The organism is Variovorax sp. 10N432 (assembly GCF_056394465.1).
The window spans coordinates 275,828-331,912 of record NZ_JBFTHX010000004.1; the positions used below are offsets into that span (position 1 = coordinate 275,828).

General features: G+C 69.0%; 51 protein-coding genes (2 of these 51 only partly in view). 20 read left to right on the plus strand and 31 right to left on the minus strand.

The genetic code is table 11. The annotated features are described in order from the left end of the window. Positions 1–270: the 5' portion of a redoxin domain-containing protein gene (locus AC1DF3_RS07380; protein WP_286536126.1), read on the minus strand. It extends 408 nt beyond the left edge of the window; 270 of the gene's 678 nt are visible here — the first part of the coding sequence; its start codon is at positions 268–270; the stop codon falls past the left edge of the window. A gap of 79 nt (positions 271–349) precedes the next feature. Next, positions 350–868 (minus strand): Lrp/AsnC family transcriptional regulator, encoded by a 519-nt coding sequence (locus AC1DF3_RS07385; RefSeq protein WP_286536125.1) that lies wholly within the window; start codon positions 866–868, stop codon positions 350–352. A gap of 94 nt (positions 869–962) precedes the next feature. On the opposite strand from AC1DF3_RS07385, the gene AC1DF3_RS07390 reads away from it, so the two are divergent. After that, on the plus strand, positions 963–4,553 hold the full coding sequence (locus AC1DF3_RS07390) for an indolepyruvate ferredoxin oxidoreductase family protein (RefSeq protein ID WP_478139245.1): 3,591 nt from the start codon (positions 963–965) through the stop codon (positions 4,551–4,553). A 208-nt stretch (positions 4,554–4,761) separates the two neighbouring features. After that, positions 4,762–6,198, plus strand: coding sequence for a surface-behavior sensor histidine kinase ShkS (shkS, locus tag AC1DF3_RS07395; RefSeq protein ID WP_286536122.1), 1,437 nt, complete (start codon positions 4,762–4,764; stop codon positions 6,196–6,198). 245 nt (positions 6,199–6,443) lie between these two features. On the opposite strand, the gene AC1DF3_RS07400 is transcribed toward shkS, so the two are convergent. From AC1DF3_RS07400 to AC1DF3_RS07430, 7 genes are all read right to left on the minus strand, one after another. Next, positions 6,444–7,040 (minus strand): LuxR C-terminal-related transcriptional regulator, encoded by a 597-nt coding sequence (locus AC1DF3_RS07400; protein WP_286369234.1) that lies wholly within the window; start codon positions 7,038–7,040, stop codon positions 6,444–6,446. Between the two features lie 60 nt (positions 7,041–7,100). Continuing rightward, positions 7,101–8,426, minus strand: a complete 1,326-nt coding sequence (locus AC1DF3_RS07405) for a tryptophan--tRNA ligase (RefSeq protein ID WP_286536750.1) — start codon at positions 8,424–8,426, stop codon at positions 7,101–7,103. 7 nt (positions 8,427–8,433) lie between these two features. Beyond that, positions 8,434–9,105 (minus strand): site-2 protease family protein, encoded by a 672-nt coding sequence (locus AC1DF3_RS07410; protein WP_286523281.1) that lies wholly within the window; start codon positions 9,103–9,105, stop codon positions 8,434–8,436. Positions 9,106–9,146: 41 nt separating this feature from the next. Next, positions 9,147–9,782 carry an L-threonylcarbamoyladenylate synthase gene (locus AC1DF3_RS07415; protein WP_478139246.1) on the minus strand — a complete coding sequence of 212 codons (636 nt, stop codon included), beginning with the start codon at positions 9,780–9,782 and terminating at the stop codon, positions 9,147–9,149. A gap of 88 nt (positions 9,783–9,870) precedes the next feature. Continuing rightward, a complete protein-coding gene (locus AC1DF3_RS07420; RefSeq protein WP_286536748.1) occupies positions 9,871–10,806 on the minus strand; it encodes a DMT family transporter in 936 nt (311 codons plus the stop codon). Beyond that, a complete protein-coding gene (locus AC1DF3_RS07425) occupies positions 10,806–11,660 on the minus strand; it encodes a 3',5'-nucleoside bisphosphate phosphatase (RefSeq protein WP_478139247.1) in 855 nt (284 codons plus the stop codon). The genes AC1DF3_RS07420 and AC1DF3_RS07425 overlap by 1 nt, the downstream gene beginning before the upstream one ends. Before the next feature lie 46 nt (positions 11,661–11,706). Then, positions 11,707–12,720, minus strand: a complete 1,014-nt coding sequence (locus AC1DF3_RS07430) for a transporter (protein ID WP_478139248.1) — start codon at positions 12,718–12,720, stop codon at positions 11,707–11,709. Between the two features lie 152 nt (positions 12,721–12,872). Between AC1DF3_RS07430 and ppk2 the strand changes: the two genes are divergently transcribed. The 3 genes from ppk2 to AC1DF3_RS07445 are packed head-to-tail and all read left to right on the plus strand — an operon-like array spanning position 12,873 to position 15,767. Beyond that, positions 12,873–13,790, plus strand: coding sequence for a polyphosphate kinase 2 (ppk2, locus tag AC1DF3_RS07435; protein ID WP_286536745.1), 918 nt, complete (start codon positions 12,873–12,875; stop codon positions 13,788–13,790). 60 nt (positions 13,791–13,850) lie between these two features. Next, on the plus strand, positions 13,851–14,894 hold the full coding sequence (locus tag AC1DF3_RS07440) for an extracellular catalytic domain type 1 short-chain-length polyhydroxyalkanoate depolymerase (protein ID WP_478139249.1): 1,044 nt from the start codon (positions 13,851–13,853) through the stop codon (positions 14,892–14,894). A 24-nt stretch (positions 14,895–14,918) separates the two neighbouring features. Continuing rightward, on the plus strand, positions 14,919–15,767 hold the full coding sequence (locus AC1DF3_RS07445) for a lipase family protein (RefSeq protein ID WP_478139250.1): 849 nt from the start codon (positions 14,919–14,921) through the stop codon (positions 15,765–15,767). Between the two features lie 45 nt (positions 15,768–15,812). Here the strand turns inward: AC1DF3_RS07445 and AC1DF3_RS07450 are convergent, their stop codons facing one another. Further along, on the minus strand, positions 15,813–16,103 hold the full coding sequence (locus AC1DF3_RS07450; protein WP_286504978.1) for an addiction module antidote protein: 291 nt from the start codon (positions 16,101–16,103) through the stop codon (positions 15,813–15,815). Next, positions 16,103–16,204, minus strand: a complete 102-nt coding sequence (locus AC1DF3_RS07455) for an addiction module toxin RelE (protein ID WP_478139251.1) — start codon at positions 16,202–16,204, stop codon at positions 16,103–16,105. Before AC1DF3_RS07455 ends, AC1DF3_RS07450 begins: the two co-directional genes overlap by 1 nt. A 340-nt stretch (positions 16,205–16,544) precedes the next feature. Between AC1DF3_RS07455 and urtA the strand changes: the two genes are divergently transcribed. The 5 genes from urtA to urtE all read left to right on the plus strand — a co-directional run bounded on the left by urtA (position 16,545) and on the right by urtE (position 22,295). Beyond that, the gene (gene urtA / locus AC1DF3_RS07460; RefSeq protein WP_286504981.1) at positions 16,545–17,813 is read left to right on the plus strand and encodes an urea ABC transporter substrate-binding protein; all 1,269 of its coding nucleotides are present in this window, start codon (positions 16,545–16,547) and stop codon (positions 17,811–17,813) included. An 85-nt stretch (positions 17,814–17,898) separates the two neighbouring features. Continuing rightward, a complete protein-coding gene (gene urtB, locus AC1DF3_RS07465; protein ID WP_286536740.1) occupies positions 17,899–19,482 on the plus strand; it encodes an urea ABC transporter permease subunit UrtB in 1,584 nt (527 codons plus the stop codon). Beyond that, on the plus strand, positions 19,479–20,711 hold the full coding sequence (urtC, locus tag AC1DF3_RS07470; protein ID WP_478139252.1) for an urea ABC transporter permease subunit UrtC: 1,233 nt from the start codon (positions 19,479–19,481) through the stop codon (positions 20,709–20,711). Before urtB ends, urtC begins: the two co-directional genes overlap by 4 nt. Then, entirely contained in the window at positions 20,708–21,583 is an 876-nt protein-coding gene (urtD, locus tag AC1DF3_RS07475; protein WP_286523266.1) for an urea ABC transporter ATP-binding protein UrtD, read from the plus strand. The genes urtC and urtD overlap by 4 nt, the downstream gene beginning before the upstream one ends. A gap of 19 nt (positions 21,584–21,602) precedes the next feature. Then, the gene (gene urtE, locus AC1DF3_RS07480; RefSeq protein ID WP_286536738.1) at positions 21,603–22,295 is read left to right on the plus strand and encodes an urea ABC transporter ATP-binding subunit UrtE; all 693 of its coding nucleotides are present in this window, start codon (positions 21,603–21,605) and stop codon (positions 22,293–22,295) included. 9 nt (positions 22,296–22,304) lie between these two features. On the opposite strand, the gene AC1DF3_RS07485 is transcribed toward urtE, so the two are convergent. Continuing rightward, complete coding sequence (locus AC1DF3_RS07485) at positions 22,305–22,979, minus strand: anti-sigma factor family protein (RefSeq protein ID WP_286536737.1); 675 nt, start codon at positions 22,977–22,979, stop codon at positions 22,305–22,307. Next, entirely contained in the window at positions 22,966–23,520 is a 555-nt protein-coding gene (locus AC1DF3_RS07490) for a sigma-70 family RNA polymerase sigma factor (protein WP_286536736.1), read from the minus strand. The genes AC1DF3_RS07485 and AC1DF3_RS07490 overlap by 14 nt, the downstream gene beginning before the upstream one ends. Positions 23,521–23,649: 129 nt before the next feature. Between AC1DF3_RS07490 and AC1DF3_RS07495 the strand changes: the two genes are divergently transcribed. Next, positions 23,650–24,858 carry a YVTN family beta-propeller repeat protein gene (locus AC1DF3_RS07495; protein ID WP_478139253.1) on the plus strand — a complete coding sequence of 403 codons (1,209 nt, stop codon included), beginning with the start codon at positions 23,650–23,652 and terminating at the stop codon, positions 24,856–24,858. A 1-nt stretch (position 24,859) separates the two neighbouring features. Here AC1DF3_RS07495 and AC1DF3_RS07500 read toward each other — a convergent pair whose 3' ends face one another. Genes AC1DF3_RS07500 through AC1DF3_RS07510 form a run of 3 tightly spaced genes read right to left on the minus strand, consistent with a single transcriptional unit; the run spans position 24,860 to position 29,803 of the window. Further along, positions 24,860–25,594 carry an amino acid ABC transporter ATP-binding protein gene (locus AC1DF3_RS07500; RefSeq protein WP_286536734.1) on the minus strand — a complete coding sequence of 245 codons (735 nt, stop codon included), beginning with the start codon at positions 25,592–25,594 and terminating at the stop codon, positions 24,860–24,862. Beyond that, complete coding sequence (locus AC1DF3_RS07505; protein ID WP_478139254.1) at positions 25,591–26,853, minus strand: M20/M25/M40 family metallo-hydrolase; 1,263 nt, start codon at positions 26,851–26,853, stop codon at positions 25,591–25,593. The genes AC1DF3_RS07500 and AC1DF3_RS07505 overlap by 4 nt, the downstream gene beginning before the upstream one ends. 4 nt (positions 26,854–26,857) lie before the next feature. Continuing rightward, positions 26,858–29,803: an FAD-dependent oxidoreductase gene (locus tag AC1DF3_RS07510; protein ID WP_478139255.1), complete on the minus strand. Its 2,946-nt coding sequence runs from the start codon at positions 29,801–29,803 to the stop codon at positions 26,858–26,860. A gap of 104 nt (positions 29,804–29,907) precedes the next feature. Here AC1DF3_RS07510 and AC1DF3_RS07515 point away from each other — a divergent pair, with 104 nt between their 5' ends. The 5 genes from AC1DF3_RS07515 to AC1DF3_RS07535 all read left to right on the plus strand — a co-directional run bounded on the left by AC1DF3_RS07515 (position 29,908) and on the right by AC1DF3_RS07535 (position 34,686). Then, positions 29,908–30,804, plus strand: a complete 897-nt coding sequence (locus AC1DF3_RS07515; protein ID WP_478139256.1) for a dihydrodipicolinate synthase family protein — start codon at positions 29,908–29,910, stop codon at positions 30,802–30,804. Between the two features lie 58 nt (positions 30,805–30,862). Beyond that, positions 30,863–31,693 (plus strand): ABC transporter substrate-binding protein, encoded by an 831-nt coding sequence (locus AC1DF3_RS07520; protein ID WP_286536730.1) that lies wholly within the window; start codon positions 30,863–30,865, stop codon positions 31,691–31,693. Positions 31,694–31,734: 41 nt separating this feature from the next. Then, on the plus strand, positions 31,735–32,460 hold the full coding sequence (locus AC1DF3_RS07525; protein ID WP_478139257.1) for an amino acid ABC transporter permease: 726 nt from the start codon (positions 31,735–31,737) through the stop codon (positions 32,458–32,460). A gap of 13 nt (positions 32,461–32,473) precedes the next feature. Continuing rightward, positions 32,474–33,928, plus strand: coding sequence for a dihydropyrimidinase (gene hydA, locus AC1DF3_RS07530; RefSeq protein WP_286536728.1), 1,455 nt, complete (start codon positions 32,474–32,476; stop codon positions 33,926–33,928). A 71-nt stretch (positions 33,929–33,999) separates the two neighbouring features. After that, on the plus strand, positions 34,000–34,686 hold the full coding sequence (locus tag AC1DF3_RS07535) for a GntR family transcriptional regulator (protein ID WP_286536727.1): 687 nt from the start codon (positions 34,000–34,002) through the stop codon (positions 34,684–34,686). On the opposite strand, the gene AC1DF3_RS07540 is transcribed toward AC1DF3_RS07535, so the two are convergent. From AC1DF3_RS07540 to AC1DF3_RS07580, 9 genes are all read right to left on the minus strand, one after another. Next, positions 34,676–36,097 (minus strand): MFS transporter, encoded by a 1,422-nt coding sequence (locus tag AC1DF3_RS07540; protein WP_478139258.1) that lies wholly within the window; start codon positions 36,095–36,097, stop codon positions 34,676–34,678. The genes AC1DF3_RS07535 and AC1DF3_RS07540 overlap by 11 nt on opposite strands. Before the next feature lie 49 nt (positions 36,098–36,146). Beyond that, positions 36,147–36,977, minus strand: coding sequence for an urease accessory protein UreD (locus AC1DF3_RS07545; RefSeq protein ID WP_478139259.1), 831 nt, complete (start codon positions 36,975–36,977; stop codon positions 36,147–36,149). A gap of 31 nt (positions 36,978–37,008) precedes the next feature. Continuing rightward, complete coding sequence (locus AC1DF3_RS07550) at positions 37,009–39,744, minus strand: winged helix-turn-helix domain-containing protein (RefSeq protein ID WP_478139260.1); 2,736 nt, start codon at positions 39,742–39,744, stop codon at positions 37,009–37,011. Between the two features lie 38 nt (positions 39,745–39,782). Further along, positions 39,783–41,663, minus strand: coding sequence for an acyl-CoA synthetase (locus AC1DF3_RS07555; RefSeq protein WP_478139261.1), 1,881 nt, complete (start codon positions 41,661–41,663; stop codon positions 39,783–39,785). 14 nt (positions 41,664–41,677) lie between these two features. After that, a complete protein-coding gene (locus tag AC1DF3_RS07560) occupies positions 41,678–42,811 on the minus strand; it encodes a DUF5938 domain-containing protein (RefSeq protein WP_478139262.1) in 1,134 nt (377 codons plus the stop codon). A 31-nt stretch (positions 42,812–42,842) separates the two neighbouring features. After that, positions 42,843–43,610, minus strand: coding sequence for an SDR family NAD(P)-dependent oxidoreductase (locus tag AC1DF3_RS07565; protein ID WP_478139263.1), 768 nt, complete (start codon positions 43,608–43,610; stop codon positions 42,843–42,845). Continuing rightward, the gene (locus AC1DF3_RS07570; protein WP_286536720.1) at positions 43,607–44,368 is read right to left on the minus strand and encodes an SDR family NAD(P)-dependent oxidoreductase; all 762 of its coding nucleotides are present in this window, start codon (positions 44,366–44,368) and stop codon (positions 43,607–43,609) included. The genes AC1DF3_RS07565 and AC1DF3_RS07570 overlap by 4 nt, the downstream gene beginning before the upstream one ends. Before the next feature lie 337 nt (positions 44,369–44,705). Next, complete coding sequence (locus AC1DF3_RS07575; protein ID WP_286536719.1) at positions 44,706–45,227, minus strand: nucleoside deaminase; 522 nt, start codon at positions 45,225–45,227, stop codon at positions 44,706–44,708. Beyond that, complete coding sequence (locus AC1DF3_RS07580; RefSeq protein WP_478139264.1) at positions 45,224–46,252, minus strand: ABC transporter substrate-binding protein; 1,029 nt, start codon at positions 46,250–46,252, stop codon at positions 45,224–45,226. The genes AC1DF3_RS07575 and AC1DF3_RS07580 overlap by 4 nt, the downstream gene beginning before the upstream one ends. 271 nt (positions 46,253–46,523) lie before the next feature. Here AC1DF3_RS07580 and AC1DF3_RS07585 point away from each other — a divergent pair, with 271 nt between their 5' ends. Genes AC1DF3_RS07585 through AC1DF3_RS07600 form a run of 4 tightly spaced genes read left to right on the plus strand, consistent with a single transcriptional unit; the run spans position 46,524 to position 49,402 of the window. After that, positions 46,524–47,600: an aromatic ring-hydroxylating dioxygenase subunit alpha gene (locus AC1DF3_RS07585; RefSeq protein ID WP_286536717.1), complete on the plus strand. Its 1,077-nt coding sequence runs from the start codon at positions 46,524–46,526 to the stop codon at positions 47,598–47,600. Between the two features lie 38 nt (positions 47,601–47,638). Further along, entirely contained in the window at positions 47,639–48,247 is a 609-nt protein-coding gene (locus AC1DF3_RS07590; RefSeq protein ID WP_286536716.1) for a sulfite oxidase-like oxidoreductase, read from the plus strand. Beyond that, a complete protein-coding gene (locus AC1DF3_RS07595; RefSeq protein WP_286536715.1) occupies positions 48,244–48,981 on the plus strand; it encodes an FAD-binding oxidoreductase in 738 nt (245 codons plus the stop codon). Before AC1DF3_RS07590 ends, AC1DF3_RS07595 begins: the two co-directional genes overlap by 4 nt. A gap of 22 nt (positions 48,982–49,003) precedes the next feature. Further along, positions 49,004–49,402: an OsmC family protein gene (locus AC1DF3_RS07600; RefSeq protein WP_286536714.1), complete on the plus strand. Its 399-nt coding sequence runs from the start codon at positions 49,004–49,006 to the stop codon at positions 49,400–49,402. A 6-nt stretch (positions 49,403–49,408) separates the two neighbouring features. On the opposite strand, the gene AC1DF3_RS07605 is transcribed toward AC1DF3_RS07600, so the two are convergent. The 6 genes from AC1DF3_RS07605 to AC1DF3_RS07630 all read right to left on the minus strand — a co-directional run. Further along, entirely contained in the window at positions 49,409–49,723 is a 315-nt protein-coding gene (locus AC1DF3_RS07605; RefSeq protein ID WP_286369268.1) for an EthD family reductase, read from the minus strand. Between the two features lie 43 nt (positions 49,724–49,766). After that, complete coding sequence (locus AC1DF3_RS07610) at positions 49,767–50,537, minus strand: ABC transporter permease (protein ID WP_286369269.1); 771 nt, start codon at positions 50,535–50,537, stop codon at positions 49,767–49,769. A gap of 7 nt (positions 50,538–50,544) precedes the next feature. Continuing rightward, on the minus strand, positions 50,545–51,381 hold the full coding sequence (locus tag AC1DF3_RS07615) for an ABC transporter ATP-binding protein (RefSeq protein WP_286536713.1): 837 nt from the start codon (positions 51,379–51,381) through the stop codon (positions 50,545–50,547). Beyond that, the gene (locus AC1DF3_RS07620) at positions 51,381–52,409 is read right to left on the minus strand and encodes an ABC transporter substrate-binding protein (protein ID WP_286536712.1); all 1,029 of its coding nucleotides are present in this window, start codon (positions 52,407–52,409) and stop codon (positions 51,381–51,383) included. Before AC1DF3_RS07620 ends, AC1DF3_RS07615 begins: the two co-directional genes overlap by 1 nt. A gap of 193 nt (positions 52,410–52,602) precedes the next feature. After that, complete coding sequence (locus AC1DF3_RS07625; RefSeq protein ID WP_286536711.1) at positions 52,603–54,903, minus strand: NADP-dependent malic enzyme; 2,301 nt, start codon at positions 54,901–54,903, stop codon at positions 52,603–52,605. Positions 54,904–55,305: 402 nt separating this feature from the next. Continuing rightward, positions 55,306–56,085 carry the 3' portion of a 2-hydroxy-3-oxopropionate reductase gene (locus tag AC1DF3_RS07630; RefSeq protein ID WP_478139265.1) on the minus strand. 126 nt of this gene lie beyond the right edge of the window, so only the last 780 of its 906 coding nucleotides appear in the window; its start codon lies off the right edge, out of view; its stop codon occupies positions 55,306–55,308.

Sequence of the window (56,085 nt, forward strand, 5' to 3'; positions counted from 1 at the left end):
CGGCCGATAGCGGAAGTAGAGGCTGGCGCGCTCGACCGGCGTGTTGATCACGGCCACGGTGTCGATGCCGGCCGCGTGCAGCGCCGGCTGGACCTCGCCGAGCCGCAGCACCTGGCGCCGGCAGAACGGGCAGTGCAAGCCGCGAAAGAAGCCGATCAGGAACGGACGGCCGCGCAGGTCGGCGAGCGACACCCGGCCTTCGTGATTGGCCGCGGGAAGCGAGAACGCGGGCGCCGCTTCTCCCGGTTGCAGGGGGTGTTTCTGGTCCACGGGAATTCCTTTGCCTGAGCGTCAGCAGCAGACGGGAATCGGACCGTATCACTTGTCGCGGGCCGGCACAACGCGCCCCTCAGCGCCGCCGCCCGCGCGCCGGCGCGGCCGGCTGCACCGCCTGCTCGATCGGCAGCGCCATCTCCGACTTCACCTGCCGCAGCACGATGCTCGAGCGCACATGCGTCACGCCCGGCAGGCTGAACAGGGTCTCGTGCAGGAAGCGCTCGTAGTGCTTCATGTCCTGCACCAGCACCGTCAGGATGTAGTCCGCCGGACCGGTGGCCGACACGCAGCTGGTGATCTGCGGGCTGGCGGCGACCGCGTCCTCGAAGCTCTGCACCTGCGATTCGCTGTGGCGGTCGAGGTTGACTTCGGCCACCGCCGCCACGTGCAGGCCGACCTTCTCGCGGTCGATCAAGGCGGTGTAGCCGCGGATCACGCCGGCCGCCTCCATGTCCTTGATGCGCTTCCAGCACGGTGTCGGCGAGAGCCCGACGGCCTCCGAGATCTGCTGCACGGTCTGCCGCGCATCGCGCTGCAGCTCGAAAAGGATCTTCAGGCTGTGGGCGTCAAGAAGAATGGAATCGACATTCATGGCGTATTTGGAGTATTTCATCCTCCAATCAGGGGGATTCCATAGTGTATTGAAGAAGCACTTACTCGCCGCGCGATGGAACAATTTCGGCCATATGAAAAGCCTTCCCCACGATCCGAACGTCCTGCGCGCCGACTACAAGCTGAGCGACAGCCTGTGGGCGACATCGGGCGCCGTCTTCCTGACCGGCACCCAGGCGCTGATCCGCATCCTGCTGATGCAGCGCCAGCGCGACGCGGCCCGCGGCCTCGGCACCCAGGGCTTCATCAGCGGCTACCGCGGCTCGCCGCTGGGCATGGTCGACCAGGCGATCTGGAAGGCCGGCAAGGGCTTCGAGGAAGCCGGCATCCGCTTCGTGCCGGCGATCAACGAGGAACTGGCCGCCACCCAGGTGCTGGGCACCCAGCGGGTCGAATCCGACCCCGAGCGCACGGTCGAGGGCGTGTTCGCGATGTGGTACGGCAAGGGCCCGGGCGTCGACCGCGCCGGCGATGCGCTCAAGCACGGCAACGCCTACGGCTCGTCGCCGCACGGCGGGGTCCTGGTGGTGGCGGGCGACGACCACGGCTGCGTCTCGTCGTCGATGCCGCACCAGAGCGACCATGCCTTCGTGGCCTGGAGCATGCCGGTGCTGCAGCCGGCCTCGGTGGCCGAGTACCTCGAGTTCGGGCTCTACGGCTATGCGCTGTCTCGCTATTCGGGCGCCTGGGTCGGGATGGCGGCGCTGTCGGAGGTGGTCGAGAGCGGCAGCACGGTCGATCTCGACCTCGTCAACGCCCGCGCCGCCGCCTGGGCCGATGCCGACACGGTGCATGCCGCCACCGGCCACCGCGCGCCGGACGACGGCCTGCACTATCGCTGGCCCGACCTGCCGTCGCTGCGCATCGAATCGCGCCTGGCCGACAAGCTCGAGGCGGTGGCGGCCTTCGCGCGCGTCAACAGCATCGACCGCCACGTGATCGAGAGCCCGCAGGCCAAGGTCGGCATCGTGACCTGCGGCAAGGCGCACTACGACCTGATGGAGGTGCTGCGCCGCCTCGAGATCTCGCCGGATGTCCTGGCGCGCGCCGGCGTGCGGCTCTACAAGGTGGGGCTGAGCTTCCCGATCGAGCAGACGCGCATCAAGGACTTCGCGCAGGGCCTGGACGAGATCCTGATCGTCGAGGAGAAGGGCGCGATCGTCGAGACCCAGCTGCGCGACCTGTTCTATAACGCGCCGCCCGAGGCCCGCCCGGCCCTGATCGGCAAGCTGGACCGCGACGGCCGGCCGCTGGTGTCGGCGCTCGGCGAGCTGCGGCCTTCGCGGCTGATCGAGCTGGTGGCCCACTGGCTGGCGGTCCATTTCCCGGGCCACGCCGAATTCGGCGACCACCTGCAGCACGTGCGCGACTTCACGCCGCCCGAGCTGCTCAGCAACGACGGCGACTCGGTCAAGCGGGTGCCTTACTTCTGCGCCGGCTGCCCGCACAACACCAGCACCAAGGTGCCCGAGGGCTCGACCGCGCGCGCCGGCATCGGCTGCCACTTCATGGCCAACTGGATGGACCGCAGCACGGCCGGCCTGATCCAGATGGGCGGCGAGGGCGTCGACTGGGTTTCGCACTCGATGTTCACGCGCACGCCGCACGTGTTCCAGAACCTCGGCGACGGCACCTACTACCACTCGGGCTACCTGGCGATCCGCCAGGCGGTGGCGGCCAAGGCCACGCTGACCTACAAGATCCTCTTCAACGACGCGGTCGCGATGACCGGCGGCCAGCCGGTCGACGGCATCATCAGCGTCGACGCGATCGCGCGCCAGGTCGAGTCCGAAGGCGTCAAGCAGGTGGTGGTGGTCAGCGATGCGATCGAGAAGTACGACGCCATCAAGGGCAAGTTCCCGGCCGGCACCGAGTTCCACGACCGCGCCGAGCTCGACGCGGTGCAGCGCCGCCTGCGCGAAGTGCCGGGCGTCACGGTGCTGATCTACGAGCAGACCTGCGCCGCCGAGAAGCGCCGCCGCCGCAAGAAGGGCGAGCTGGCCGACCCGGACAAGCGCCTCTTCATCAACGAGGCGGTGTGCGAGGGCTGCGGCGACTGCACGGTGCAGAGCAACTGCGTGGCGGTGCTGCCGCACGAGACCGAACTCGGCCGCAAGCGCAAGATCGACCAGACCAGCTGCAACAAGGACTACTCCTGCGCCAAGGGCTTCTGCCCGAGCTTCGTCGGCGTCAGCGGCGGCAAGCTGCGCAAGAAGAGCGGCGCCCTGGCGGCCGGCAAGGACGCCTTCCTGCAGCACGTGGCGGCGCTGCCGCGGCCCGCGGCCCACGGCTGGAGCGCGCCCTACGACCTGCTGGTGACCGGCGTCGGCGGTACCGGCGTGGTCACGGTGGGCGCGGTGATCGCGATGGCCGCGCACCTCGAAGGCAAGTCGGCCAGCGTGCTGGACTTCATGGGCTTCGCCCAGAAGGGCGGCGCGGTGCTGAGCTTCGTGCGCCTGGCCGACACGCCCGAGCGGCTCAACCAGGTGCGCATCGACACCCAGCAGGCCGATGCGATCCTGGCCTGCGACGTGGTGGTCGGCGCCTCGGCCGATGCGCTGCAGACCGTGCGGCACGGCCGCACCCGCATCCTTGCGAACATGCACGAGATCCCGGTGGCCGAGTCGCTGCGGAACCCCGACGCCGACCTCAAGACCGCGCTGCTGCTCGAGAAGATGCGCTTCGTCGCCGGTCGCGACCAGGTCCAGACTTTCGACGCCCAGACCCTGGCCGAGGAGTTTCTCGGCGACACGCTGGCATCGAACATCCTGGCCGCCGGCTATGCCTGGCAATGCGGGCTGATCCCGCTGAGCCTGGAGGCGCTGACCCGCGCGATCGAACTCAACGGTGTCGCCGTGGCGTCGAACCTGATGGCCTTCTCGCTCGGCCGGCTGGCGGCCGGCGATCCGCGGGCGATCGATGCGCTCCGCGGCGCGCCCGCGGCGGTGCCCGAGAACGAATCGCTCGACACACTGGTGGCGCGCGGCATGCGGCATCTGGCGGGCTACCAGAACGAGGCCTGGGCCCGGCGCTTCGAGGCCCGGGTGCTGTCGCTGCGCGAGCGCGAAGCCGCCCTGGCCGGCGGCGACGCCTCGCTGCCGGTCACCCGCAATGCGGCGCGGAGCCTGCTCAAGCTGATGAGCTACAAGGACGAGTACGAGGTGGCCCGCCTGTACAGCGACGGCAACTTCCGCGAGAAGCTCGCCGAACAGTTCGAGGGCGACCTGAAGCTCGAATTCCACATGGCGCCGCCCTTCCTCGCGAAGCCCCGGGACGGCCAGCCGCCGGTCAAGATCCGGCTCGGCGGCTGGATGCTGCCGGCGATGAAGTGGCTGGCGCGCGGCAAGGCCCTGCGGGGCACGGCCTTCGACCTGTTCGGCCACACCGAGGAGCGCCGCCTGGAGCGCGAGCTGATCGCGCGCTTCGAGTCCCGGCTCGACGAGTTGGCGGCCGGGCTGTCGACCGCCAACCAGCGGCTGGCGGCGCAGATCGCGGCCGTGCCGCTGGCGATCCGCGGCTACGGCCACGTGAAGCTGGCCAACCTCGCCCTGGCGCGCGGCCGCGAGGCCGAACTGCTGCACCGCTTCGCGCCCGAGCGCTATCCGCGTCCGGCGGTCGAGGCGAAGGCGGGGCAGATCCGGGGCATCGCGGTGGTCGCCCAGTGAGCAATTTCATGGCGGGTGCGTTGTGCGAACGCGACGAACAAGGCCATGTTTTGGCCGGTGACACGCTGCCGGCCAATTAAGATCAAGCGCTAGCGCCTGGCGCACCCCGGGGTGTGTGGCACGAGGCGGCACGCTCCCATGTGCCGCATGCAGGGCCCCCTCGCGAGGGGCCTTTTTTTTTGGCCTGGATGACAAGGGCGTGATAGCCATGATCGGTAATTCGTCGTTCGCGGGGCTGGGCAACTCCTCGTTCGCCAGCCTCACACCGGCACCGGCTTCCGCCGACGAGGCGGAACCGTGGGTGCGCGGCGAATTGATCCGCAGCCTGATGCGGGCCTCGCGCGGCTCCTACCTGCTGGCGGCGGCGCTGATGCCGGCGATGGTGGGCCTGAGCTGGGGCCATGTGCCGGCCTGGCAACTGATCGTCTGGCTGGTCATCGGCATCGTCGCCACCGGCTGCCGGATCTGGGGCGAGCAGCTCTATGCCCGCCACTACGCCGACCGCGACTCGGCGGCGCAGCAGTATTTCGTCGAGCGCTACCGCTATCTCTGGAGCGCCAGCGGCTTCGCCTGGGGCCTGTCGATCCTGATCTTCTTCGAGCGCACGCCGCTGGTGAACCAGTTCATGAGCTGGCTGATCGTCGCCGGCGTCGCCACCTTCCCGCTCAACGGGCTGGCGCTGCACCCGCCGCTGCTCAGGCGCTACGTCAACACCCTGTTCTTCACGATGCTGGCGGCGATCATCCTGCGCATGATCGAGCTCAAGTTCGAGCGGCCGCATTTCCACTACGGCTTCCTGATGCTGCCGGTGCTGCACTGGTGGCTGCTGCTGCGGGCCGGCCGGCGCATCCACGAGACCGCGCGCAACAGCTTCGAGCTGCTGTTCCACAACCACATCCTGATCAATTCGCTGACTCAGCAGCGGCAGGCGGCGGTCTCGGCGGTGGCCATGAAGAATCGCTTCCTCGCCAGCGCCGCCCACGACATGCGGCAGCCCGTGCTGGCGCTGTCGCTGTACGCCGACTGGCTGCGCAACGAGCCCGAGCTGGTGGCCGACATCGCGCCCAAGATCGTGCGAGCGACGCACGCAGTGAATGCGCTGTTCGATTCGCTGTTCGACCTGGCGCGCATCGACTCGGGCCAGGTGCGGCTGCACATCGAGCGGGTCGACGTGGCCCAGCTGCTGCACGACCTGGAACTGCAGTACCGGCCGGTGGCCGAGGCCAAGGGCCTGACCTTCCGGATGCACGTGACGCCCGGCACAGTTCTGACCGATCCGATCCGCGTGCGCCGGATGATCGGCAACCTGCTGGCCAATGCCACCAAGTACACCGCCGAGGGCGGCATCCTGCTGGCGTCGAGGCAGACCCGCGACGGCCTGCGGGTGGAGGTGTGGGACACCGGCATCGGCATCGCGCGCGAGCACCTGCGCGATGTCTTCCTGGAGTTCTACAAGGTGGCCGACCATGCCGGCACCTCGGACGGCTTCGGCCTCGGGCTGGCGATCGTGGCGCGGCTGTCGCACGCGCTCGGCCATCCGGTCAGTGTGCGTTCGCGGCTGGGGCGCGGCAGCGTGTTCCGCGTCGCCCTGCATGACGCCGACGAGACCCAGGCCCAGACCCGGATCTCGGGCGCGGTGGGTTAGGCCGACGCCGGGCCGCCCCAAGGCGGCCCGCGCCCCTCGGGGGGCAGCGACACACGCAGTGAGGAGCGTGGGGGCTGGGTTAGGCCGACGCCGGGCCGCCCCAAGGCGGCCTGCGCCCCCTCGGGGGGCAGCGACACACGCAGTGAGGAGCGTGGGGGCTGGCTAGGCCGACGCCGGGCCGCCCCAAGGCGGCCTGCACCCCCTCGGGGGGCAGCGACACACGCAGTGAGGAGCGTGGGGGCTGGTTAACCCGACAGAAGCCCGTTGGTGCGGGCGTGGTGCAGCGCCTGCGTGCGGCTCTTCACGCCGAGGCGACGGAACAGGCGCCACAGGTGCACCTTCACCGTGTGCTCGCTGATGTCGAGCTCGGTGGCGATGTCGCGGTTGCTCATGCCCTGGTCGAGCATGGCGATCAGCTGGGTCTGGCGCTTCGACAGCTTGCTGTTGGCGGCGGCCACCGGCTCTTCGGCGTCGGTGTCGGCCATCAGCAGGCCGCGCAGCGCGGCGGTGAGTTCGGCCGAGCTGGCCGATTTCTCGATGTAGGTGTCGGCGCCGGCCTCGATGCAGGCTTCTTCCATGTCGGCCGAGGGCGAGGCGGAATAGACCGCGATCGGCACGTCCGGGTAGGCCAGCTTGACCGCCACGACGCCCGAGACGCCGGTGGTGTCCGGCAGCTTGAGGTCGAGGCAGAACAGGCCGGGTGCCCCGTGCTGCTTGACGGCCGCTGCCAGCTTGTCGAGGCGCTCGAGTTCGACGATGTTCTCGGCCGGCCGCAGGCGCCGCAGCACCATCACGATCGCGTCGCGCATCAGGGGGTGGTCGTCAATGACATAGATACTCATGATTTACTCGCAGTGTCCGCGGGTCGGGCGCTGCCCATCGCCGCGGGAAATTGACTCACTTCAACCCTCGCTCGCCGCATCGGCTGCAGCAAGCGCCTCCAGTGCGGCCGAAGCCGCACGCATACTCTCGTTGTCCAGTGGCTCGAGCTGCGCGGCGAGCTGCGCCAGGCCGTCCGCGCGCTGCTGGCGCAAGGTGCCGATGGCGCGGCCCGCCTCCTGCGGCGACGCGAACCCCCGGCTTTGTACCAGTTGGACCCCACTGGCGTCGAGCAACTTGAAATAGAAAAGGCCGTCACTGTCGCGGTATTGCTTGAAGCCAGGCCGCGCCACCTTGGCCGCCTTGCGGGCCACCGCCGGATCGTGGCTGGCCAGGTTGCGCAGGCCGACCGCGTGGCGCACGCCCTCCATGAAGGGCCGCGACAGCGCGCGCGCCTTCTCGGCGCCGGCGCGCAGGATTCGCTCGATCTGGGCCGGGTCGTTGAGCAGGGCGTCGTAGTGGGCCCGCATCGGCGCGACTTCGCGGTCGATGCGTTCGAACAGCCGCTGCTTGGCGTCGCCCCAGGCGATGCCGGCGGCGAAGGCCTGGCGCAGGCTCTCGGTCTCCTCGTCGTCGGCGAAGGCCTGGTAGATCTGGAACAGCGCCGAGCCCTCGGTGTCCTTGGGTTCGCCCGGCGCGCGCGAATCGGTCACGATGCCGTTGATCAGCTTCTGCAACTGGGCGCGCGGCGTGAAGAGCGGGATCGTGTTGTCGTAGCTCTTGCTCATCTTGCGGCCGTCGAGGCCGGGCAAGGTCGCCACCGAGTCGTCGATCTCGGCCCCGGGCAGCGTGAAGTGCTCGCCGTAGAGATGGTTGAAGTGCTGCGCCATGTCGCGCGCCATCTCGATGTGCTGGACCTGGTCGCGGCCCACCGGCACCTTGTGGGCGTTGAACATCAGGATGTCGGCGCCCATCAGCACCGGGTACATGAAGAGGCCGGCGCTGACGTCGGCGTCCGGGTCCTCGCCGCGGGCGGCGTTCTTGTCGACCTGCGCCTTGTAGGCATGGGCGCGGTTGAGCAGACCCTTGCCGGTGACGCAGGTCAGGAACCAGGTCAGCTCGGGGATTTCGGGAATGTCGGACTGGCGGTAGAAGGTGACGCGCTCCGGGTCCAGCCCGCAGGCCAGCCAGCTGGCGGCAATCTCGAGCGTCGAGCGCTGGATGCGTGCCGGCTCGTCGGTCTTGATCAGCGCGTGATAGTCGGCCAGGAAGTAGAAGCTCTGGACGTCGTCGCGCCGGCTGAAGCGCACCGAATGGCGAATCGAGCCGACGTAGTTGCCCAGGTGCGGCGTGCCGCTGGGGGTGATGCCGGTCAGGTAGCGGATAGGGGTGTCGGGAAGCAGGGCCATGGAAAGTTCAGCGGATGAGGGCGGTGAGCGGGCTCAGGAGCAGCGAGATGGCCTGGTAGCCGAAGGCCATCAGCGGGCTCAGCCACCAGGTGCTGACGACGCCGGCGATGACCAGGCCCATCACGATGAAAAAGCCGAAGGGCTCGATGCGGGCCAGGAACTCCTGGGGGCGGCCGCGCGGCAGCAGGCCGGCCAGCACGCGGCCGCCGTCGAGCGGCGGCAGCGGGAACAGGTTGAAGGCCCACATCACGAGATTGACCAGCACGCCGCCCTGGGCCATCTTGATGAAAAAGGTTTCATTGATGCCGGCGCCGACCAGGCCGACCAGGAACAGCGCCCAGAGAATCGCCTGGAAGAAGTTGGAGGCCGGCCCGGCCAGCGCGACCCAGACCATGTCTCGCTTGGGATGGCGCAGGCGGTTGAAATTGACCGGGACCGGCTTGGCGTAGCCGAACAGGAAGGCGCCCGAAGTGGCGAAATACAGCAGCAGCGGCATCAGGATGGTGCCGATGGGGTCGATGTGCTTGATCGGGTTGAGCGTGACCCGGCCCATCACGTAGGCCGTGTTGTCGCCGAAATACCTCGCCACGTAGCCATGGGCGGCTTCGTGGATGGTGATCGCGAAGACCACCGGCAAGGCGTAGATCAGGACGGTTTGGATGAGATTTGAAATATCCACCGCCGGATTGTCTCAGACGGTCCGGATGTCCCTTGCGGGACTCACAGGCCGATGGTGGCCAGCGGGCCGCGGCCCTGCCGCACCAGGAGCGGTTCGCCGCCCGCACCCATGGGCGTGAGGTCGACCACGGTGGTCGGCTCGGAAGGACAGGCGCCGGCGTCGATCACGCCGCCGATCTGTTTCTCGAAGCGCTCGCGGATCTGGGTCGGGTCGTTCATGGCCTCGGTCTCGCCGAGCGGGATCAGCGTGGTCGCCAGCAGCGGCTCGCCGTGCAAGGTCAGGAGTTCGAGCAGCACCCGATGGTCGGGCACCCGCAGGCCGATGGTCTTGCGCTGCGGATGGCTGACCCGGCGCGGCACCTCCTTGGTCGCCTCGAGCAGGAAGGTGTAGGGGCCTGGCGTGGCCGCCTTCAGCAGCCGGTACTGCTTGTTGTCGACCCGGGCGTAGTTGGACAGCTCGCTCAGGTCGCGGCAGATCAGCGTCAGGTGATGCTTGTCGTCGACCTGGCGGATCCGGCGCAGCTGGTCGACCGCGTCCTTGTCGTCGAGGTGGCAGGCCAGCGCGTAGCTGGAATCGGTGGGTACGGCGACGATCTCGCCGCGCGCCAGCAGGGCGGCGGCCTGCTTCAGCAGGCGCTGCTGGGGGTTGTCGGGGTGGACTTCGAAGAACTGGGCCATGGGGTCGATTCTGCCGCCTGGCGGCGGGGCACTGGTGAACCTTCGCGCAGCAGCACTTCGGTATTCGCCTTGGGAGCGGCCCGGCGGCTCATGATTCGGCGGGCTCGATGGGCACCCGGCGTTCGCGGACGGTGAGCCAGGCGCCGGCCGCCCCGCAGACTGCGATCAGGCCCATGCCGATCAGCGAAATGCGGTCCGGGACATAGGAGAACATGACCCAGCCGCCCAGCATCGCGAAGGCGATCTGGGCATAGAGGTAGGGTGTCAGGGTGGAGGCGGGGGCCCGCTGGTAGGCCAGGATCAGGATGAAATGGCCGACCGTGCCCATGAAGCCCATCAGGCACAGCAGGGCCCACCAGTGCCAGGAGGGCAGCGCGGTCCAGACGAAAGGCAGTGCGAACGACGCCAGCAGCGCGCCGACCCAGCCGGTATAGAAGTGCATCGTGAGCGGGTTCTCGGTCTGCGCCAGCTTGCTGGTCAGCACCTGGAACCAGGCGTTGGTCAGCACCAGCCCAATCGGCAGGAACATGGCCCAGCTGAAGGCGTCTCCGCCCGGGCGCAGGATCACCAGCGTGCCCGCGAAGCCGCCCGCGACCAGCGTCCAGCGCAGGGGCGACACGTGCTCCTTGAGCGTAGTGGCGGCGAGCAGCGTGATCACCAGCGGCGCAATCAGCACGATCGAGGTGAACTCGGCCAGCGGCATGTAGCGCAGGCTGAAGAAGGCCAGCGTGCTCGAGGCGAGCAGCAGGGCGCCGCGCAGCAGCTGGTAGCGCGGATGGCGGGTGCGCAGCAGCGCCGTGCCGTGGCGCGGCAGCAGCACCAGCGTGGTCGCCACCGCCTGGAACATGTAGCGGACCCAGACGCCCATCAGGATCGGCACCGCCGCGGTCGACAGCTTGGTGGCGGTGTCCAGCGTGGCGAAGCAGGCGACCGCGAGCAGCACCAGCCCGATGCCGGCCAGGATCCGCTCGGACTCCAGGTCGCGCGTGCTCCTGCCGGCGGTCGCCTCGCTCGCCGACGCCATCACTGGATGCGGTGGGCCAGCAAGTCCCAGATCGGCGTCAGCTTGCCGGGCAGCGGAGGCAGCTTGCCGAGGTCGCAATGGCTTTCGTCGGGGCTGTGGAAATCGCTGCCGCGCGAGGCGGCGAAGTCGAACTCGAGCGCCTTGTCGGCGTACTCGACGTACTCGGCCGGCGTGTGGCTGCCGGTGACCACCTCGATCGCCTGGCCGCCATGGGCCTTGAACTCGACGAACAGGGCGTATTCCTCGTTGGCCGTGAACTTGTAGCGGCCGGGATGGGCGATCACGGCCATGCCCTTGGCCGCGGTGATCCACTGCACGGCATCCTTGAGCGTGGCCCAGCGGTGCGGCACGTAGCCGGGCTTGCCTTCGGTCAGGAATTTGCGGAACACCTCGGCGGTGTCGCGGCAATGGCCGGCCTCGACCAGGAAACGGGCGAAATGGGTGCGCGAGATCAGTTCGGGGTTGCCGACGAAGCGCAGCGCGCCCTCGTAGGCGCCGTGGATGCCGACCTTGGCCAGCCCTTCGGCCATTTCCTGGGCCCGCTTGCCGCGTCCGCCGCGGGTGTCGTAGAGACCCTGGCTGATGGCGGCGTCGTCGGGGTCGAAGCCCAGCCCGACGATGTGGACGGTTTCGCCGGCGAAGGTGACCGAGATCTCGGTGCCCGTGAGGTACTTCATGCCGTGTGCGTGGGCGGCGGCGGCGGCCCGGTGCTGGCCGCCGATCTCGTCGTGGTCGGTCAACGACCAGAGCTCGACCCCGTTGGCGGCGGCGCGCTCGGCCAGTGCCTCGGGCGTCAGCGTGCCGTCCGACACCACGGAGTGGCAGTGCAGGTCGGCGTTGAGGATGGAGGTCACCGCACGAGTTTATTCTTTCTCGGAATGGCTTGCGGCGAGCTCGGTTTCAGCGCTTCTTCCTGAACGCGACCCAGGCGGCGATGGCGGTGAAGGTCATCACGATGGCGACCACGATCCAGAAGCCGTGCTTGTGCTCCGCCAGCGGGATGCCGCCCACGTTCATGCCGAACAGGCCGGCCAGGATGTTGATCGGCAGGGCCAGCACGGTCACCACGGTCAGCACAAACAGGCTGCGGTTGTTGTCCTCGTTGACGTTGTCGGCGATCTCCTCCTGCAGCAGCTTGATGCGTTCCTGCAGCGCGCCCATGTCGCGCAGGACGACCGAGAACTCTTCGGTCGATCCGCGCAGCTCCTGGGCGTCGGGCTCGCTCATCCATGCGGGCGGGCTCTGCAGCAGCCGGAACAGCGCCGCCGGTTCGGGCGCCAGCAGGCGCTGCAGGCGCACCAGCACCCGCCGCAGCATCCCCAGCCGGGCCCGCTTGTGATCGAGCCGGCCGGCCAGCAGCGCATCTTCGATGTCGTCGATGCGGGAGGTCACGCCGCGCACGATGCGCACCAGCACGTCGGCCTGCACCCGCAGCAGGTGCTCGAGCAGCTCGGTGCTGGAGCGCGGCGCGTCGCCGGCCTTCACCGCGGTGCGCAGCGCGTCGACCGAGCGCAGCGGCTGGTTGCGGGCGGTCACGACCAGCCGCGGGCCGACGCTGATCCACAGGGTCGAGATGTCCGAGGGTTCGAAGCTGAAGTCGAAGTGGACGTCGTTGATGACCGCGATCAGCGAGTCGTCGGCGCGCTCGATGCGGGTCGAGTGCAGCCCTTCCTTCAGGGTCTCGAAGAAGAGGTCGGACAGGCCGGCGTGGCGCTGCAGCCAGCGCTCGGCCTGGGCATGGCTCAGGTTGAAGTGCAGCCACATGTAGGCCTCGGGGGGCGTGCCCGCGGCCAGCCAGTCGGCGGCCTGGGCGGAATCGACCGCGCGGACCGGGGCGGGGGCGGCGGCATCGAACAGGTAGCCGCAGATCAGGCCGGCTTCGTCGCTGCCGTAGGCGCCAGCGATCGAATTCATGGAGCGAGGGGCATGGTGGGAGTCGTGCCGATGGTGCGGACCGTGTGTGTCAGGCATGTGACGGCGCCGGATTGGCGTACTTTCTGTCACGCAATCGTCATCTGGCGGCTGCAGCATGGGGGGACTGCCCCCTGCCACCTTCAGAGAAGACCATGACCCTTCCCAGCACCCTCGGCGACCATGACGAACTGATGGCACGCATCGCCCGCGACCTGGTGGACAGCTACGACGAGGAGATCGAGCTCGAGCTCGAGGACCGCAACCTCGACGAGCTCGAGTCGGGAACCATGACCGACAAGGCGGGACGGCAGGCCTACTTCAAGGAGCTGTTCCGGCTCCAGGGCGAACTCGTCAAGCTGCAGGACTGGGTCCAGCACAGCAAGCAGAAGGTCGTGATCCTGTTCGAGGGACGCGACGCGGCCGGCAAGGGCGGCGTCATCAAGCGCATCACGCAGCGGCTCAACCCGCGGGTGGTCCGGGTGGCGGCGCTGCCGGCGCCGAACGATCGCGAGCGCACCCAGTGGTACTTCCAGCGCTACGTGGCGCACCTTCCGGCGGCCGGCGAGATGGTGCTGTTCGACCGCAGCTGGTACAACCGCGCCGGCGTCGAGCGGGTGATGGGCTTCTGCTCCGACGAAGAGTACGAGGAGTTCTTCCGCACCGTGCCCGACTTCGAGCGGATGCTGGTGCGCTCGGGCATCAAGCTGATCAAGTACTGGTTCTCGATCACCGACGAGGAGCAGCACATGCGCTTTCTAGGCCGCATCCACGACCCGCTGAAGCAGTGGAAGCTGAGCCCGATGGACCTGGAGTCGCGCCGCCGGTGGGAGGAGTACACCAAGGCCAAGGAAACGATGCTGGACCGCACCCACATTCCCGAGGCGCCGTGGTGGGTGGTGCAGGCGGTCGACAAGAAGAAGGCGCGCCTGAACTGCATCAGCCACCTGCTGGGCCAGATGCCCTACCACGATGTGCCGCATCCGCCGGTCGAGCTGCCGGCGCGGGTGCGCAACGCCGACTACCTGCGCCATCCGGTGCCAGCCAGCATGTACGTGCCGGAAAGGTACTGATCCGTTCCTTTTCGGTGGCGGTAGCTGGGCGGGGGCGAAGCTGCTACCGTGTCCGCAACGATGTCCCGCCGCTCCCTTTCCCCCCTGACGCGCGCCTACGAGCGCAACCTGAAGGCGTTGACCAAGGTTGCGCTGGGCAGCGGCAAACGCATCGTCCGGCGGGTCAGCGATGCTGCGGCGCAGCAGCTCAAGCCGCCGCCGGGGCCTGGCGACTGGATCGCGGGCGCCGCGCTGGGACCGGCCGGGGCCCGGGCATTCCACCTCTATCGGCCGCCAGCGCTCCAGCTGCAGCCCGGCGAGAAGCTGCCGCTGATGGTCATGCTGCACGGCTGCGCGCAGACCGGACGCGAATTCGCGATCGCCACCCGCATGAACCGGGTGGCGGACCGCGAGCGCTTCCTGGTCCTCTACCCGGAGCAGGATCGCCTGGCCAACGCGCAGGGCTGCTGGAACTGGTATGACCGCCGCTCGGGCAAGGCCGATGCCGAGGCCGCCACCCTGATGGCCGCGATCGACCAGGTGCTGCTGCTCTATCCGGCCGATCGCGAGCGGGTGGCGGTCGCCGGCCTGTCTGCCGGCGCGAGCATGGCGGCGCTGCTGGCCACCCGCTATCCGCTGCGATTCCGGGCGGTGGCCATGCATTCGGGCGTGGCGCCGGGTGCGGCCAAGTCGCCGGCCACGGCGCTGGGTGCCATGCGCGGGCGGCATGTGCCGCCGATGCCGGCCACCGCGGTCGGCAAGGCGATGGGTGCCGCGGCGGTGTTCGGCACGCTGCCGCCGCTCTTGATCCTGCATGGCGAGGCCGACAGCGTCGTGGCGCCCAGCAACGCCGGCAGCAGCGCCGAGGTCTGGGCCGTGGCCACCGGCGGCCGGCCCGGCGCCGTGCGGGTGCTGCAGCGAGGCAAGCGGCATCCGATGCGGGTCACCGACTTCGTGCGCGCCGGTCAGGCCGTTGTGACGCTGTGCGAGATCGCCGGGCTGGGCCATGCCTGGAGCGGCGGCGCCTCCAGCATGCGCTTCACCGACGCGGCCGGGCCCGATGCCTCGAAACTGGTGTGGGCCTTTGCGGCGCGCCAGTTCCGGCGCACCATGGCGAGCCCCTAGCGCCGATCTGCCCGGAACGTGCCGATGCCCACCATTGCCTACGACGCCAGCCGGGCCGCGCTCTACACGCCCGAGCGGCACCCGACGCTGTTCGAGACCGAGCGCGCCCACACGCCCGTTCAATGGGCGGTCGAAGCGGCGCGGCTGGCCTATTACCGCGCCGAAGAGTCGGAAGCCGAGCGGCTGCGGCTGGCCGAGGCGCTGGGAAGCGCCGGCTTCGGTGCGCCGGTCTTCTTCAGGGACCACGCCACCTTCGCCTTCGGCACCTCGAACGCAGGCGACGGCACCGCGCTGATCGCGTTCCGCGGCACGCAGCCCGACGAGATCCGCCACCTGGCGACCAACCTGCAGGCCCAGCAGACCGAATGGAACGAAAGCGGCGGCCGTGTGCATGCCGGATTCGCCAAGGCCGCGCGGTCGGTGTTGCCGCAGGTGCGCGACTGGCTGGGCGGCGAGGCGCGGCAGCACAGCCGGCTGATCCTGGCCGGCCACAGCCTGGGCGCGGCGCTCGCCACCCTGGCCGCCACCGTGCTGCAGCCGGCCCTGACCGTGACGCTCGGTTCGCCCCGGGTCGGCGATGCCGATTTCGTCGCCGCGCTGGCCGAGCTGCACGTGATGCGCATCGTCGACGGCTGCGACGTGGTCACGCAGCTGCCGCCGGCGCTGTCCTTCTATGCCCACGCCGGGGCCGTGCGCTACATCCGCTGCCTCGACGGCGTCTGCGTGGACGACCCGAGCCCGTCCGAGATCGAGGCCGACCGGCTCCAGGGCCGCGCCCGCTACGCGGCCGAACACGCCTGGCGGCCGGGGTCGGTGCTGCTGCGCGAGCTGGCGGACCACGCGCCGATCAATTACGCGCGCGGGTTTTTCTAGGCATGGTGGTCGCTCCATAGGCAGCCGCAAACTCGTAGAGGCAAATCACCGCCGCTGACCCAGCGTCAAAGTGAACCCGAGCGCCCGCATGACCTTGAACAGGGTGTCCGAGTTGGGCGCGCGCTCCCCGGACAAGCTCTTGTAGAGGCTTTCTCGGGAAAGGCCGGTGTCGGCGGCCAGTTTGGCCATGCCGCGTGCGCGCGCGATGTGCCCCAGAGCGCCAGCCAACTCGGCCGGATCGCCGTCCTCCAGCACCTGGCTCAGATACTCCTTCACGTCTTCGTCCGTCGTGAGGTAGTTCGCCATGTCGAATGGCCTCGTCTTGATCTTGCTCATCACAATTCCTTCGCCAACTTGATGGCCTTCCTGATGTCGGCGGCTTGGTTGGATTTGTCGCCGCCACCGAGCATGACGATGATCGCGCCCGAGCGCTCCACGCAGTACATTCGCCAGCCCGGGCCGAAGAATTGTAGCCGCATGGCTACATGGTCGACTCCGCGAAGTTCATCCCCCGACGAGCGGGACCGACAGTGCGGCTGACTTCTGTCGGAGCCGAGCGGCCCCGGCCGGCGCAGCCAGGCCCGTTGGTGAAACACCGCGGAACTGGCTTTGCCAGGCCGCAGGTGTTGCCCCCGGCAGGGGGTGGGCGCCCCGACACGAAGTGCGGGGCAACCTGGGGGCGAGCCAACTTGTACGCCACCCGGCGTATTTCCGCCCCGGCCACCGGTGCGCAGACTCTCTCCATCGTTCCAACCAAACCAGGAGAAGGTAGCCACCATGCAACGTCGATTCACACTCAAGGCGATGACCGCCGCCGTCGCTCTCGCGAGCCTGTCCGCCGTGCCTGCCTTCGCGCAGGACACCATCAAGGTCGGCATCCTGCATTCGCTGTCGGGCACGATGGCGATCTCCGAGACCGTGCTGAAGGACACGGTGCTGATGGCCATCGACGACATCAACGCCAAGGGCGGCGTGCTGGGCAAGAAGCTCGAGCCCGTGGTGGTCGACCCGGCCTCCAACTGGCCGCTGTTCGCCGAGAAGACCAAGCAGCTGCTGGGCCAGGACAAGGTGTCGGTGATCTTCGGCTGCTGGACCTCGGTCTCGCGCAAGTCGGTGCTGCCGGTGCTGGAGGAAATGAACGGCCTGCTGTTCTACCCCGTGCAGTACGAAGGCGAAGAGCTCAGCAAGAACGTGTTCTACACCGGCGCCGCGCCCAACCAGCAGGCGATCCCCGCGGTCGACTACCTGATGAGCAAGGAAGGCGGCGGCGCCAAGCGCTGGGTGCTGCTGGGCACCGACTACGTCTATCCGCGCACCACCAACAAGATCCTGCGCGCCTACCTCAAGAGCAAGGGCGTGAAGGAAAGCGACATCGACGAGAAGTACACGCCCTTCGGCCACAGCGACTACCAGACCATCGTCGCCGACATCAAGAAGTTCTCGGCCGGCGGCAAGACGGCCGTGGTGTCGACCATCAACGGCGACTCCAACGTGCCCTTCTACAAGGAACTCGGCAACGCCGGCCTGAAGGCCAAGGACGTGCCGGTGGTGGCCTTCTCGGTCGGTGAAGAAGAACTGCGCGGCGTCGACACCAAGCCGCTGGTCGGCCACCTGGCGGCCTGGAACTACTTCATGAGCCTGAAGAACCCGACCAACACGGCCTTCATCAAGCAGTGGAGCGACTACGCCAAGGCCAAGAACATCCCGGGCCACAAGGACAAGCCGCTGACCAACGACCCGATGGAAGCCACCTGGATCGGCATCCACATGTGGAAGCAGGCGGTCGAGAAGGCCAAGAGCACCGACACCGACAAGGTGATCGCCGCGATGGCCGGCCAGACCTTCAACGCACCCTCGGGCATCGTCTCGAAGATGGACGAGAAGAACCACCACCTGCACAAGAGCGTGTTCATCGGCGAGATCAAGGCCGACGGCCAGTTCAACGTGGTGTGGAAGACGCCGGGCCCGGTGCGCGCCAAGCCGTGGAGCCCGTTCATCGAAGGCAACGACAAGAAGCCCGACTACCCGTCCGGCAAGTCGATGTAAGTTGACCTGAAAGCGGCGCGCCACGGCGCGCCGCTTCATTGCGGAGCCTGTCTTCGCCCTTTCGTTCTTCCTCACCGGCCCGCCTATGCTCCGGACTCTTCTTTCATCCGCTCTCGCTGCCAGCCTGCTGGTCACCGGCATGGCCCACGCGCTGACCGCCGACGAGGCCAAGGCCATCGCCTCGGGCGAATCCGAAGCCCGCATCGCGGCGCTCAACAAGGCGGTCGCCACCGCCGACGAGAAGACCTCGGCCTTCATCCAGGCGATGTCGGACGATGCGGTCAAGTTCACGGCCGACAAGGTGTTCGTCATCAAGGACGACAAGGCCTTCGACCCGGTCACCGGCGCCGAGCAGAAACTGCCCGACGACGCCGAGGACGTGGTCAACAACAACATGATGCGCGGCGCTCTGGATGCCGCGCAGGCCGCCCTCAAGCTCACCAGCAAGGACGACGCGGTGCGCGCCGAGGCCGCGCAGGCGCTCTTCAAGGAGCCCGACGAATCGCGCCTGCCGCTGGTCGAGAAGGCGCTGGCCGCCGAGGCCAACCCGAAGATCAAGGCGCAGCTCGAACTGGTGCGCGCCGCCAGCATGCTCAGCAGCACCGACAAGGACAAGCGCCTGGCCGCCGCCAGCGACCTCGGCGCCAGCCGCAGCCCCGAGACCAAGCTGCTGCTGAACCAGCGCCTGGCCGACGAAACCGAGGCCGACGTCAAGGCCGCCATCGCGGCCTCGATCCGCAGCATCGACGGCTCGCTGGTGTGGGGCGACCGCATCAACGCGATCTTCAGCGGCATCAGCCTCGGCTCGGTGCTGCTGCTGGCGGCGCTCGGCCTGGCGATCACCTACGGCCTGATGGGCGTGATCAACATGGCGCACGGCGAGCTGATGATGATCGGCGCCTACGCCACCTACGTGATGCAGGGCATCTTCCAGCGCTACTTCCCCGAGTCGGCCTTCGGCTGGTACCTGGTGGCGGCGATCCCGGTGGCCTTCCTGGCCTCGGCGCTGGTCGGCGCGGTGCTCGAGCGCGGCGTGATCCGCTTCCTGTACGGCCGGCCGCTCGAGACGCTGCTGGCCACCTGGGGCATCTCGCTGATGCTGCAGCAGCTGGTGCGATCACTCTTCGGGGCCCAGAACGTCGGCGTCGAGAACCCGTCCTGGATGAGTGGCGGCCTGACGATGCTGAGCAACGTCGTGCTGCCCTGGAACCGCATCTGCATCATCATCTTCGCGGGCCTGGTGCTGCTGGCGATGGGCTGGCTGATCGGCCGCACGCGGCTCGGCCTGTTCGTGCGCGGCGTCACGCAGAACCGGCCGATCGCCTCCTGCATGGGCGTCAACACGGCACGCATCGACACCTACGCCTTCGCACTCGGCTCGGGCATCGCCGGGCTGGCGGGCTGCGCCCTGTCGCAGATCGGCAATGTCGGGCCGGATCTCGGCCAGAGCTACATCGTCGACTCCTTCATGGTGGTCGTGATGGGCGGCGTCGGCCAGCTCGCGGGCACGGTCTACGCCGCGATGGGCCTGGGCATCCTGAACAAGTTCATCGAAGGCTGGGCCGGCGCGGTGCTCGCGAAGATCGCGGTGCTGGTCTTCATCATCATCTTCATCCAGAAGCGTCCGCAAGGCATCTTCGCAATGAAAGGCCGGAGCGCAGAGGCATGAGCAATTCAGCAGCAGTACTACCTTCGAAGGGGCCGCTGTTGAGCGGCAAGGGCTGGACCGTCTTCTTCGTCGCCCTGATCGCGGTCTGCGCGCTGGCGCCGGTGCTCAACATCATGGTGCCCGCCGGCAGCGCGCTGCACATGAGCGACTACGCGGTGGCGCTGGTCGGCAAGATCATGTGCTACGCCATCTGCGCGCTGGCGATGGACCTGATCTGGGGCTACACCGGCATCCTGTCGCTCGGCCACGGCATGTTCTTCGCGCTCGGCGGCTACATGATGGGCATGTACCTGATGCGCCAGATCGGCCGCGACGGCAACTACAAGAGCGACCTGCCGGACTTCATGGTCTTCCTCGACTGGAAGACGCTGCCCTGGCACTGGACCTTCAGCGACAGCTTCATCGCCACCCTGGTGCTGATCGTCGCGGTGCCGGGCCTGATCGCCTTCGTGTTCGGCTTCTTCGCCTTCCGCTCGCGCATCAAGGGCGTGTATTTCTCGATCATCACGCAGGCCATGACCTTCGCCGCGATGCTGCTGTTCTTCCGCAACGAGACCGGCTTCGGCGGCAACAACGGCTTCACCGACTTCAAGCGCATCCTGGGCATCCCGATCCAGACGCAAGAGATGCGCATGACGCTGTTCGCGCTCACCGGGCTGACCTTGCTGGGCTTCTTCCTGTTCTCGAAGTGGCTGATCGGCAGCAAGTTCGGCCGCGTGCTGCAGGCCATCCGCGACGCCGAGACGCGGGTCATGTTCTCGGGCTACAACCCGCTCGGCTACAAGCTCACGATCTGGGTCATCTCGGCCATCATGTGCGGCGTGGCCGGTGCCTTGTACGTGCCGCAGGTCGGCATCATCAACCCGGGCGAGATGAGCGCCGCCAACTCGATCGAGATCGCGATCTGGGCCGCGGTCGGTGGCCGGGCGACCTTGATCGGACCGATCATCGGCGCCTTCATCGTCAACGGCGCGAAGAGCTGGCTCACGGTGGCCTATCCCGAATACTGGCTCTATTTCCTCGGTGCGCTGTTCATCGCCGTCACCCTGTTCCTGCCCGACGGCATCGTCGGCCTGGTGAGGAAGTGGATGGCCCGGGCCAAGGCGCCGAGCGAAGGCCGGCGCGAGGCCCGGCGATCGATGGCGGTGGAGCAAGGCGTCGAGCCGGCGGCCGTGGCGCCGACCCCGCCGCCCCTGGCTGGCGTCGAACCGAAGGGAGCCCGCGCATGACCCCCGACCTGATGGAAGCCGGCGCCGAGCGCGTGGCGCGGCATGCCCACCACATCGACCAGGCGCTGCAGACCGAATCCGGCGGCCGCGCGGCGGGCTACGGCCGACATGCGACCGGCGAGGTCGATGTCACGCATGGCCGCATCCTCTACCTGGAAGACGTCAGCGTGAGCTTCGACGGCTTCAAGGCGATCAACAAGCTGTCGCTCGACATCGCGCCCGGCGAGCTGCGCTGCATCATCGGCCCCAACGGAGCGGGCAAGACCACGATGATGGACATCATCACCGGCAAGACGCGGCCCGACGAAGGCACCGTGTTCTTCGGCAGCACCATCGACCTGCTGCGCCACAAGGAGGCCGAGATCGCGCAGCTCGGCATCGGCCGCAAGTTCCAGAAGCCGACCGTGTTCGAGCACCTGACGGTGTTCGAGAACCTCGAGCTGGCGCTCAAGACCGACAAGGGCGTCAAGGCCTCGATGATGTTCAGGCTCGACTCGGCGCAGGCCGACCGGCTGGCCGAGGTGCTGCACACCATCCATCTCGAAGACAGCGTGCTGCGGCTCGCCGGCAACCTGAGCCACGGCCAGAAGCAGTGGCTGGAGATCGGCATGCTGCTGATGCAGGACCCGAAGCTGCTGCTGCTGGACGAGCCGGTGGCGGGCATGACCGACGAGGAGACGGCCCGCACGGCCGAGCTGTTCCTGAGCTTGAAGGGCAAGCACTCGCTGATGGTGGTGGAGCACGACATGAGCTTCATCCGGACCATCTCGGAGATCGTCACCGTGCTGTGCGACGGCGCGGTGCTGGCGCAGGGCACGTTGGACGAAGTGCAGGCGGACGAGCGGGTGATCGAGGTCTACCTCGGCCGCTGACCAGGAAGGAAAGAAGACCATGCTCAGCGTCAAGAACATCCACCAGTACTACGGCGGCTCGCACATCCTGCGCGACGTCAGTTTCGAAGCCCGGCTCGGCAAGGTCACGGTGCTGCTGGGCCGCAACGGCGTCGGCAAGACCACGCTGCTCAAGTCGCTGATGGGCCTGGTGCCGATCAAGAGCGGCAGCATCGAGTTCGACGGCGCGCCGATCCAGAAGAAGACGCCTTACGAGCGGGCCCGCGCCGGCATGGGCTTCGTGCCGCAGGGCCGCGAGATCTTCGCCCGCCTGACGGTCGAGGAGAACCTGCGCATGGGCCTGGCCTACAAGTCGGGCGGCACGCCGATCCCGCCCGAACTCTACGAGCTGTTCCCGGTGCTCAAGCAGATGCTGAACCGGCGCGGCGGCGACCTCTCGGGCGGCCAGCAGCAGCAGCTGGCGATCGCGCGTGCGCTGGCGCCCAAGCCGAAGCTGCTGATCCTCGACGAGCCCACCGAAGGAATCCAGCCGAGCATCATCAAGGACATCGGCCGCGTGATCCGCATGCTGGCCGACCGCGGCGACATGGCGATCGTGCTGTGCGAGCAGTACTACGACTTCGCCCAGGAGCTGGCGGACGACTATCTCGTGATGGAGCGCGGCGAGGTGATCGCGCGCGGCCTCGGCAAGGACATGGAAGCCCAGGGTGTGCGCCAGCTGGTGGCGATCTGATCGATCTGATCAGCGGGTCGCGGTGCCCTGCGCCATCCGCTCGCGGGCCAGCGCCGCGAAGGCCTGCAGCTCGGCCGCATTGAGGTCCGACACCGCCCAGGCCTGCATCCCGGCCTCGGTCCAGTGCACCAGGTTGTAGCCGCGCTTCACCACCGACTGCGGAGCGCGGGCCCTGGCGTCGGCCGCGGGCCAGACGAACAGGTTGATCACGTGCGGGCCCGAACGGTAGACCAGCGCGGCGACCGGATGCCCGTCGACATAGTCCAGCCGGCCGCCGGTGAGCGGCAGGCCGTCGGACGCCATGTCGATCACCGGCGGCGAGAAGTCCAGCTTGCCGGCGAACCAGGGCTTGACGGTGTGGTGGTCGGAGGAGGCCACGTCGGCCAGGTGCGTGCCCATCAGCGAGCGCACATGGCTGTCGGTGAGCGCGTCACTGGTCGCGTCCGCTACCGGCGCCACGAGCAGCGCCAGCGCCAGGCCCCAGGCCGTGGCGGCGCCGGCGCCGAACAGGGCCAGGGCCTGCAGCCAGCGGGCCGGGAACGATCGGCCGGCGCCCGGCGCAGGCGCCTCCCGACCCCGCAGGTCGGCCCGGATCCGATCGGCCAGCGCCGCGGACGGCGCGTGGCGGGTGCCCTCGCGCCGGATCAGCGCCCCCAGTTCGTCGTCGTCGTCAACTGCTTGCATCACGCCTTCCTTGCTTCGATTCATGCGGCACTTCCGCCTGCAGCGCGGTGCGCAGCAGGGCCCGGGCCCGCGACAGCCGCGACATCACGGTGCCGATCGGAATGCCGGCGACGCGCGCGATGTCCTCGTACGACATCTCCTCCAGTTCGCGCAGCACGATGACCTCGCGGAACGGCGGCGCCAGGGCTTCGATGGCGGCATCGACGCGCTGGCCGCGGGCCTGCCGTTCCCAGGCCAGCGCGGGGTCGCCGAACGCCGCTGCAGCGTCGCCGCTGTCGCGCAGCTCGTCGAACTCGACCTGGTCGGCCAGGTGGCGGTGCTGGCGCATCCAGTCGTAGCAGGCGTTGCGCACGATGCCCAGCAGCCAGGGGCGGGCCGCATCGCCGCGCAGGTCGTCGAAGAAGCGGAAGGCGCGCAGATAGGCCTCCTGCACGGCGTCCTCGGCCTGCCGGTCGTCGCGCAGCAGCCAGCGCGCGAGGTTGTACGCGGCAGGCAGGTGCGGCAGGGCCGCGGCTTCGAATCGACGGGTGCGGTCGTTCAACGGGTTCCTTCCCTTGCTTGACGGACCGGGGCCGCTGCTTATTCCCGCGAATTCCGGGAATAGCCGGGACGCCGGCTGCGTCATGCCCATTGCGATTCTGATCCTTTCCCCGTTTTCAAGGAGCCCCCCATGAAGCGTCATCCGATCCTCGCCACCGCACTGGCCGCCCTGATGCTGGCCAATCCCGCCTTCGCCGCAGGTCCCAAGGCCTATGTCGGCAACTTCAAGGACAACACGGTCAGCGTGATCGACACCGGTTCGCAGCGCCTGATCGCGACCGTGCCGGTGGCCGCCGGGCCCGACGGCATCGCGGTCGGCCGCAACGATCGCCAGGTGTTCGTGAGTGGCGCCAGTGCCTCCAGCCTGAGCGTGATCGACACCGCCACCGACCGCATCGTCGACACCGTGGAAGTGGGCAAGGGGCCGCAGGGCCTGGCCCTGACGCCCGACGGCCGCTGGCTGCTGGTGGCCGTGAACGGCGAGGACCGGGTCGCGTTCGTCGACGCCGCCACCCATGCGGTCGCGGCGACCGTGCCGGTCGCCAAGCCGCACACGCTCACCGTGTCTCCGGACGGCAAGAGGGCCTACGTGTCGTCGCAGGCGCCCGGCAGCTTTGCGCTGGTGGTGATCGACCTGCCGACGCGCGCGGTGGCGGCGAGCGTGCCGCTAGAGAAGACGCCGCGCGACCTCGAACTCAGTCCCGACGGAAAGGTGCTCTATGTGACGATGGCCGGCCTCAGCGCGGTGCAGGTTTTCGACACGGCATCGAGCAAGCCGCTGATGCAGATTCCGACCGGCGTCTCCCCGCACGTGGCGCACCTCTTCGCCGGCGCGCGCTCCGGCGTGGTGGTGGTGCAGGGGCCGGGCGAGCTGATGCTGTTCGACCCGGCGACCCAGGCGCCGATCGGCAGCATCGCGGTCGGCAAGCAGCCGCACTGGGTCGACATGCTGCCGGGCGGCAAGAAGGTGCTGGTCACCAACGAGGGATCGAACGACGTCAGCCTGGTCGACCTCGCGGGCGGCCCGGTGGTCACGATCCCGGTGGGCAATGCGCCGCGCAAGGTGGCGGTGCAGCACCGCGCCGTTGGCGGCAGCGCGAAGGTCTCGATCAACAACTTCGCCTTCGGTCCGGCGCAACTCGCCATCAACGCCGGCGACAGCGTGACCTGGACCAACGACGACGGCGCCCCGCACGGCCTGGCCTTCAACGACGGCGCGCCGGGCACCACGGAAATGCTGCCGGGGCAGAGCTTCAGCCGCGTGTTCGCCCAGGCCGGCGTGTTCGACTACGTCTGCTCGGTGCACCCGTACATGATGGCGCGGGTGACGGTGCAGTAGCTCAGTGCTGGAGGATCTTCGACAGGAACTGCTGTGCCCGGTCCGAGCGCGCGGCCGGGTTGCCGAAGAACTCCTCCTTGGCGCAGTCTTCGACGATGCTGCCGCGGTCCATGAAGATCACGCGGTGGGCCACCTTGCGCGCGAAGCCCATCTCGTGGGTGACGCACATCATGGTCATGCCCTCGCGGGCGAGTTGCACCATGACGTCGAGCACTTCGTTGACCATCTCGGGGTCGAGCGCCGAGGTGGGCTCGTCGAACAGCATCGCGATCGGGTCCATCGCCAGGGCGCGCGCGATCGCCACGCGCTGCTGCTGCCCACCCGAGAGCTGCGACGGATACTTGTGCGAATGGGCCTTCATGCCGACCCGTTCGAGCAGCGCCATCGAGCGGGTGCGGGCTTCGCTGGCCGAGCGCTTGAGCACCTTGACCTGGGCGATCGACAGGTTCTGCTCGATCGACAGGTGGGGGAACAGCTCGAAGTGCTGGAACACCATGCCGACGCGCGAGCGCAGCCGGTTGAGGTTGATCTTCGGGTCGCCGACCGACACGCCATCGACCTCGATCTTGCCCTGCTGGAACGGCTCCAGCGCGTTCACGCACTTGATCAGCGTCGACTTGCCGGAGCCCGAGGGGCCGCAGACCACCACCACCTCGCCCTTCTGGATGCGGGTCGTGCAGTCGGTCAGCACCTGGAAGGCGCCGTACCACTTGCTCACCTGGTTGATTTCGATCATCGGGTTTCCTCTGGCTGGGTCAGGAGTTGCAGGAGCGTGTTGGCGACCACGACCGTGGCGCGCCGCAGTTCGTCGAGCGGTACGCGCTCGTCGGCGCGATGGCCGTTGGCCTCGAGCAGCGACTCGGGCCCGGCGCCGTACATGACGGTCGGGATGCCGGCTTCGCTGTAGAGGCGGGCATCGGTGTAGAGCGGCACGCCGATCGGCGTCACGGGCTTGCCCATCACGGCGCTCGCCTCCTGGCACATCAAGTCGGCGAACGCCTTGGCGCCCGGCGCGGGCGCGAACGGGCGGGCCAGCAGGATCTGCCGGATCTCGACGGCGATCCCCGGCAACGCACGGCAGGTGTCTTCGATCACCTGGCGCAGCTCGGCTTCGACCGCTTCGGGCACTTCCTCCGGCACGATGCGGCGGTCGATTCGCAACGTCAGGGTGTCGGCCACCACGTTGGTGTTGATGCCGCCCTCGATCAGGCCGACGACCAGCGTCGGGTGCGTGATGCCGGGGGTCTGCGAAGGCCGCTCGGCCAGCCGGTCGCGATGGCGGTACAGCGCGGGCAGCAAGGTGGCCGCGGCCTCGATCGCGTCGGTGCCGGTGTCGGGCCGCGCCGCGTGCGCCGACTTGCCGCGCAGCGTCACTTCCAGATGCAGGCAGCCGTTGTGGGCCACCACCACGTGGTGCGAGAAGGCGGCCGAGATCACGTAGTCCGGCCGGCTCAGTCCCTGCGACAGGATCCATCCAGGGCCGGTCATGCCGCCGGTCTCCTCGTCGTAGGTCAGGTGCAGCTCGACCGTGCCGGCGAGCGCGGTGCCCGACGCGCGCAGCGCCTTGAGCGCTCGCAGGGCGAAGGCGTAGGTGGTGAAGTCCGACTTCGACACCGCCGCGCCCCGGCCATACAGCCAGCCGTCGCGCACCTCGCCGCCGTAGGGTGAGCCGGTCCAGCCCGCGCCGGGCGGCACCACGTCGCCGTGGGCGTTGAGCGCCACCACCGGCCCGTCGCCGAAGCGCTGGCGGACGATCAGGTTGGTCACGCTGCGCATGCCGTGCTGCTGCGCGAATCCGGCCGGCACCGGGTGGCGCTCGACCTCGAAATCCATGGCTTCGAGCAGCCGCGCCGTGAGTTCGGCGTGCGGCGCGCAGTCGCCGGGCGGGTTGTCGGAGGGGCATTGCACCAGGCGCGCCAGGGTCTCGACCTGATGGTCGAAATGGGTGTCGATGTATTGGCGCAGCACGGCGCGCGCGGATGAACGGTCGGTCATGGGGTCAAAGGAAGCGGTCGATGCAAAAAGGGGTGATGTCGATGTCGGTGCGCCCGTGCACGATCAGGTCGGCGACCAGGCGGGCGGTGACCGGCGCCAGCGTGTAGCCGTTCGAGGTCACCGCGTTGTAGAAGCCGGGCAGGCCGGGCACGCCGCCGATGATCGGCGCGCCGTCGATGTTGACGTTCATGCCGGCCCAGCAGCGCACCATGTGCAGGCCGCTGACGGCCGGCAGAACCTGCCGGGCCACCCACAGGCCGCCCTCGATGCTGGCGCGCTCGGCGCGGTTCAATCGCATGCCTTCGTGGAAGGCGGCGGTCCAGCCGCCGCCGATGATCAGGCCGCCGGTGGCCGCCTGCTTGAGGCTCAGGTGCCGGTCGGCGTGGGCGATCAGGTGGTTGACCAGCGGCGGGGCCGGCTCGGTCACGATCATCTGCAGCGGCGCGCCCTTGACCGGAATCTTCACGCCGAGCATGTCGCCGACCGTGCTCGACCATGCGCCGCTGGCGTTCACCACGCGGCCCGCGTGGATCGTGCCGCGCGAGGTGTGGACCACGAAGCCGGCACCGTCGCCGGGCAGGCGTTCGATCTCGCGCACGTCGCAGCCGCGCAGGAAGCGCGCGCCTTGCTGTTGGGCGCGCGTCGCCACTGCGTAGGTCGCGCGCAGCGGATTGATCTTGCCCTCCATGGGGCACAGTTCGGCGCCCAGCAGCTGGTCCGACAGGGCGGGCGAGAGCCGGCGCAGTTCGCTGCCGTCGATCACCTGGGCATCGATGCCGTGGCTGCGTTCGAGCGCGGCCTTGGCCTCGATGAAGCGCATGCCGGCCTCGCTGTCGGCCACCATCAGGCCACCGGTGATCTTGATCTCGAGGTCTTCGCCGCAGTCGGCCTCGATGGCCTGCCACAGCCGCACCGACATCGGCCCGAGCGGCAGGGTGGCCGCGGCCGGGCCGCCGCCTTGCTGCGCCTTGGCACCGAAGTCGAAGGACAGCAGCTGCACGTGCAGACTGCCCGCGTTGGCGCCCGAGGCCTGCAGGTTGACGTCGTCGCGATCGACCACGGTGACGTCCTGGCCGGCCTTCGACAGGTAGTAGCCCAGGCAGGAGCCGAGCACGCCGGCGCCGATCACGAGCACGTCGGTGCGGACCGTGCCGAAGGGGGCGTGCTCGACCGGCCGAGCGAGGTTCGGCGTGATCGCGGGCTTGTGTCCGCCCCATTCGGGCTTCTCGAAGCCGAGCGCGCCGGCCGGCACCGGCTTGGCCGGCGGCCGGGGCGCGAAGTACTGCTCGACCTCGAGCGGCCGGCCCGTCATCTCGCTGACCAGCTTCGCCGCCGTGACCGCGCAATAGCGGCCCTGGCAGCGTCCCATGCCGAGCCGCGTGTTGCGCTTCAGCGCGGCGAGCGTGTCGCGGCCGGCGCGGATCTGTTCGCGCACCGAGCCGAAGCTGATCTCCTCGCAGCGGCACAGCAGCGTGTCGTCGCTGACCGCGGCCAGCGCGACGGGCGGCGCTTCGTAGAGCGACCACAGCGCCTGCTGGAAGCATTCGGCCTGGCGCAGCCGGCCCTGCGCCTTCAACGGGTCGGACGCCCGCAGGCCGAGGTTGCGCGCCGCCGCCACGCCGGCCAGCGTGCCGCGCGCCAGGGCCACGCGCGAGCCGCCCATGTCGGCACCGTCGCCGACCACGAACACACCCGGCAGGCTGGTCGCCCCGTCGTCGCCTGTGACTGTCGCGAGGTAGCCGAGGTGCCGCTCGGCAACGCGGTGCTCGCAGCCCAGCATGCGCGCCAGTTCGGTCGAGGGGATGAAGCCGTAGCCCAGGCACAGCGTGTCGGCCTCGAAACGCAGCGCCGGGGAGGGCGTGGCTGCGCCGTAGGCGTCGAGCCGAGCGGCCTGCACGGCCTGCAGTTCATCCGTGCCTTCGGCTGCGACCACCGCATGGCCCCACAGCAGCGGCACGTTGCGGGCGCGCAGCTGGCGCATATAGCTCCAGCCCTGGCGCAACAGATCGGGCGCGGTGCGCGCGGCAGCGAGCAGCTGCCGCCAGTCGCGCATGCTCGGGCGGCTGGCCGATTCGAGCACCGCCACGACCTCGGCGCCGCCGGCCAGCAGTTCGGCTGCGAGCTGCAGGTTCAGCGGTCCGTTGCCGGCGATCACCACGCGGCGGCCTGGCGCGACCCGGTAGGCGCGTGCCAGGGTCTGGGCGGCGCCCGTCGTCATCACGCCCGGCAAGGTCCAGCCGGGGAAGGGCACCGGCCGCTCGTAGGCGCCGGGCGCGATCACCAGTTGCCGGCAGCGGATGTGGGTGGCCCGGCCGTCGATCAGGGCGCTGACTTCGTTCGGCGAGAAAGCCGCCCAGACCTGGGCGCCCTGATGGATTGCCACGCCGGAGGCGAGCACCTCGCGCTCGAGCGCGAGGCCGTCCGCGAACTGCCGGTCGGGCGGGCTGGCGGCCCGGTGCGACGGCGCCAGCGGCTTGTAGAACTGGCCGCCGGACTGCAGCCGTTCGTCGAGCACCAGCACGCGGGCCCCGGCGCGCCGGGCCGCGAGGGCCGCCGACAGGCCAGCCGGGCCGGCCCCGACCACCAGCACGTCGACCTCGCGCTGCGCCGGCTCGGCCCCCGCATCGGGTGCCAGGGGCATCAGCGGATCTTCCGGCATCCCGGCCGGCATCGTCGAGCGGATCTGCTGGCCGTGCGCCACTTTGGTCAGGCAGGCACGCTGGCTGGCCTGGCCGTCGATCGTCACCAGGCAGTCGAAGCAGGCGCCCATGCCGCAGTAGAGGCCGCGCCTACCGCCGTCGCGCGTGGGCCGCAGCTGCCGCAGGTGGCTGGCCGCAAGCGCGGCGGCGACGGTCTCTCCTTCGAGTCCGTCGACGGGCTGGCCGTCGTACCAGAAGCGGATCGGGCGTCCGCCGGTGGCGATGGAGGAATGGGTCAGTCTGGCGCTCATGAATTCGGTGCGAAGCAAAAAAACCACTTTGACATGGTTCAATGTATACGTATACTAACCGTATACAAATACTTCGTCACCCGATTTTTCACCGAGGACTGGCAATGACAGCGTTCCGAGGCACCTATACGGTGCTGATCACCCCCATGACCGCCGACGGAAAGCACGTGGACGTGCCGGCCCTGAAGAAGCTGGTCGACTGGCAGATCGAGGAGGGCATCCACGGGCTGATCCCCCTGGGAAGCACCGGCGAATTCCTGTCGTTGACGCCGGACGAGCGGCAGCTGGTGATCGAAACCTGTGTGCAGACCGCTGCAAAACGCGTGCCCGTGCTGATCGGCACCGGCGCCGAATGGACCGACGAGTGCGTGCGGCTGAGCCGCGAGGCCGAGACCATGGGCGCCGACGGCGTCATGATCATTCCGCCGTTCTACAGCACCCCCACCGACGACGAGCTGTTCGAGCACTACCGCAAGGTGGGCGAGGCGATCAGCGTGCCGATCATGGTCTACAACAATCCGGCCACGGCCAATGTCGACCTCAAGCCCGAGCTGGTGGCGCGCCTCTCGCGCATCGACAACTGCAAGTACATCAAGGAGTCGACGCTCGAGGTCACCCGGGTGCGCGACATCATCGAGTTGTGCGGCGACCGCATGACGGTGTTCGCCGGCATCCTGGGCTACGAGTCGTTCTGGCTCGGCGCCCAGGGCTGGGTCGCGGTCTGCTCGAACCTGATCCCGAAGATGTCGGCCCGCCTGTTCGAACTCGTGGCCGACAAGCAGGACATGCCCGCGGCGCTGGCGCTCTACAAGGAGATGCTGCCGATCGTGCGCTGGGTCGGCGGCCACCGCTACGTCGCCGCGTCGAAGGACGGCCTCACGATGATGGGCCTGCCGGTCGGCAAGCCGCGGGCGCCGCGCCTGCCGCTGCCAGAGGCCGATGCCGTCGACCTGCGGCGTGAACTCGACCGCCTGGGCCTGCTCGGCTCCATTGCCGCGTAGTCGGCGCCCGACCCCGTTCCCACCTTTCGCTTCGTTCCATCTCCACCAGGAAACCACCATGAAACTGCTTCCCGCTCTCACATCGGCCACGGCTCTTTTCATCCTCGGCACGGGGCTGGCGAACGCCCAGGCCTGCAAGCCGGCGGTGCCCGACTCGGCCCTGGTCAAGAAGGGCACCCTGACCATGTCGGTCAACCCGACCCTGCCGCCGATGCAGTTCGTCGACCAGACCGGCGCCCTCAAGGGCATGCGGGTGGAGCTCGGCGAGGCGATCGCCAAGCGCCTGTGCCTGACGCCCGAGTACGTGCGCATCGAGTTCTCGGCCATGATCCCGGGCCTGCAGGCCGGGCGCTGGGACGTCATCAACACGGGCATCTTCTACACCGACGAGCGCGCCAAGCTGATGCAGATGCTGCCCTACGAAGACCAGGCGATCAGCATCAGCACCGCCAAGGGCAACCCGCTCAAGATCACCAAGCCCGAGGACCTGTCGGGCAAGAGCATCGGCGTCGAGATCGGCGGCTTCGAAGAGCGCAAGGCGCGCGAGCTCGACAAGCAGCTGACCGACAAGGGCATGAAGGGCATGACCATCCGCACCTTCGAGAACTTCGCCATGGCCTTCCAGGCGCTGCGCGCAGGCCAGGTCGAGGTGGCGCTGTCGATCGACTCGACCGGGGCCGAATACCAGAAGCGCGGCGACTTCGACCGCGTGCTGAACGGCCTGTTCCCGACCCCGGTCGCGCTGGCCGCCAAGAACAAGGAACTGTCGGTCGCCATGGCCAAGGCCCTCAACGACATGAAGGCCGACGGCAGCTTCCAGAAGCTGTTCGACCAGTACGGCGTGAAGGCCATCGACGGCGCCGTGGTCGTCAAGGGCCCGGCGAGCTGATCGGTCCGCACCCACACCATCGAGTCAGAAAAGGGAAGTCCATGGGACAAGGCTGGAGCTGGTCGGGGTTTGCCGACTATCTGTTCAATCCGTACATCCTGAGCGGCGCGCTGACCACGCTCTGGCTCACCCTCGCGTCGATCGCGGGCGGCCTGGCCGTGGGGTGTGCGCTGGCCTTGGCCCGACTGTCGCGCCACCCGTGGCTGGCGGCGCCGGCCCACTTCTACATCTGGGTCTTCCGCGGCACGCCGCTGCTGGTGCAGCTGATCATCATCTACACCGGGCTGCCGCAGCTCGGGCTCAAGCTGTCGGTGGTCGAGTCGGCGCTGCTGGGCCTGATCCTGAACGAAGCCGCCTACCTGGCGGAGGTGGTGCGCGGCGGCATCCAGTCGGTGCCCGCCGGCCAGACCAACGCCGCGCGGGCGGTCGGCTTCAGCAGCGCCCAGGCGATGCGCTACATCGTGATGCCGCAGGCGATGCGGCTGATCATCCCGACCTTGGGCAACAGCATCAACGGCCTGCTCAAGACCACCTCGATCACCTCGGTGATATCGATGGAAGAACTGCTGCGCCGGACCCAGGTGCTGATCCAGGAGAAGTTCATGGTGCTGGAGCTGTTCGTGGTGGCCGCCATCTACTACTTGCTGATGACCACGGTGTGGGACTTCATCCAGCGCCGGATCGAGCGCCACTACGGACGCGCCTACGGCAACGCCAGCACCGGCGCGCCGGTGGTGCCAGACGCCGCGGTGCTCGAACAACGCTAGCCGGAACCGCGCCATGAACACCTACGACCTGATCCTTCGAAACGCCGACATCGCGACCGTGGGCGACCGCTACCGCGCCGACATCGGCGTGCGCGACGGCCGCATCTGCGCCATCGCGCAGCAGCTCGACGGCAGCGCCGCGCGCGAGATCGATGCCGCGGGCCGGCTGGTCACGCCCGGCGGCGTCGACGGCCACTGCCATTTCGACCAGCCGACCAGCGACGGCTCGCGCTTTGCCGACGACTTCTTCACCGGCACCCGCTCGGCGGCCTGCGGCGGCACCACCACGGTGCTGCCGTTCGCGGCGCAGCAGAAGGGCCACAGCATCCAGGAGGCGGTCGACGACTACCACCGCCGCGCCGAAGGCAAGGCGGTGATCGACTACGCCTTCCACCTGATCGTCGCCGATGCCACCAAGGACGTGACGCAGCGCGAGCTGCCGGCCCTGATCGAGAAGGGCTACACCTCCTTCAAGATCTACATGACCTACGACGACCTGAAGCTGGCCGACCGGCAGATCATCGAGGTGCTGGCGGTGGCGCGCAAACACGGCGCGATGACCATGATCCACGCCGAGAACAGCGACTGCATCGCCTGGCTGACCGAGCAGCTGCTCGATGCCGGCCTGACCGCGCCGCGCTACCACTCGAGCTCGCGGCCGATGGCGGTCGAGCGCGAGGCCACCCACCGCGCGATCGCGCTGGCCGAGCTGATCGACACCCCGATCCTGATCGTCCACGTCTCGGGCCGGGAGGCGGTCGAGCAGATCCACTGGGCGCGCGGGCGCGGGCTGCCGATCCATGCCGAGACCTGCCCGCAGTACCTGTTCCTGAGCGCGGAAGACCTGGGGATCGATCCCGACGACCCGATGCATGGCGCGCGCTGCATCTGCAGCCCGCCGCCGCGCGACAAGGGCAACCAGCAGTTCATCTGGAACGGCCTGTCGAGCGGGCTGTTCACGATCTTCTCGTCCGACCACGCGCCGTTCAACATGCAAGGCAGCGACGGCAAGCGGGTGGCCGGCGACGACGCCTCGTTCGACCGCATCCCGAACGGCATTCCGGGCGTCGAGACCCGGCTGCCGCTCTTGATGAGCGAAGGCGTGATGGCCGGGCGCATCGACATCCACCGCTTCGTCGAGCTCACGGCCACCAACCCGGCGCGCCTCTACGGGCTCTATCCGAAAAAGGGCACGATCGCGGTCGGCGGCGATGCCGACTTCGTGGTCTGGGACGTCTTCGCCGAAGGCAACGAGAAAGTCATCGCCAACGACATGCTCCACCATGCGGCCGACTACACGCCCTACGAAGGCATGAAGCTGCGGGCCTGGCCCGGCGTCACGGTGTCGCGCGGCCGGGTGGTCTGGCAGGACGGCGTGTTCTCGGCGGCGGCCGGCTCGGGCCAGTTCCAGCCCTGCCTGCGGCCGCGCGCGCCCAATGCGACCAACCCGCTCGACAAGTGGCTTTGAAGTTTTCGCGTCGCACCGCATCGGCCTGCTAAGCTTTTCCCCGTCCCTTCGTGGAAACCGTCCATCTCCGCATGCCAAGCCTCCCCAGCCCCGCGCAACCCGCCACCATCACCATCGCACCGCTCGAGGTGCGCTCCGCCAGCCTGGCCGAGCAGGCCTATGCGAGCCTGCGCACGCTGATCCTCGACCGCAAGATATCGCCCGGCAGTCCGCTGCAGGAGGGGCGTCTGGCGGAAGACCTGCGCATCTCGCGCACGCCGATGCGCGAGGCGCTGGTGCGGCTGGCCGGCGAGGGCCTGCTGGTGCGGCGCGACGCGCGCTCCTATGCGGTGCGGGCCCTGGGCACCAAGGAGTACTTCGACTGCATGCGCGCGCGCGAGGTGATCGAGTGCGAGGCGATCGTGCTGGCGGTCGGCAAGATCACCGATGCCGAGATCGACGCGCTCGAAGCCGACCTCAAGGCGCTCGACAGCGGCGACCACGACGAGACCGACCACTGGCATTTCGACGACCGCTTCCACCAGCTCATCTCGACGGCCAGCGGCAACGTGGTGTTTCCGCGGCTGGTCGAAGAGCTGCGGGTCAATGCGCGGCTGTTCCGCCTGCACAGTCCGCTGCATCGCCAGCGCGAGAACCACGACGAGCACGGCGAGATCATCCAGGCCTTGCGTGCGCGCGACCCCGAGCGCGCACGGGCCGCGATGCGCGAACACCTGCGCAGCCTTCAGGAAGACGTCAAGCGCGCGATCATCGAGTGAGGTCCGAGCCGAGCGGCGGCGCCACCTCCTCCAGCGGCTTGCGCTCGGCATCGACGGCGTAGCGCAAGGCCAGCAGGCCCGCGAAGATCACCAGCCCGGCGCCGATCGCGTAGCCGACGGCGACCGCGCCCCGGCTGCCGGTGTCGATCAGCGCGCCGAACAGCACCGGCGCGACGAAGCCGCCGGCGCCGGTGCCCACCGCATAGAAGATCGAGATCGCGACCGCGCGCATCTCGAGCGGAAACACCTCGCTGACCGTGAGGTAGGCCGAACTGGCGGCCGCCGATGCGAGAAAGAACACGGCCGACCAGCACAGCGCCTGGCTGCGGGCGTCGAGCCATCCCTGCATGAAGGCCCAGCCGGTCAGCGCCAGGCCGACCCCCGACAGCACATAGGTCAGCGCGATCATCCGGCGCCGGCCGACGCGGTCGAACAGCGGGCCCAGCAGCAGCGGGCCGAGCACGTTGCCGAGCGCGAAGGGGAAGATATAGAGCGCGACCCTTTCGGCCGGCACGCCGTGGAAGCGGGTCAGCACCAGCGCGTAGGTGAAGAAAATCGCGTTGTAGAAGAAGGCCTGCGAAATCATCAATGCCAGCGCCACCGCGCTGCGCCGCGGGTAGCGCCGCAGCAGCACCTGGGCCACCTCGCGCCAGGCGGGGCTGGCGCGGCCGCCCAAGCTCAGGTGGCCGACCGCCGGCGCGAGCGGCCCGTGCTGCGCGCTCACCTGCGCCTCGATCCGCTGCACGATGCGCTCGGCTTCCTCGGCGCGGCCGTGCGCGATCAGCCAGCGCGGGCTCTCGGGCACGTCGCGCCGCACCAGCAGGATGGCCACGGCCAGCAGCGCGCCGAGCCCGAAGGCGGCGCGCCAGCCCCACACCGGGCCGAGCACCTGCGGATCGAGCAGCCACAGGCTCAGCCCGGCGCCGAGCGCGGCGCCGATCCAGAAGCTGCCGTTGATCGCCAGGTTGACGCGGCCGCGCACCCGCGCCGGGATCAGCTCGTCGATGGCCGAATTGATGGCCGCGTACTCGCCGCCTATGCCCAGGCCGGTGGCGAAACGGCACAGCGCGAAGAAGACGAAGTTGGGCGAGAAGGCGGTGGCCAGCGTGGCCGCGGCATAGACCGCCAAGGTGATGAGGAACAGCTTCTTGCGGCCCAGACGATCGGCCAGGCGACCGAACACCAGTGCACCGATCACGGCGCCGCCGATGTAGAGCGAGCCGGTCCAGCCGATCTGCGCCCCGCTCAAGCCCAAGGTGTCGGGCCGTTCGAGCACGCCGCCGATCGATCCGACCAGGGTCACCTCCAACCCGTCGAGCACCCAGGCCACGCCGAGCGCGATCACCACGCGCCAGTGCCAGCGCGACCAGGGCAGGCGGTCGAGACGGGCCGGGATGTCGGTGCGGGTCATCGCGGCCAGTCTAGGCAGTGTCGCGGCGGGTCTCCGTCGGACGAGAACCCTACATCGACCAGATGCGCGGCGGCTCGCCGGTCATGTGCCAGAGCTCGGCCCGCCACGCCTTCCAGACCTGGCGCAGCAGCTGCATCGCCGGCTCGACCACCGGGGCCAGGACGCGCAGCACGATGATCTCCGGATGCGGGCTGGTGGCGCCGGCACGCTCGTTCAACGCATGTGCTTCGATCAGCGCGCGGGCGGCGTCGAGCGCCGCATCGCGCCGCGCGCGCGGCAGCGGCGTGCCGGCGACGAAGAAGATCGACGCCAGGCAGCGCTGCCCCGCGAGCCCGAGCGGGCTCTGCAGCAGGCGCCCATCGGCGGCGTCGATGCGCCCGCGCTCCAGCCATCGGCCCGGCGCCTCGATGTGCTGCTGCAGCGTGCCGTGTTCGAAGGGCTTGCCCGCGTTCGGCAGCCCGAGCGCCGTGACGTCCCAGCCGATCAGCTCGGCGCCCTCGGCGACGCGCAGGGTCAGCCGGTTCTCGGCCCGGCAGCCGCTGAAGCAGATCGCCTCCAGCGGCAGCCATTCGAGTCGGGCACCGGTCTCGAGGTGCAGGTCGGTGCGCTGCAGCGCCAGCTCGCCGTCCGAGCGGTAGAAGCGCGAGGCGCCGGGGGTGGTGATCAGCCCGTGGCTGCCGGCTGCGGCGCGCACCCGGATGTCCAGCGTGTCGCCGCCGACCAGCCCGCCGGGCGGGTGCACCAGCACGTTGTGGCAGACCGCATCGCCCTCGGGGTAGAGGCTCTGCAGGATGCGCAGCGGGCCTTCGTGGCGAAAGCGGGCCACGCTGCGGGCGTGTTCAAGTTGGTAGTCGAGGTCGAGTCGCGCGTGCCAGGGCATGCCAGCGAGTGTAGGGACTCGGAGGAGCGACTCAGAGCAGCGACTTCTCTTGCGCCCGGGCCAGCGCGCCGATCCGGTTCTTGACGCCCAGCTTGGCGAAGATGTTGTGGAGGTGCCATTTCACGGTGGCCTCCGAGAGGAACAGGCTCTGTGCCAGCTCGCGGTTGCCGAGGCCGGCCTTGAGAAGCCGCAGGATCTTGATCTCGCGCTCGGTCAGTTCCTCGGCCTCGCTGCGCTCGTGCGGCGGCTCCGGCGCCGCGGCGGCGACCGGCGTGCGGCCCGCGGCTGCGAGCAGGCGGCGCAGGTAGTCGTCGACGCCGGGCGATGCCACCGGCCGCCGGGCGGCGATCGACTCGACCAGGTCGAGCAGCTGCGGCTCGGCATCGACCAGGCTGCGCAGCAGGCCGCAGCGGGCGGCCAGGGCCAGCGCATCGTCGAGCGTGCGCAGCGCCAGGGCCTTGTCGTGCGAGCGCTGCTGGTGCAGGGCCCGCAGCAGCAGCAGGCGCGCCTGCTGCGCCTGGTGGCCATCGCGATGGGCGCGCCGCAGCGCATCGTTGAGGGCGCCGGCCACGGGCGCGCCGCCGCCTTGGGCCAGCCGCAGCCGCAGGATGGCCAGGTCGACGCTGTCTTCCTCGGCGGCCACGGCACCGGCCGGGGCCGCGCCGCCGTGGCCGATGAAGCCGTAGGACTGCGCGAGCTTGAGCGCATCGTCGAGCGAAGCCACCGAAAGGCGCAGCACGCAGCGCTCGGCGGCCAGGATGCGCGCCAGGCGCGGCAGCCTCAGGCGGTGGCCGAGCGATTCGCCTTCGAGCAGGCAGCTGTCGGCGCCCGCCAGGTCACCGCGCACGCGCAGCAGCCGAGCCCGCGTGAGGTAGCCGGCGGCGCTCATCTCGACCAGTCCGTGCTCGTCGATGAAAGGCAGGCCGAGGTCCAGGTAGCGCTGGGCCTGCGCGAGCTCGCCCTGCTCGTAGCAGACCTCGGCCGCGAGCAAGGTCAGCATCGACCCCGCGTAGGAAGCGACGCCCAGGCTGGGCTCGACAGTCGCCAGGCCGAGGCGGGCCTGGGCCATTGCCTCGGCAAAGTCGCCGCGCCGCATCGCGATCACCATCGCCAGCGCGCTGGCCCAGGCCAGGCCGTAGTGGGCGCCGCATTCCTCGAAGGCGCGGCGCGCGATCGCGAGCGCCTGCAGGCCCTGCTCGAAGGCGTCGGTGGCCGAGCAGCCGGCCGCCAGCACGTTCGCCACCACGCCGGTGCGGAAGGCTTCGGCCCGGGGCCAGGACTTGAGCCAGGCCTCGCTCGCGGATTTGGCCAGGAGCGGCTGGTCGGACAGTGCGAAGTACACGCACCGGATCATCTCGACCACGCAGCGCACGCCGTCGTCGCCATCGTCGGCGCAGGCGCTTTCGAGCGCGCGCAGTTCCTGGTCGGCCTCGGCATGGCGTCGGGTCAGCACCAGCGACCAGGCATGGCCGGTGCGGATCTTGGGCCGCGCATGAACCAGCGCCTGCGGCAGCCGCGTGAGCCAGCCGAGCAGCGTCGCGTGCTCGCCGCGGTACTGCACCAGCTCGCCCGAGAATTCCGCCACCAGGTCGGCGGCGCGTTCGATGTCCTGGCCGTCGAAGGCATAGCGCACCGCCTCGTGCGGCAGCCGATGCCGGTTGAACCAGTCGCTGGCGCGAAGGCAGATCGCCCGCGCCGCCTCGCCCGGGCGCTCCTTGCCGCGCCCGCGCAGGTAGTCGGCGAACAGGTGGTGGTAGCGGAACCAGGTGCGCGAGCGGTCGAGCCCCGAGAGAAACAGGTTGCGGGCCTGGATCTCGGCCAGCATCGCATGGCTGTCGTCGCGCCGCAGCACTTCGTCGCAGAGCTCGGCGCAGAAGCGGTCGAGCCCCGCCGTGTCGAGCAGGAAATCGCGCAGCGCGGGCCGCAGGCTGTCGAGCACCTGCTCGCCGAGGTAGTCCGTGATGTCGCGGTCGGTGCCCGAGAACGCCGCCAGGAACGCGCCCCGGTCGCCGCTCTCGCGCAAGGCCAGCGAGGCCAGCTGAAGGCCGGCGATCCAGCCTTCGGTGCGCTCGTGCAGCGTCTGGAGCTGGCTGCGCTCCAGCGGCGCGCCGCTGACGCGGCCGACGAAGTCGGCGGCCTCGTCGAGACCGAGCCCGAAATGCGAGGCGTCCAGCTCGAGCAACTCGCCGCGCAGCCGCAGCTGGCTCAGCGACAGCGGCAGCCGGGTGCGGCTGGCGATGACCAGGCCGATGGTCGGGGGCAGGTGGCCGATCAGCCATTCCAGCTTGCGGTGCACACCGTCGTCATGCACCAGGTGGAAGTCGTCGAGCACCAGCAGCAGCCGATGGTCGTGGCCCATGAGGTCGTGCAGCAGCGAGGCGACCACCGCATCGGGCGAGGCCATCGTGCCGCCGTCGGTCTGCGCCAGCGCGCTGCGGCCGAGCCGGGCATCCGCGTGGTGCAGGGCGGCGGCGACATAGCGCACGAAATGCAGCGGATCGTTGTCCTCGGCGTCGAGGCTGAGCCAGGCGCAGGTGATGCCGTGCGGCTCCAGCTGTGCGACGAACTGGGCCAGTGCCGTGGTCTTGCCGTAGCCGGCCGGCGCGGTCGCGCTGATCACGCGCTGCATCAGGCCCGCGTGCAGCCGCGTCGAGAGCGCGGAGCGCGCGAGCAGGCGCAGCGACAGCTGCGGCGGCGCGAGCTTCGATTCGACCAGCACGGCCGCCGATGCGGGTCTGTCTCCGGACTTGCCTGTCGCCCGCGCCATGGGGGTTCCTTGCTGCAACGAGGGGCGATAAGTGTGCCTCATCCGGTGCGCCAGGCAAGCGTCCAGTGCACCGGCAGGGCGGCCAGCCCGGCCTCCGCCGCCCGCATGCGCGCTTCGGCGTCAGGGCCGCCGGGCCGTGCGGCGGTGATGCGGGCTTCCAGCCCGTGCTTCGGATGCGGCTCGACCGCGACCTGCACCTCGACCTCGCCGCAGGCGGCGCGCACCGCCTCGGCCAGCGCCCGCGCGATCGCCTGCTGGCGCAGCGCGGGCTTGAAGATCTTGTTGACCGCGGTCAGCGGCATCGCGTCGAGCACCACCACCTCGACCGGCACCGCCGCCCGCTCGGTGATCGTGCTGCGCGCATGCGCGAGCAACTCGGCCGGATCGCACCGGGCGCCCTTGCGCAGGGTCACGTAGGCCATCGGCAGTTCGCCGGCGTGCCCATCGGGCTTGCCCACGGCGGCCGCGATATCGACCGCCGGATGGCGCATCAGGCCTTCCTCGATCATGGCCGGGTCGATGTTGTGGCCGCCGCGAATGATCAGGTCCTTGGCCCGGCCGGTCAGCCAGAAGTAGCCCTTGGCATCCTGCCGTCCGAGGTCGCCGGTGTTGAGCCAACCGTCGGCCAGGCAGACGCCGCGGTTGTCGCTGTCCTTCACGTAGCCCGCGAAGACGAAGGGGCCGCGCAGCAGAATCGTGCCGATCTCGTCGACCGCGGCCTCGCGCTCGACCTCGCCGTCGGCGCCGAGTTGCGCCACCTTCATCTGCTGGTAGGGCAGGCGCAGGCCGATGGAGCCGATCGCGCGTTCGCCGTCGCGCGGGTTGATCGAGCTGACGCAGGTCGCCTCGGTCATGCCGTAGCCCTCGAGCAGCTTGAGGCCCGTGGCTTGTTCGAAGCGCTGGAACAGCTCGGGCGCGAGCGGCGCGGCGCCGCAGATCGCGAAGCGCAGCGAGCCGATGTCGGCGCCGTCGCGCGGCACGTTGAGCAGGGCGGACAGCACCGTCGGCACCGCACTGAAGAAGGTCGCCCGATAGCGCTCGACCGACCGCCAGAAGGCCGCGAAGGTGCGCGGGTCGCGATAGCCCGCGGGCGACAGCAGCACCACGTGTGCGCCGACGCCGAAGGCCGCGAGCCCGGTGATCAACATCGCGTTCGAGTGGAACAGCGGCAGGCCGCACAGCAGCGTGTCGCCGGCGCCGATGTCGGCGACGGTGGTCAGCGACCAGGCATTGGCGGCTTCGTTGAAATGCGTGCGGCGCGCCAGCTTGGGCGTGCCGGTGGTGCCGCCGGTGTGGAAGTACGAGGCCACGTCCTCGCCCCCGGGCGGCGTGCCCAGCAGCCTGTCGCCCGGCTGCTGGGCCAGCAGGGCGTCGAAGTCCAGCGCCCAGGGCGGGCACAGGCCGAGACCGCCGATGCGCAGGACGGCGCGCAGCGTCGGCACGCGCTCGCGCAGGGCCTCGACCTTCTCCCAGATGCCGGGCTGCGCCTGCCGCCCCAGCGCCACCAGAACCACGGTGCCCGCGGCGTTGAGGATGCCGGCCATGTGCTCGACTTCGAGGAACGGGTTGACCGGGTTCACGATGCCCGCGGCCTCCGCGCCCCAGAGCGTGAAGTGCGTCTCGGGCAGGTTCGGCAGCAAGTACGAAACGACGTCGCCGCGCCCCACGCCCAGGCCCGCGAAGACGTTGGCCGCCTGCGTGATGCGCTGTAGCAGCGTGGCGTAGTCGAAGCGCGTTTCGCCGTCCGCCGGATCGCCGGTCGGCACGAAGGTCAGGGCCGGTGCGCCGGGCGTGGCCGCCGCTTGCCGCGCGATGGCGGCGTAGCTCGACACCGGCCGCTCGAGGCGGGCCTCGATCGGCACTGCCTCCAGCGCCTCGACGTCGGCCAGATTGCGCAGGGGCGTCCGAAGGCTCGTCATCTGCGGCGGCCGCTTCAGGCCTGGACCGTGAGTTCGGGCTTGGCCACCAGTCCGAAGCTGCGCAGCACCCCAAGCAGTTCATGGTGTCCGAAGGCCTGGCAGCCGGATGCGAAGCCGACCCGCTTCGGCGGCTGCTGCAGCAGCGAGTAGGCGGCGTGGGCCTGCAGCAGGCCGGTCTGCTTGTAGTTGCAGTTGCCGAAGATGACGCAATGCGCGCGGCCCAGAGGCCCGGTGGCGTGCACCGAGTCGACCGACTTGTTCAGGCGCGGGTTCTCGCGCGGGGGCATGCTGTTCATCACGCCGGCGGCGGTCTGCGCCAGTGCCGCGTAGCGCTCGTCCGGCTTCATGCCTTCGGTGGCTTTCAGCGCGGCCGCGACGATCTGCGGCACGCCCAGCATCAACGGCTTGTTGAACACGCCGCCCAGCACCTTGACGTTGGCCACCCGCGGGTCCTTGCGGAACCACACCGGATGCGAGGTGCCGCCCCAGGGCAGCGCCAGCGCCATTTCGTGCTGGCCGGGAATGGCCAGGCTGTAGAGGCCGGCGTCGGGCTGCCACTCGACCATCTTGTTCTGGTGCAGGAAGAAGGCCTTCGACGTCGCGGCATTGACCAGGATGGTCTGCGTCGACGCGATCGTCGGGCTGCCGCCCCAGAACACCGCGATGTCCAGGGTGTCCAGGCCCGGTGTCTCCAGGCAGAGCTGCGCCGCGATTTCGCCGGTGGTGTACATCTGCGCCAGCCCGGGCGACAGCAGCAGCCCGGCCTGCGCGAACTTGGCGCCGAACTCTTCCTCGAGCGTGATCAGCCAGTCCTGCTCGCCGGTGGTGTCGGTGTAGTGGCACTTGGCGGCCAGGCAGGCCTTCACCACTTCGGGGCCGAAGCGGGCGAACGGGCCGACGGTGTTCAGCACCACCGAGGCGCCGGTGAAGAGCTTGGTCAGCGCCTCGGTGGTGTGCGCCACCTCGACGACTTCATGGTCCGCGGTCTCGATGCCGGCCACGTTGGCCTTCATGGCCGCGTCCAGCTTCTCGGCGCTGCGGCCGGCCGCGATGAAGGGCACGCCGTACTCGCGCAGGTATTCGCAGATCAGCCGGCCGGTGTAGCCGCTGGCGCCGTAGACGATGACGGGCTTCTTGTTGCTGCTCATGGTGTGGGTTCCCCGGGTCTGTTGGATGGGTTCAGAGAAGGGACGAGCTCACGCCGCCGTCCAGCACGAAGGGGCTGCCGTTCGAGAAGCTCGCTCGCTCCGAGGCCAGGAAGACGGCCAGGTTGGCCACCTCCTGCGGCGTGCCGTAGCGCCCCTGGCGCTGGGCGATGACCGCGTCGAAGTCCGGGATCCCGAGCATCTGCTCGAACTCCTTCTTGCGCGGCTTGACCATGTCGGTCTCGATGAAGGCCGGCAGGATCGCGTTGACCCGGATGTTGTGCGCACGCAGCTCGGTGGCGGCGGTCTGGGTGAGCGACACGACGCCGGCCTTGGCCGCCGCATAGCTGCCGATCAGCGGGCAAGCCGCCTTCGCCGTGACCGAGGCCATCGTGACGATGGCGCCGCCGCCCGCCGCGATCAGCGCCGGCGCTGCATAGCGGATGCAGAGGAACACGCCGTCGAGGTTGACCGATGTCACCTCGCGCCATTGCTCGTAGCTCGTGGCGACCAGCGGCGAGAGCATGGCGACGCCGGCGTTGGCGACCATGATGTCGAGCCGGCCGTGTTGCCGGGTGGCCGCGGCGACCAGCGCCTCGACCTGCGCCGGCACCCGCACGTCGCAGGCCACCGCGCTGGCGCCCCGCAGCGATGCCGCGACCTTCCGCGCCGCCTCGGCGTCGATGTCCGACACGATGACCTTGGCGCCCTCCGCGGCGTAGGCGCGCGCGATGGCCTCGCCGAGCCCGCGCCCGGCGCCGGTGACGATCGCGACCTTGTCTTGAAGCAGCAACTTGCTCATAGCAATCCGGCAGACAGGCCGCCGTCCAGGATGTAGTGGGAGCCGGTGGTCCAGCTGGCGGCGTCGGAGGCGAGGAAGGCGGTCATCTCGGCCACTTCGAGCGGCGTGCCGAGCCGCAGCTGCTTGGCCGCGACCAGCGCGCTGAACGGCACGCCGACGATGGCTTCGACGGTGGGGATCAGCCGGTCGACCATCGCCGTCCCGACGAAGCCCGGGCACACCGCGTTGACCCGGATGCCGGTCGGCTTCAGTTCGGCCGCGGCGGTGCGCGTGAGCTGGATCACCGCCGACTTCGACGCCGCATAGGAGCCGAACAGCGGCACGCCGTTGGTGCCCGCCAGCGACGAGATGTTGACCACCGAGCCCTTGCCCGACGCGACCAACGGCCCCAGCGCGCTCTTCATGCCGAGGAAGACGCCCATCACGTTGATGTTCATGAGCCGGCCGACTTCTTCCTCGGTCTGCTCGAACAGCGGCTTGACGATCTCGATGCCGGCATTGTTGACCAGCGTGTCGAGGCCGCCGAAAGCGGCGGTGGCGGCTTCGACGGCGCGGGCCCAGTCGGCCGCCTTCGTGACGTCGCACCGCACCGACCGGGCCATCGGCCCGAGTTCGTCGGCGGCTTTGGCGGCACCCGCCTCGTCGATGTCGGCGAGCATCACCTGCGCGCCGCGTTCGACGAAGAGCCCGGCGATGGCGCGCCCGAGCCCCTGCGCCGCCCCTGAGATGAGGGCCTTTCGGCCCTGCAGTTCGATCATGCGTTTGTCTCCTGGGTTCAAAAGTCCGGCCCGCCGGCCGCGCTCGTGCGGCGCGGCGTCTGGGGCTGGCGCTATTCGAAACCTCGGAGCGCGGCCTGCCGCCCACCTAAAGGTTGGTTTTTCGTGCTGCGGCGCAGCACTCGCGCGTCAGGGCGTGCTCAGGGTCAGGCCGGCGCCGGGCCGCCCCAAGGCGGCCTGCGRCCCCCTCGGGGGGCAGCGACCCACACGCAGTGGGGGAGCGTGGGGGCGATTCAGGCCGGCGCCGGGCCGCCCCAAGGCGGCCTGCGGCCCCCTCGGGGGGCAGCGACCCACACGCAGTGGGGGAGCGTGGGGGCCTTCAAGCCTTCCAGGCGCCGACGTGGGCGGCGCCGGCTTCGTCGACCAGCGCCGGGCCGATGCATTCGATCGGATGCGGCGAGGCCCGGAACACGTCGCGGCAGGACAGCTCGGCATCGCGCTGGTCGCCGCGCTCGCCGCGAAAAACGCGCAGCCGCTCGGCGTCGATGCCGAACACCACGCGGCCGATGTTGGCCCAGAAGATCGCGCCCGCGCACATCACGCAGGGCTCGCCCGACGAATAGATCGTGGCCCCGGCCAGCTCTTCGCGCGACAGCTTGCGCTCGCCGAGCATGCGCACCGCGTTGACCTCGGCATGGCCCGTGACGTCGCCGGTCTCGGCGGTGTTGCAGTAGGCCTCGGCCAGCACTTCGCCGGCGGCCGAGACCACCACCGCGCCGAAGGGCCGGTTGCCGCGCCGGCGGCCGGCGTGCGACCAGACGATGGCCTTGCGCAGGTAGCGGCCGTCGCGCTCGTCGAGCTGCCGCTCGGCCGGAAAGTTATCTGAAAGAAGTGAGCTCATGCCTGAATGCTACGTTCATTGCGCGCCGGCAGCATCGAGCTGTTGAAGATGGCGTCGGCCGACGGCCTGGTCTTGAGCCCGAACACCTCCGCCACTTCGTCGACCTGCTGCTCGAGCAGCAGCTTGCGGATGTCGCCGAGGCCGTGGCCGCGCGTGTCCGGCGCGCCGACGTACTGTGCCGTGATGGCCCAGCGATCGAGCTCGATCTTCGGGTCGAGGATCGGCTCGCGCTGTCGCATCGCCGCGATGCTGGGCACCGGCTGGGCGAAGGTCTCGACGATCGCGCGGTTGGTGGCCCGCAGGAAGGCCGCCACCGCCTTCGGGTTCTGGGCGATCAGGTTGCTGCTGGCGAGGATCGCATTGCCGTACAGGTTGACGCCGGCGTCCGCGTACTTGAGCACCGAGAGCTCATCGGCCTTCATGCGCGCGAACAGCGAGACTGCGGAGTCGTGGAAGTAGGTGGCGGCATCGACGTCGCCGCGCACCATCACGTTGTCGCGGGCGCTGAAGTCGGTGGTCTGCCACTGGAAGGCGTCGGGCTTCATGCCCTGCTTGCGCGCCACCATCGGCCAGGCGCGGCGCGTCGATTCGACCGCCGCGGCGGCGACCTTCTTGCCCTGAAGGCTCCTGAAGTCGCCGCTGATGCCGCGGTCCTTGCGCCCGATGATCACGAACGGTGCGCGGTTGTAGTACTGGTAGACCGCCTGCACCATCGGGGTGCCCGGGTTCTGCGCATTGAATTCGACCAGCGAGCTGATGTCGCCGAGCCCGAGCTGGTAGACGCCGCTCGCGATCCGGGTGATGGAGGCTACCGAGCCGGCCCCGGTGTCGATCGTGACGTCGAGTCCTTCGTCCTTGTAGTAGCCCTTGCTCTCGGCCAGGAAGAAGGGCGCGGTCTGGCCGTTGATGCGGAAGTCGAGGGTGAACTTGAGCGGCGTCGGCTTGCCGACCTGCGCGAGGACGGCAGGGGCGGCGAGGGCAGCGGCGCAGGCGGCGCCCGAGGTAAGGAAGTGGCGGCGTTGCATGAAGTGATCTCCGGATTTCGTGGGTCTTGAACACCCCGCCGGGCCGGCGAGGCACTTCAAGAGCAATTTCCGGGCGGCGCACGGTGGGTGCGTGCGCTGCTGAACGCTTCTACTCTTGGTCGCAGACATGCAGGACGCATGCCAGCGCCGCGGGCCCGCAATTTGCATGAGAATCGGCGCAGAGTAGAAGCGTTCAGCTTTGGTGCGCAAGCGCCCATGGCGGGAAATTGCTCTTTCAAGTTGGTCCTTACGCAACCGAAGGAGTCTCTTCATGCTCGTCACGCAGCAACCCGTTTTCCGCAAGTTCTGGCATGCCGTCATGCCCCTGGCCGATCTGCAGCAGGGCCCGAAGCCCTTCACGCTGCTCGGCGAGAACATCGTCCTGTTCCTCGATGCCGACGGCCAGCCGGCCGCCTTGCGCGACCGCTGCTGCCACCGCACCGCGAAGCTGTCCAAGGGCTGGTGCGTCGATGGCGAAGGCAAGGCCTGCGGGCAGGGCGCGATCCAGTGCGGCTACCACGGCTGGACCTACGACCGCAGCGGCCAGGTGATCCGCATCCCCCAGTACGAGGCCGACCGCAAGATCTCGCCCGAGTACAAGACCACCGCCTACCACTGCAGCGCGCGCTACGGCTATGCCTGGGTCGCGCTCGAGGAGCCGATCGCGGAGATCCCGGCGATCCCGGAGTTCGACGATCCCGGCTTTCGCACCATCCACCAGTTCTATGAAGAGTGGCAGACCAGCCCGATGCGCGCGCTCGAGAACTCCTTCGACAACTCGCACTTCAGCTTCGTGCACCGGGCGACCTTCGGCGTCGCCGCGAGTCCGAAGCCGAGCAAGTACGAATTGGTCGAGAACGAATCGGGCTTCTACGCCGAGACCGTGATCCAGGCGGTCAACCCGGTCAAGTTCCATGCGATCAGCGGCGTGACCGACCCGATCACGACCCGCCACATGCGCAACGCCTACTTCCTGCCGTTCTCGCGCCGGCTCGACATCGAGTACCCCTCGGGCATCCGCCACATCATCATCAACTGCTTCACGCCGATCGACGACGGTCGCATGCAGCTGTGCCAATGGCTGTTCCGCAACGACACCGAGGCCGACTGCGCGGCGCAGATGCTGATCGACTTCGACGAGGAGATCACGCGCGAGGACAAGGACATCCTCGAGTCGACCGACCCCGATGCGCTGGTCGACACGCGCCGGCGCGGCGTCGAGTATTCGATGGAGTCGGACCGCCCGGGCATGCTGATCCGCAAGCACCTGATGCAGCTGCTGGCGAAACACGGCGAGGTCGAGGTGCATCGCGGCATGCGCGTCGTGCCGCTGCAGCAAGCCGCCTGAAGCGGCGCTACCATGGCGCTCCAATCGAAGGAGTGCCGATGGTCACGCGTGGATTCACAGGACGACGTCCGACCGCTGCCTTTGCCCGCCGCCTGCCGCCCGGCCAGTTCGAGACCGACGACTTTCCGGTGCTGGCCAAGGGGCCGACGCCGGAGATCGATCTCGCGGCCTGGCGCTTCACGCTGAGCCAGGGTCCGCGTCCGCTCGCGAGCTGGAACTGGGCCGAGTTCGCAGCGCTGCCGCGCACGCAGTGGCAGGGCGACATCCACTGCGTCACGACCTGGTCCAAGTTCGACACCCGGTGGGAGGGCGTGAGCATCGACGATTTGCTGGCCGCCGCGGGCGTCGCGCCGCCCAGTGCTTTCTTGCTGGCGCTCTCGCACGACGACTACGACACCAACGTGCCGGTGGCCGACCTGGTCGGCGGGCGCGCGATGGTGGCGACCCATTTCGACGGCCAGCCGCTGACGGCCGAGCACGGCGGGCCGGCCCGGCTGCTGGTGCCGCACCTGTACTTCTGGAAGAGCGCCAAGTGGCTCAAGGGCCTGCGCTTCACGGCGCGCGACGAGGCCGGCTTCTGGGAGCTGCGCGGCTACCACATGTACGGCGATCCGTGGAAGCAGCAGCGCTACTCGGACGATCCGTGAGCGCGCAGGGGCCCACGCGCTGGCAGGAGGCAGTGATCGAGCGCATCGCGCCGCTGACGCCGCGCATCGTCAGCGTGGTGCTGAAGGCGGACCTGGCGCGGCATGTGGCGGGTCAGCATCTCGATGTGCGCCTGACCGCGCCCGACGGCTACGCGGCCCAGCGCAGCTATTCGATCGCCTCGGCGCCCGGACGGCCGTTCGAGCTCATCATCGAGAAGCTCGACGATGGCGAGGTCTCGCCGTATTTCCACGACATCGCCCAAGCCGGCGACGCCATCGAGGTGCGCGGTCCGCTGGGCGGCCATTTCATCTGGCGCGCCGGGGACGGCGGGCCCGTGCTGCTGGTGGCGGGCGGCTCGGGCATCGCGCCGCTGATGGCGATGGTGCGCGACTGGGCGCGCACTGCGGCCGCCCTGCCATTGATGCTGGTCTGTTCGGCTCGCACCTGGGACGAACTGCCCTTCGGCGAAGAGCTGGAGCGACTCGAAGCGAGCCGCGCTGATTTCCGCTTCGTCGCCGCGATCACGCGCAGTCCCGGCCACCGCCCCTCCGATCGGACGCAGCGGCTCGATGCACCCGCGCTGAGGGAACTGATCGCGCGTTGGGGCCATGTGCCGCGCCACGTCTTCGTGTGCGGCTCGAACCGCTTCGTCGAGGGCGTGACCCGGGGGCTGGCCGATGCCGCGCTCGCAGCGGGCATGATCCGCACCGAGCGCTATGGTGGCGCTGAATGAATTTCAATCAGGAGCAATTCGAATGACCCTCACGGTCCGGCGCGACGGCGTCACAGGCACCCGCCACATCCTCAAGATCCGCGCCCACGAGATCCCGGTCGACGCCTCGCCCGACGGCGGCGGCGCCGATGCCGGCCCGTCGCCGCACGACCTCTACGATGCCTCGCTGGCGGCCTGCAAGGCCTTGACCGTGCTGATCTATGCGCGGCGCAAGGGCATGCCGATCGAGGAGATCGAGGTCGCGGTCGACCGCGACGACAGCGAGGAGCGCCACGGCGTCTATCGCCTCGACAGCACGCTGCGGGTCACGGGTGAACTGACCGAGGCGCAACGCGCCGAACTGCTGCGGGTGGCGGGCAAGTGCCCGGTGCACCGCCTGATGACCGAGGTCAAGACCGAGATCGAGACCCGGCTGGTGTGAACGGGCCTAACCCACCACCACTTCGCTGATCTGCATCACCGGCTGGATGTCGGTGTAGTTGGCGATGTCCGCCAGGATCTCCTTCGCATGCGGCCCGAAGGCGGCCTGGAAAGACTCCACCGAGTCGGCGAAGACATGGCACATGCCGACGTAGGTGGGCGGCTGGCCGGGCGCACCGCCGGCCAGCCCCTTGTCGATCGTGTAGGACTTGCAGGCGTCGCCCATCCGGTTCGCGAGCAGCGGCATGTGCTTGTCGCGGTAGTAGGCGTGGTCGAACCGGGCGCCGGGGGAGAAGGGATACATCACGCTGACCTTGATCATGGGTTCGTCTCTCCTGAAAAAGAACCCGCAAGGTTACGGGATTTCACTCCCCCTGCGAACCCCGATGCGCCCAGCCCGTCGTGTGCTTCTCGACCGCGCTGAACAGTTCGTACATGCCCATCGCCATCGCGCCCACCACCATCAGGCCGGCGAAGGCCAGGCCCATCTGCATCGACGAGCCGGCCGAAATCAGCAGGTAGCCGATGCCTTCGTTGGCGGCGGTCATCTCCGACACCGTGGTGCCGACGAAGGCCAGCGTGATCGCCACCTTGAGCGAGGCGAAGAAGTAGGGCATCGAGCGCGGAAAGCCGATCTTCATGAGCACGTCCCAGCGCTTGGCGCCCAGCACCCGCAGCACGTCCTCGAGTTCGGGCTCCAAGGTCGCCAGGCCGGTCGCGATGTTGACCATGATCGGGAAGAAGCTGATCAGGAAGGCCGTGAGGATCGCCGGTCCGACGCCGATGCCGAACCAGACCACCAGGATCGGCACGAAGGCCGCCTTCGGCAGTGCGTTGAAGGCGGTCATCAGCGGGTACATCGCCGCGTAGGCCAGCCGCGAACTGCCGATCACGAAGCCCAGCAGCACGCCCACCACGATCGCCAGGCCGAAGCCCGCCATCGTGACCCAGAAGGTGCGCCAGGCGTGCCCGGCGATGATTTCCTTGAACTCCCAGAACTGGGTCCAGATTCGCCAGGGGCTCGGGAAGATGAACTCCGAGACGCCGAAGCCCGAGCAGATGATCTGCCACAGCACGATGACCGCGACCAGCAGCAGCCAGGGCGACCAGCGTTCGATTTGCTTGTTGTTCTTCATGAATGGCTCATTGCGGGATCGCGGCGGTGGCGATGGCCTGGCTGCGAATGGCGCCGATGTGGCCGCGCAGTTCGTGCACGATGTCGGTGAACTCCTTGGTGTAGGTCAGTTCCAGCTCGCGCGGGCGCGGCAGGTCGATCTCGCGCTTGACTACGAAGCGGCCCGGGCTCTTGCTCATGACGTAGACCGTGTCGGCCAGGAACACCGACTCGCGCAGGTCGTGCGTCACCAGGATCACGTTGAACTGCTGCTCGGTCCAGAGGTCGCGCAGGATGCACCAGAGCTCTTCGCGCGTGAAGGCGTCGAGCGCGCCGAATGGCTCGTCGAGCAGCAGCATCTTGGGCTCGTGGATCAGCGCCCGGCAGATGCTCGCGCGCTGCTGCATGCCGCCCGAGAGCTGCCACGGGAACTTGTCCTCGTAGCCGCCCAGGCCGACCTTCTGCAGCAGCCTGCGGGCCCGCTCGACGTATTCCCTGCGCTTCGCCTTGAAGGTCGAGCGGTAGGGCTCGACGATCTCCAGCGGCAGCAGCACGTTGTCGACCGTGGTGCGCCAGGGCAGCAGCGACGGCGCCTGGAAGGCCATGCCCGAGATCTTCAGCGGCCCCGTCACCGGTTGGCCATCGATCCGGATCTTGCCCATCGAGGGCATCCGAAGCCCGGTCGTGAGCTTCATGAAGGTCGACTTGCCGCAGCCCGAGGGCCCGACGATGGCGATGAACTCGCCGCGCTGGACCTTCAGGTCGATCGCCTCGACCGCGAAGTGGTTGGCCCGCAGCAGTTCCTCGTTGTAGGCGAGCCAGACGTCCTGGAAATCGACGAAGGGCGCGTTGGCGTTCTCCGCCATCACTTGCGGAGAATGTTCAGTTCTGCGGCGGGCGGCAGCAGCGAACCATTCCACACCGCATCGGGGTTCACGCGGGTCTTGGTCCCGAAAGCGTCCGACACCTGCGACGCCATCAGCGACAGCCGGCCGGCGTTGACCTGGCCGAAGCCCTCGGCGCGGGCGTCGGGCGTGTTGACCACTGTGTCGATCGCGAGCTTGAGGCGGCGCGTCTCGAGTTCGCTGTTGACGATGCCGTCGCGCGCCTTGATCGATTCGATCGCGACCGCCGGGTTGGCGATCACGTCCTTGGCGCCCTTGGTGAAGGCCGAGAGGAAGGCCTTGACGGCCGCCGGGTTCTCCTTGATGAGCTTGGGCGAGGCGATGATCGCGTTGCCGTAGAGCTTCACGCCGAAGTCGGGGTAGGGCAGGATCACGATGTCGGCCGCCTTGGCGCCGCGCGCCTCGAGGTTGAGCAGCGACGTGAACGTGAAGCCCGTGATGGCGTCGATGTCGCCGCGCAGCAGCATGGTCTCGCGCAGGGTCGGGTCCATCGCGGTCCAGTTCACCGCGCCGATGTTGTTGGCCTTGGCGAAGATCGGGAAGGCGCGGCGGCCGGCATCGAACACCGGGGCGCCGAGCTTCTTGCCCGTCAGGTCGGTGGGCTTCGCGATGCCGCTCTTCTTGAGCGCCATGACCGAGGCCGGCGTGTTGTTGTAGACCATCATCACCGCCACCGGCTTGTTCGGGCTGTCGGGGTTGTTGGCGTGGAACTCCATCAGCGCCGCGAGGTCGGCGAAGCCCATGTCGTAGGCGCCCGAGGCCACCCGCGTGACCGCGCCGCCCGAGCCGTTGCCGGCGTCGACCGTGACATCGAGCCCGCTGGCCTTGAAGTAGCCCTTGGCGGCCGGGTGCGTGAAGAAGGCCCCGGGTCCCTCGAAGCGCCAGTCCAGCTGGAACTTGATCGGCGTCGTCTGCGCATGCGCAGTGCCCAGCCCGAAGCTGAGGGCGGAGGCGGCGAGGAAGGTCTGGAGCAGATGGCGCTTGTTCATTCAGGAATTCCATGAAAGGGTGGATGCACGGGATTCAAGCAAAAACGGTGCCGGCACGCACTTGGTGCGAACCCTCTCGATGTCTCCATGCGGGTGCATGCGGTAACTGCGGGTTTCCACCCGCCAGAGGAGAACGCACGAAAAAACGCCCCGCCGCGTGCACCGCGGCGGGGCGTCCAAATTGGTGCGGAGATCAGCGCGTCGAGTTGGCGTCGGCCACCGCCAGCGCGGTCATGTTGACCACCCGGCGCACCGTCGACGACGGCGTCAGGATATGGGCCGAGCCCTGCGCGCCCATCAGGATCGGGCCGACGGTCACGCCGTTGCCGCCAGTCATCTTGAGCACGTTGAACAGGATGTTCGCGGCGTCGAGGTTCGGGCAGATCAGCAGGTTGGCCTCGCCCGTGAGCTGGGTCTCGGGCAGCGCCTTACGCCGCACGTCTTCGGACAGGGCGGCGTCGCCGTGCATCTCGCCGTCGCATTCGATGTCGGGCGCCATCTTGGCGAACAGGTCGCGGGCCAGTCGCATCTTGCGCGCCGAGGCGCGTTCCGAAGAGCCGAAGTTGGAATGCGACAGGAACGCGACCTTGGGCGGCAGGCCGAAGCGGCGCACCTCGTCGGCGGCCATCATGGCGATGTTGGCCAGGGTCTCTGCGCTCGGGTCTTCATGGACGTTGGTGTCGGCGATGAAGAGGGTGTACTTCTCGAGCGTGAGCGCATTGAGCGTCGCGAAGCCCGGCGCGCCGCGCTTCAGGCCCAGCACCTGGTTCAGGATCTTCAGGTGGCTGTCGAAGCGCCCCACCAGGCCGCACAGCATCGCGTCGGCGTCGCCCAGGTGCAGCATCAGCGAGGCGATGGTGGTGTTGGAGCGCCGCACCATGGCCTTCGAGGCCTCGGGCGTGATGCCGCGCCGGCCCATGATCTGGTGGTAGGTCTCCCAATAGGTGCGAAAGCGCGGATCGTCCTCGGGGTCGACGCACTCGACCTCCTTGCCCAGGGTGATGTGCAGGCCGGCCTTCTTGATGCGGGCCTCGATGACCGCCGGGCGCCCGATCAGGATCGGCTTGGCCAGCCCCTCGTCGACCGCCAGCTGGGCGGCGCGCAGCACGCGGTCGTCCTCGCCTTCGGCGTAGGCCACGCGCTTGTGGCTCGCCACCTTGGCGGCACTGAACACCGGCCGCATGAACATGCCGGTCTGGTAGACGAAGCGGGTCAGGTGCTGGCGGTAGGTGTCGAGGTCTTCGATGGGCCGCGTCGCCACGCCCGAGGCCTGCGCCGCCTTGGCGACCGCGGGCGCGATGCGCAGGATCAGCCGCGAGTCGAAGGGCTTGGGGATGATGTAGTCGGGCCCGAACGCGAGTTCCTGGCCGGCGTAGGCGGTGGCCACTTCCTCGCTGATGTCGGCCTTGGTGAGATCGGCGATCTCGCGCACGCAGGCTAGCTTCATTTCCTCGGTGATCTTGCTGGCGCCGCAATCGAGCGCGCCGCGGAAGATGTAGGGGAAGCACAGCACGTTGTTGACCTGGTTCGGGTAGTCCGAGCGGCCGGTGGCGATGATGCAGTCGGGGCGCACGGCCTTGGCCAGTTCAGGCCGGATCTCGGGCTCGGGGTTGGCCAGCGCCAGGATGATCGGCTGGCTGCCCATGCTCTTGACCATGTCCTGGTCGACCACGCCGGGCGCCGAGCAGCCGAGGAAGACGTCGGCGTTCTTCATGACGTCGGCCAGGGTGCGGTCGCCGGTGTCCTTCTGGGCGTAGCGTGTCTTGGAGTCGTCGAAGCCGCCGGGCCGGCCGATGTAGATCAGGCCCTTGGAGTCGACCGCGAAGATGTTGGCCGGCTTGGCGCCCAGGCCGACCATGACGTCGAGGCAGGCGATGGCGGCGGCGCCGGCACCCGAGACGGCGATCTTGACGTCCTCGATCTTCTTGCCGACGAGTTCCAGGCCGTTGAGCAGCGCGGCCGCCGAGATGATCGCGGTGCCGTGCTGGTCGTCGTGGAACACCGGGATGTTCATGCGCTCGCGCAGCTTCTTCTCGATGTAGAAGCACTCGGGTGCCTTGATGTCCTCGAGGTTGATGCCGCCCAGCGTCGGCTCGAGCGCCGCGATGATCTCGACCAGCTTGTCGGGGTCGTTCTCGGCCAGTTCGATGTCGAAGACATCGATGCCGGCGAACTTCTTGAACAGGCAGCCCTTGCCCTCCATCACCGGCTTGCTGGCCAGCGGGCCGATGTTGCCCAGGCCGAGCACGGCGGTGCCGTTGGTGACCACGCCCACCAGGTTGCCGCGCGAGGTGTACTCCGCCGCCAGCGAGGGGTCGGCCTCGATGTCCAGACAAGGATAGGCCACGCCGGGCGAATAGGCCAACGACAGGTCGCGCTGGTTCAGCAGCGGCTTGGTCGGCGAGATCGATATCTTGCCCTTGACGGGCGATCGGTGATATTCCCGCGCGGCATCTCGCAATGCTTCTTCGGCGGGGGAGAGGGTGTTTGCCATCGGTGTCTCCTTGCTGTCTTGGCTCAGGGTAGAGGCTACCCCAAAGTTCGCTCTCGGAGGTGGTTTGGTGGGTGGGTTCGGGAAAGCGTGGGGGGTGTGATGGGGGCGTCGCTGGGGGAGGCCGCTGGCCGGGCTCGGGGGTGTTCAAAGAGCTGCGACGTCTCCAGCGCCGATGCAACCCCCGCGTCTCAGCGGTGGTGGGCGGTATGCGCCGGGTCGGCCGTTGAGGCACCGCCGAGCAGCGGAGTGGCAGGCGGATCAGGGCCGCGCGTGTTTGAGCGCAACGCAGTGGAGCGAGTTTGCGCGGACCCCGCCTGTCGCGAGCAGCGCAGGGCAGCCGCGAAGCGGCCGGTGACGTCGGCCGGCCCGGCGCATACCGCCCACCACCGCCGCCCCTGTCCGTCAACCAGCGTCAGGCGCCACAGGATGCTGCGCCATCGCCTCCAGCGCCCGCACCAGTGCCGAGTGGTCCTCCTGCCCGTACCCCAGCGCAGAGCATGCGTTCATCAACTGCGCCGCACTCGCAGTCTGCGGCAGCGCCACCCCCAGCGCACGCGCCCCTTGCAGCGCCAGGTTCAGATCCTTCTGGTGCAAGGCGATGCGGAACCCCGCTGCGAAGGTGCGCTTGATCATGCGCTCGCCGTGCACCTCGAGGATGCGCGACGACGCGAAGCCGCCCATCAATGCCTGCCGCACCTTCGCCGGATCGGCGCCGGCCTTGGAGGCGAACACCAGCGCCTCGCCAACCGCCGCGATGTTGAGCGCCACGATGATCTGGTTGGCCACCTTGCAGACCTGCCCGTCGCCGACGTTGCCGACCAGCGTGATGTTCTTGCCCATCTTTTCGAGCAAGGGCCGCACGCGCCCGAACGTGCCTTCGTCGCCGCCGCACATGATCGTGAGGCTTGCTGCCTTCGCGCCCACCTCGCCGCCAGAGACCGGCGCATCGACGTAGCCGCAGCCCAGACCGATGATCCGCTGCGCGAAGTCCTTGGTCGCGATCGGATCGATCGAGCTGCAATCGACCACCACCTTGCCCTTGGACAAGCCTGCGGCCACGCCGCCTTCGCCGAACAGCACCTTCTCGACGTCCGGCGTGTCCGGCACCATGATGAAGACGATGTCCGCCTGCCGCGCCACCTCGGTGGCCGACGCGCAGACCTTGGCCCGCGAAGCGAACGG

Bases quoted from the DNA above. Each gene is read 5' to 3' on its own strand.
- AC1DF3_RS07385 (WP_286536125.1), bottom strand. From the start codon at position 868: ATGAATGTCGATTCCATTCTTCTTGACGCCCACAGCCTGAAGATCCTT.
- AC1DF3_RS07390 (WP_478139245.1), top strand. From the start codon at position 963: ATGAAAAGCCTTCCCCACGATCCGAACGTCCTGCGCGCCGACTACAAG.
- shkS (WP_286536122.1), top strand. From the start codon at position 4,762: ATGATCGGTAATTCGTCGTTCGCGGGGCTGGGCAACTCCTCGTTCGCC.
- AC1DF3_RS07400 (WP_286369234.1), bottom strand. From the start codon at position 7,040: ATGAGTATCTATGTCATTGACGACCACCCCCTGATGCGCGACGCGATC.
- AC1DF3_RS07405 (WP_286536750.1), bottom strand. From the start codon at position 8,426: ATGGCCCTGCTTCCCGACACCCCTATCCGCTACCTGACCGGCATCACC.
- AC1DF3_RS07415 (WP_478139246.1), bottom strand. From the start codon at position 9,782: ATGGCCCAGTTCTTCGAAGTCCACCCCGACAACCCCCAGCAGCGCCTG.
- AC1DF3_RS07420 (WP_286536748.1), bottom strand. From the start codon at position 10,806: ATGGCGTCGGCGAGCGAGGCGACCGCCGGCAGGAGCACGCGCGACCTG.
- AC1DF3_RS07430 (WP_478139248.1), bottom strand. From the start codon at position 12,720: ATGAATTCGATCGCTGGCGCCTACGGCAGCGACGAAGCCGGCCTGATC.
- ppk2 (WP_286536745.1), top strand. From the start codon at position 12,873: ATGACCCTTCCCAGCACCCTCGGCGACCATGACGAACTGATGGCACGC.
- AC1DF3_RS07440 (WP_478139249.1), top strand. From the start codon at position 13,851: ATGTCCCGCCGCTCCCTTTCCCCCCTGACGCGCGCCTACGAGCGCAAC.
- AC1DF3_RS07445 (WP_478139250.1), top strand. From the start codon at position 14,919: ATGCCCACCATTGCCTACGACGCCAGCCGGGCCGCGCTCTACACGCCC.
- AC1DF3_RS07450 (WP_286504978.1), bottom strand. From the start codon at position 16,103: ATGAGCAAGATCAAGACGAGGCCATTCGACATGGCGAACTACCTCACG.
- urtA (WP_286504981.1), top strand. From the start codon at position 16,545: ATGCAACGTCGATTCACACTCAAGGCGATGACCGCCGCCGTCGCTCTC.
- urtB (WP_286536740.1), top strand. From the start codon at position 17,899: ATGCTCCGGACTCTTCTTTCATCCGCTCTCGCTGCCAGCCTGCTGGTC.
- urtC (WP_478139252.1), top strand. From the start codon at position 19,479: ATGAGCAATTCAGCAGCAGTACTACCTTCGAAGGGGCCGCTGTTGAGC.
- urtD (WP_286523266.1), top strand. From the start codon at position 20,708: ATGACCCCCGACCTGATGGAAGCCGGCGCCGAGCGCGTGGCGCGGCAT.
- urtE (WP_286536738.1), top strand. From the start codon at position 21,603: ATGCTCAGCGTCAAGAACATCCACCAGTACTACGGCGGCTCGCACATC.
- AC1DF3_RS07485 (WP_286536737.1), bottom strand. From the start codon at position 22,979: ATGCAAGCAGTTGACGACGACGACGAACTGGGGGCGCTGATCCGGCGC.
- AC1DF3_RS07495 (WP_478139253.1), top strand. From the start codon at position 23,650: ATGAAGCGTCATCCGATCCTCGCCACCGCACTGGCCGCCCTGATGCTG.
- AC1DF3_RS07500 (WP_286536734.1), bottom strand. From the start codon at position 25,594: ATGATCGAAATCAACCAGGTGAGCAAGTGGTACGGCGCCTTCCAGGTG.
- AC1DF3_RS07505 (WP_478139254.1), bottom strand. From the start codon at position 26,853: ATGACCGACCGTTCATCCGCGCGCGCCGTGCTGCGCCAATACATCGAC.
- AC1DF3_RS07510 (WP_478139255.1), bottom strand. From the start codon at position 29,803: ATGAGCGCCAGACTGACCCATTCCTCCATCGCCACCGGCGGACGCCCG.
- AC1DF3_RS07515 (WP_478139256.1), top strand. From the start codon at position 29,908: ATGACAGCGTTCCGAGGCACCTATACGGTGCTGATCACCCCCATGACC.
- AC1DF3_RS07520 (WP_286536730.1), top strand. From the start codon at position 30,863: ATGAAACTGCTTCCCGCTCTCACATCGGCCACGGCTCTTTTCATCCTC.
- AC1DF3_RS07525 (WP_478139257.1), top strand. From the start codon at position 31,735: ATGGGACAAGGCTGGAGCTGGTCGGGGTTTGCCGACTATCTGTTCAAT.
- hydA (WP_286536728.1), top strand. From the start codon at position 32,474: ATGAACACCTACGACCTGATCCTTCGAAACGCCGACATCGCGACCGTG.
- AC1DF3_RS07535 (WP_286536727.1), top strand. From the start codon at position 34,000: ATGCCAAGCCTCCCCAGCCCCGCGCAACCCGCCACCATCACCATCGCA.
- AC1DF3_RS07540 (WP_478139258.1), bottom strand. From the start codon at position 36,097: ATGACCCGCACCGACATCCCGGCCCGTCTCGACCGCCTGCCCTGGTCG.
- AC1DF3_RS07545 (WP_478139259.1), bottom strand. From the start codon at position 36,977: ATGCCCTGGCACGCGCGACTCGACCTCGACTACCAACTTGAACACGCC.
- AC1DF3_RS07550 (WP_478139260.1), bottom strand. From the start codon at position 39,744: ATGGCGCGGGCGACAGGCAAGTCCGGAGACAGACCCGCATCGGCGGCC.
- AC1DF3_RS07555 (WP_478139261.1), bottom strand. From the start codon at position 41,663: ATGACGAGCCTTCGGACGCCCCTGCGCAATCTGGCCGACGTCGAGGCG.
- AC1DF3_RS07560 (WP_478139262.1), bottom strand. From the start codon at position 42,811: ATGAGCAGCAACAAGAAGCCCGTCATCGTCTACGGCGCCAGCGGCTAC.
- AC1DF3_RS07565 (WP_478139263.1), bottom strand. From the start codon at position 43,610: ATGAGCAAGTTGCTGCTTCAAGACAAGGTCGCGATCGTCACCGGCGCC.
- AC1DF3_RS07570 (WP_286536720.1), bottom strand. From the start codon at position 44,368: ATGATCGAACTGCAGGGCCGAAAGGCCCTCATCTCAGGGGCGGCGCAG.
- AC1DF3_RS07575 (WP_286536719.1), bottom strand. From the start codon at position 45,227: ATGAGCTCACTTCTTTCAGATAACTTTCCGGCCGAGCGGCAGCTCGAC.
- AC1DF3_RS07580 (WP_478139264.1), bottom strand. From the start codon at position 46,252: ATGCAACGCCGCCACTTCCTTACCTCGGGCGCCGCCTGCGCCGCTGCC.
- AC1DF3_RS07585 (WP_286536717.1), top strand. From the start codon at position 46,524: ATGCTCGTCACGCAGCAACCCGTTTTCCGCAAGTTCTGGCATGCCGTC.
- AC1DF3_RS07590 (WP_286536716.1), top strand. From the start codon at position 47,639: ATGGTCACGCGTGGATTCACAGGACGACGTCCGACCGCTGCCTTTGCC.
- AC1DF3_RS07600 (WP_286536714.1), top strand. From the start codon at position 49,004: ATGACCCTCACGGTCCGGCGCGACGGCGTCACAGGCACCCGCCACATC.
- AC1DF3_RS07605 (WP_286369268.1), bottom strand. From the start codon at position 49,723: ATGATCAAGGTCAGCGTGATGTATCCCTTCTCCCCCGGCGCCCGGTTC.
- AC1DF3_RS07610 (WP_286369269.1), bottom strand. From the start codon at position 50,537: ATGAAGAACAACAAGCAAATCGAACGCTGGTCGCCCTGGCTGCTGCTG.
- AC1DF3_RS07615 (WP_286536713.1), bottom strand. From the start codon at position 51,381: ATGGCGGAGAACGCCAACGCGCCCTTCGTCGATTTCCAGGACGTCTGG.
- AC1DF3_RS07620 (WP_286536712.1), bottom strand. From the start codon at position 52,409: ATGAACAAGCGCCATCTGCTCCAGACCTTCCTCGCCGCCTCCGCCCTC.
- AC1DF3_RS07625 (WP_286536711.1), bottom strand. From the start codon at position 54,903: ATGGCAAACACCCTCTCCCCCGCCGAAGAAGCATTGCGAGATGCCGCG.